Here is a 43696-nt window from a genome sequence, read left to right as displayed (position 1 = left end):
CCTCGCACATCGGCTTATTCGTTCGCTGTACTGTTCAGTTTTCAAAGAATCATCGCTCTTCAAGCGACTTGATTATCATATCACGAAGTTTTCGTTTTGTCAAACTCTTTTTCAGAAGTTTTTCAAACTATTTTTTCGTGATGCTGTGTGACAGCTTCATGATAATATCACATTTGCTTTTCTCTGTCAACGGCCTTTTGATTTTCTTTCGGCTGTCTCAAGATTCAGCGTAATAAATTATAGCAATTACACTGCCTGCTGTCAAGAAAATTTTCAAAGTCATTTCAAAAGAGACTTGTTTCTCTGTCTATCCAGCTTTCCTGTCTGGCGCTTTTGATTTCATCGCCTTCTTCCTCCCATCCCATAAGGAAGGGAGACTCCCGGTGATGACGGCCCATATTTTCCAGTACCTCCGCTCTCTTTCCATTGGCATAGCAGTAGCGGCAGAAATGGCCGCAGCTGCTGTAGGCGCCTATGTCATGGCCCAGAAGGCAGCTGCAGCCCCGGCGGGCATGCATATTTTCATAGGATGGGATTCTGATAGGAAGTCCAATGGCTGCCTCCACCTTTTCCTTTGTCAGGCAGCCTGTAGTATCTACGCCCAGGGACGCAAAGGCCGGATTTTCCAGGCAGGATACCAGTTTCATGCCATGCTTTTCCCCGATTTCCACAAATTTTTCCACCAGGTAAAGCTGATCTTCATGGCTCACCCTTCGGGCCGCAGGGAAATTCCGCATGGTTTTGCCGTAAAGGTCAATGAAGCTGAAAATGCAGGTATGAGTATATCCCTCCAGCGCCTCTGCCAGGGCGGAGAAGGCGCGGACATGGAAATTTCTGTCGTATTTCCCCAAGAGGAGCACCGGATCATAGCGCCAGCACACATGGGAAGGGCCCAGGCAGCGGGAAAGGGAGCGGAAGGCTTGAACCACTTCTCTTTTGTCCGGCACATGGGGCTCTATGTCCTTCCCGTAGGGCGTAATAGTTACATGCCAGAGCTGGCGGAAGGAAGCAAGGGCCTCCATATGCGGCAGAAGAGGAAGCGGATTCTTCGTGCAGAAGCACAGGAGATCCACCACCTCCGGATCCAGCACGTACCGGGTAACCCGGGCATGGTTGAAGGGATTCCGCACCATGACGAAGCCCTCTTTCAGCCGGTTTAAAAACCAGGGGCCGTAAAAGGCGGGGATATCAGTCCGCTGCCCCGTATTGATAATCATGGTCTATTCCTTTTCTTCATTTTCCCGGCAGATGGCCTCGGCTTCTTTCAGCCACTTCTCCCGAAGGGAGGCAGGAGAAAGCACCTTGACCCGCTTTCCCTGGCTCAGGAGCCACATGAGGATGCCATCGCCGCGGATGGTGTCGGTGATGAGGAAGCTGCCATCCCTCTGGGCCTTTGCCTTGGCCGTAGGAAGCCGGTCCAGCACTGCCTCCACGCTGGGGCCTCGATAAATGAAACGGACATGTTCCGGCCTGCCGCCATACATATACTGGATGCTGTTTTTGAAAGCCCCTTCCCGGAAGCGGCGTCCGTAATTGACGGCAAATGTTTCTCCCGTATCCTTAAGACGGCTCATGCGGTCCAGCCGGTACACCCTCGTTTCCGCGCCGGTAAGTTTTTCTTCTCCCTTCGGAATTCCCATCATATAGAAATAGTATTCTGAGAAAAGAACCCCTTCGGGACAGACTTCGTGGAGCTTTGATTCCTTTTCCCCCTGCCGCCGGTAATTGAAGGACAGCACATGGTGGTCCTTCACCGCCCCTGCCACAATCCACAGGTCCGATACGTCAGGCTCTTCGTGAGCCGGGTCCAGATAATCAAAAAGCTCGCTCCGTATGTATCGTTCCACTTCCTTTTTGTCTGTGCCCAGCACGGCGGACTGCAGCAGACGGCGAAGCAGGGATTCCAGCTCCTTTTTGTGGAAGGCCCGGCTGGCAAGGAGAATTTTCCCGATGGCATAAAGTTCATTGGGCCGAATCATTTCATCCTCCAGCTCCCGTATGCGGTACACCTTTTGGGCCCGATCGTAATAAAGTTCCCGGTGCATGCCGTCCCGCTCTTCCCTTTCCGCCAGATATTTTCTGATTTCCGCCAGATACCGGCTGGCGGTTCTCAGGTTGACGCCAAAGGTTTTCACCATCTCCTGCCTGCTCACCACGCCGCCCCGGCTCAATCTATCCCAGAGGAAAAGGACCCTTTCTGTCTTCTTGTCATCCCTGTCTGTTTCTTTTTCAGCCATAACCGTTCTCCGCCTTTCTTAGATAGAAAACCGATTTCTTATAACACCTGTATCAAATAATTATAGCAGATTTAGAAGTTTTTCAACAGACGGCATCATGGAAATCCATGCATAATAAAAAGCTGCAGCATCACAGCGTGATTCTGCAGCCTTTTACCTTCCTCTTATCGGAAGGAAAGCACTTCCTTCAGCGGCTTTCTTTCATTGGCCGCCGGAATGACGGCGGGATGGCCTACGGCGATGATGGCGGACACATCGTATTCCTCCGGAAGGGAAAGGATGTCCTTGATTTTTCCTTCATCGTAGCGGCCCATAATCAAAGTGCCCAGTTCCAGCGCATTAGCTGCCAGGCAGAAATGGGCGGCTGCCACGCCGGCATCAAAGGACTGCCAGTGGGTGCCCTTGGATGTAGAAGGGCTTCCGTCAGGCTCATAGCCCGAAAGCCCCTTGATGGCGCAGAGCACCATCAGCGCCGGTGCGGCATGGATATTTTCCGTGTTCCATGGGAATTTCTTCGTACACTCATCGGCAATCTTATCTTTCAGCTCCTTTTCCAGCACCGCCACGTACCGGATGGGCTGGGTGTTTTCCCAGCAGGAAGCCATCTGCGATATTTCCACCACATTTTCGATTTCCTGCGCCGAAATGGGTTCGTCTGTATACTCCCTGATGCTTCTCCTTGAAATGAGACATTGAATTGCGTCCATTTTTCTCCTCCTGACTAAAGGAAAGCATGCAGGGAAGCGCTGATCCATTTATGTCGTTTATTTTTATGTAAGAATAAAAGGTTGAATCAGTACTTCCCTGGAGGGCTTTCCTTTTGCTTTCAAAAAATGATACCCTGCTTATTTTACCACAGGAAAGAAATCTATCCCATCCGCCCGTGGGAAAATGACAAAACCATGTACCCGGGAATGTCCGGCTAATATCACTCCGGAAACAGGTCTTTCCCTTCCAGCTGGTATACGTCCTCTTTCCCCTGATCCTCAGGAGAATACCGGATTTTGACATAAATATCCGGTTTTTTCCCTTCATGAAGCCACACTCCTATGGATGCCAGTGTCTCATCCTGCTTTTTTCCGCTTCCTGTCCGCCACAGACTGTTATCAGGCCCGTCATGCCGGTCCTGGGAAAATTCCATCAAATCCTCCAGTACATAGGGTTCATGCGAACTTCCAAGAAGGGTCTCTATCCTTTCATATCGGGTAAGGCTTGACTGGCCTATGCGCCTGTTCAGGGATTGAAATTTCCTGAACAGATAATGGTTCGTGTGGGCCAGGGTTCCATTCTTCATCCTTTTCACCCTGAATTCTCCATGGTCTCCGATTTCCACACAGGCCAGCTCCCGGGCATCTCCCAGCATCAGGAACTTTGGTCCCCTGAAAAGTACGTCAAGGGCCAAAGCCTCTTCTACGGTGGCGCATTTCCCCAGCATTTCGCGGATACAGCTTTTCTTCTCATGTTCCATGGAAAGTCTTTCCTTTTGGGGAATGGAGCTGGCAGCTGCTGAAAAAACAGCCAGACCCGCTTCATTCACCCCGCCTCTTAAAAACATCTTCCCGCTGCTGCCGCCAAAAATGCCATAAAACCGATACCGAGGCCCCTCTTCGTACCGCATCTCCTGGTACTGGGGATGCCAGTCCCGGTTCTTCACCAGCAGGGTGCCGCCGCCTTCCACTTCACTGCCCTGGGCCCCGAACAAAGTACAGGCTGAAGCAGGAGCCAGAGCCAGCAGGAAAAATGCCAGCGCCGCTGCCGCTGTTTTCTTCAAGATCACCGGTCTTTCCTCCTCTGCTTTGCATTATATACTATAATAACAGTAATAACATAAAAAAGGAGCCCCCATGATACAGGATATCGCACCCCACCATTTCAACAACCGTTATGATTCATCCATTTCCCCTGACAGCAGCAGCCTGATTTTCTGTTTTGAAGGGGAAAATCTTCTCCTCATGAAGGATTTTTCCCTTCCCACGGGGAACGATGTACAGCCCGCAAATCCGGAGTACCTCTTTTCTTTTGACAACATTTCCTGTTTTCTTTCCCTGGAAAGGCCGGACAAACTTCCTGTATCGGGGTCTTTTGTGCCGGTAAAGCAGCTCAGAAACTCCCCTTTCCCCGGGGAGAACCTTTTCCTCGTCTGGACGGCCCTCCAGATCTTCCGGTGGATAAGGGAAAACCGGTACTGCGGCAGCTGTGGAAATCAGCTGGTCCCCTCTTCTTCCGAAAGGGCCCGCATCTGTCCATCCTGCGGCCGCATCATTTATCCACGGCTGAACCCCGCCGTCATTGCAGCGGTCACCTGGAAAGACAGGCTCCTTCTCACCCGCTATGCCAGAAGATTCATTCCCTACTATGCCCTCATTGCAGGCTTTACGGAAATCGGAGAAACGCTGGAAGAGACGGTGCAGCGGGAGGTGATGGAAGAAACAGGCCTCCATGTGAAAAATATCCGCTACTACAAATCCCAGCCCTGGGCCATAGCCAGTGACATTCTGGCCGGCTTTTTCTGTGAGGTGGACGGAAGCACGGATATTGTCATGGACAGGGAAGAACTGAAAGAAGCCTTCTGGGTAGAAAAGAAGGATATCATCCTCCAGCCCGATGATTTTTCCCTTACCAATGAAATGATGAGGATTTTTAAGGAAAGTTGAATCACAAAGGGGACTGTGAAAAAATATAAATCATTTTTTCACAGTCCCCGCTTCGCCTTCATGGAGTTGGCTTTATAGCTCCCCTATGAGCCGGCCCGGAAGGCGAAGCCGATTCCGGGCCGAACCGGTACTCAGGGCAGAGCCCGATGGCGGCCTGCAGCCTTTGAACCCCCCTTGAGTTCGGAAATACAGTATGCCAGACGTATGTATTCTATCGTCTGTCTTCTGATGTCTCCCAGCGGTCAAACGTCTCCTATCCGCCGCTATTTTCCCCAAGCGAAATATGTTTTCAATAAGAAATCCTTCAGCCATTCAAATGAGCCAGAATGGCTTCGGTCATGCCTTCGCCGTCCACCTTTTTCATGCCTTCCCGGTAAATATCTCCGGTGCGGTATCCGTCCTCCAATGTCTCATTCACCGCTTTTTCGATGGCCTCTGCCGCCTCATCTTCATTGAAGGAGTAGCGGAGCATCATGGCGGCGGAGAGGATGGTGGCAATGGGGTTGGCAATGCCCTTTCCTGCAATGTCCGGAGCGGAGCCGTGGATGGGTTCGTAAAGGCTTGTTTCCTTTCCGATGGAAGCGGAGGGCAGCATGCCGATGGAGCCGGAGAGGACGGCGGCTTCGTCGGAGAGGATATCGCCGAACATGTTGCTTGTTACCACCACGTCGAAGAAGGAGGGGTGGATGGCAAACTGCTGGGCGCAGTTGTCCACATACATGTGGTCCAGTTTCACGTCCGGATATTCTTCGTCGTGGATGCGGATGGCTGTCCGCCGCCACAGGCGGGAGGAAGCGAGCACGTTGGACTTGTCCACGCTTGTCACATGGCCGCGGCGTTTCTTTGCCGCCTCCATGGCAAAGCGGGTAATTCTTTCCACTTCGGGGACGGAGTAGCTTTCCACATCCCAGGCCCGTTCCACGCCGCCATCAATTTCCGATTCGCAGCGCTTTCCGAAATAAATGCCGCCTACCAGTTCGCGGACGATCATGATATCCGTGCCTCTGGCGATTTCCGGCTTCAGCGGGGAGTATTCAATCATGGAGTCCTGGATTTTCACGGGGCGCAGGTTCACGTAGAGGCCCAAAGATTTCCGAAGACCCAGGATGGCCTTTTCGGGACGGAGGGACGGTTCCAGATGGTCCCACTGGTCGCCGCCTACGGCGCCGAAGAGGATGCCGTCCCCCTTCCGGCAGGCCTCCACCGTTTCCTCCGGCAGGGGCACGCCGTATTTGTCATAGGCCGTGCCGCCGGCGTCCTTCCATTCATAGGTGAAATCGAGATGATAGATTTCATCGATTTTCTTTAAAATTTCGACGGCCCCGTCGGTCACTTCCCTGCCGATGCCGTCGCCCGGAATGACTACGATATGCTTTCCCATATTACCGATACTCCTTTACATAATTGATGAGCCCGCCGGCTTTGGCAATGTCCTGGATGAAACCGGGAAGCGGCGGTGCCTTGAAAACGTCACCGGTGGTGAGATTCCGAATGGTGCCGGTGGAAAGGTACACAGACAGCCGGTCACCTTTGTGGATTTTTTCCACATCACTTCCGATTTCCAGAAGCGGCAGTCCCACGTTGATGCCGTTCCTGTAAAAAATGCGGGCAAAGGAAGCGGCAATGATGACAGGCACACCGGATGCTTTAATGGCCACCGGCGCATGTTCCCTGGAGGAGCCGCAGCCGAAATTCTTTCCTCCTACCATAATGTCTCCGGGCTTCACTTCTTTGGCAAAGGTTTCGTCAATGTCTACCATGCAGTGGGAAGCCAGTTCCTTCGGGTCAAAGGTATTGAGATACCTGGCCGGAATGATGACATCCGTATCAATGTTATCGCCGTAGCGCCATACTTTTCCTTCTAAAACAGCCATTATTCAACCTCCCTGGGAGCGGCAATCCGTCCCATCACAGCACTGGCAGCCGCCACCTGCGGACCGGCCAGGTAAATTTCAGAATCCGTGGGGCCCATGCGGCCGATGAAATTGCGGTTGGTGGTGGAAACGCACCTTTCACCGCTGGCCAGGATACCCATATACCCGCCAAGGCAGGGGCCGCAGGTGGGCGTGGACACGGCGCATCCCGCATTGATAAAGGTATCGATGTAGCCTGCATGCATGGCGGAAAGGTAAATGGCGGGAGTGGCGGGAATGACGATGCAGCGCACCCGAGGATGGACCTTCCGTCCTTCAAAGATGCGGGCCGCAATGGCCAGATCCTCCAGCCTGCCGTTGGTGCAGGAGCCGATGACCACCTGGTCGATGGGAATATCGCCGAAAGTACCAACCACCTTCGTGTTTTCCGGAAGGTGGGGGAAAGAAACCACCGGTTTCATGGAAGAAAGGTCGATGTGCACTTCCCTCTCATAATGGGCGTCTTCATCGGCTTCCACCGCTTCCCAGGGTTTCGTGAACCGTCCTTCAATGTAGGTCTTCGTCTTTTCATCCACCGGGAAAATGCCGTTTTTCCCGCCTGCCTCGATGGCCATGTTGGCAATGGTGAAGCGGTCTGCCATGGACAGGGAAGAAATACCGGGGCCCGTAAATTCCAGGGATTTGTAGAGAGCACCGTCCACGCCGATCATGCCGATGAGAGTGAGGATGACGTCCTTTCCTGTAATGTCTTCGGGCTTCGTTCCCGTCAGGACCACCTTGATGGCGTCGGGCACTTTGAACCAGGCTTCGCCGGTGGCCATGGCCACGCCCAGGTCCGTGGAGCCTACACCGGTGGAAAATCCACCTAAGGCGCCGTAGGTGCAGGTGTGGGAATCGGCGCCAATGGTGACCATACCGGGCCCCACCAGTCCCTTTTCCGGAAGAAGGGCATGTTCAATGCCCACCCGGCCCTGTTCAAAATAATGGACAATGCCGTTTTCCCTGGCAAAATCCCTCACGATTTTGGCAAGACCGGCGGATTTGATATCCTTGGCCGGCTGGAAATGGTCCGGCACCAGCACAATTTTCTCCCTGTCAAAAACAGGCCGTCCTACTCTTTTGAATTCCGCAATGGACGGCGGCGCCGTAATATCATTGGCCATCACCAGATCCAGACTGCAGTAAATCAAATCTCCCGCTTTCACAGAATCAAGTCCTGCATGCTTTGCCAGGATTTTCTGTGTCATTGTCATACCCATACAAATACCTCCCATACTCCAAATAAAAAAATCTTCCGTCTCCAAGAGACGAAAGATTCGCGGTACCACTCTTATTCATGCCAAAGGCATGCACTCATGCTGATAACGGTCAGATTCCGGCGCCGCCTACCTGTTCAGCGGTGCAGCTCAGGGACGAGTTCAAAATCCGCTTCTGTCATTTTCCACCATCCAATGACTCTCTGCAAGCAAGTAGGGATTTTTAATACTTCCTGTCAACGCTTTTGTGAAGTTAGGAATACTCTACCACAACCATTTCATTTTTGCAAATAAAAATGAAAAAAATTCAGCAGGGACAGGGACTGTCATGGTCATGTTATATAATAAAGGAAGAATTGATTCCGTATTTTGAAAAAGGAGGTTCCCTATGAAAAAGTTTTTCTGCGTTCTCACATTGCTCCTTCTCCTGCTGGCAGGAAGCGCAGCGGAGGCGGCAGGTCCCATTAACCGGGACGGTTATTTCAAAAACATCCGCCTCGCCGGACGGGTGCGGGTGGTAGACTCCTTCCCTGACATCAAAGTACAGGTGGTGTCCTCCTTTCCGGACCTCAAAGTGAAGGCGGTGTCCTCCTTCCCCGATGACATCGGAGAATGGCAGTTTGTGGACTACGGCGAAGATTTCACGGTACAGTTCGTGGACAGCTTTCCGGACATCCGCATCGAATTCGTGGACTCCTTCCCCGGCGTCTGCTGAAATACTGAAAACATATTTCCACCGTCCCCTATCCGTGATATGATAGAAAAAGAAACAGCAGGCGCCCCATGGACAGGCGCCGGTAGGCAGGAAAGGAGTGGCTTCCTACGAAAAAAACATTATTTATTGTGTCTTCCAAACCGGACGCCGGCCTTTCCAATGAAATTCTTCATCTCATCAGGGAAGATGAAATGAAGTCCCATGGCCTGTCCTATGAAAATAACCTGCGCATTATCACCATGAATGAAGACCAGTGGCGGCTCCACAAGAGCGCCATCATTCCCAAGTACCACGTACTCTTCATCGGGCTGCCGGAGCAGGGAAGATGGTTGCCTGAAGACATGGCGGTGAAATTCACGAAGTACGGCATCACCTACGGCTGGACCGGCTGGCATGCCTTTCTTACGGTGGACGAACGGAAACTGAAGGACCATGACGTGTACAGCCGTTTCTTGAAGGAGCTGAAGGAACTCTGCAGCCTGGAGGATATCATCCAGAGTCCCAAGCGGCTGGACGCCCTGCAGCTCGTAGGCATGCTCTGCGTGGCCCTGCTGGTGCCCTTCGGCAGCGTGCTGGTAGGCGGAAAGCTCATCAAAGACTGGTACGCCAATGACAACCTCATGAAAAAACAGCAGTATGTGTATGGCATTTTCCATCTCTACCGGAACCATTTGAAGGAATTCATGGACCGGGAAGAGCCGGTATGAAATCAAAATCACGAAAGGATGCAGGAAATGAAAAGTTATGAATTTACGCCGGAGCGGGTATGTTCCAGAAAGATTACCTTTGACCTGGACGATGAGAAAAGAATCCATCATTTGAAATTCCAGGGCGGCTGCCCGGGAAACCTTGCCGCCATTGGAAGACTGCTGGAAGGAAGGAGCGCCAGGGAGGCAGCGGATATCCTCCGGGGCAACGAATGCGCCGGAAAAGGCACGTCCTGCGCCGACCAGCTCTCCAAAGCTCTGGAAAAAGCACTGGCCGAATAGGGAAAAATCCCCTCTTCCGGAATGACTTATGAATCATTCCGGAAGAGGGGATTTTTATTTCCATATCTCTATGCCTGGAAGGACTGATAAAATGACAGAATCAGTGCTTCCTCAAGGCCTCCATCTTCCTCCTTCTTCTCCTCACCCGGTTGATGTGCCGCTCAAACTGGCCGCTTCTGATAAATTCCGCCAGCACCAGCTGGTCAAACACCGGCACCGTACAGGAATAAAAGCCCACCTTTTCCTCATAGCGTGGAAGGAGGGGCGCTGGAATCACAAGGTAGCCCACCCGGATGGAGGGAGCAATGGTTTTGGAAAAGCTGTTCATGTAAATCACCGGTCCCTCCGGCGAAAGGGAAAAGAGGGTGTCCTCCGGCTTGGAAAGCAGGGTGAATTCGGAATCAAAGTCATCTTCAATGATAAATCCCTGCCTTTCGCGGGCCCAGCGGATGTACTCCGCCCGCTTGGAGGCGCTGGCGGTGATGCCGGAGGGATAGCTGTTGAAGGGAGTTACATGGAGTACGGAAGCATGGCTCTTCTCCAGCTCCCTGGTTTCAATGCCCTCCTTCCCCATGGTGAGAAACTCCAGAGGCACCTGCCAGGCCTCATAGACCTTCCGGATTTTCTCATAGGACGGATTCTCCAGGGCGTACATGCGGTTTCTTCCCAGTACCTGCACATTAAGGCCATAGAGATACTCCGCGCCGGAGCCGATGAGGATGGCTTCCGGTGAAACCTCCATGTGCCGGCTCCTGGCCAGGTAAGCCGCCAGGGCCTCCCGAAGGGCGAGGCAGCCTTTATTGGGCGATGGGTCCAGGATTTTTTCCCCTGAGGTGGAAAGCACATTTCTCATGGTTCTGGCAAAGGCTGAAAAGGGAAATAAATCCCGCTCCCCGGCCTCCCGCCTTTCCACGTCCACCCTTTCCGAAGTCTGCCGGAAAGGCACCTCCCTTTCCGCCACGGGATAGGAATCGCCTTCCTTGTAAATCACGTAGTAGCCGCTCCGTTCCCGAGGTTCCACATACCCCTCCTCCGTCAAAAGCTCATAAGCATGCTCTACCGTAATGACGCTGTACCCCGATTCATCAGCCAGCTGCCGTTTGGAAGGGAGTTTATCGCCTTCATGGTAAATACGGCGGGTAATCTTCTCCCGAAGGAGGGTATAAAGTTTCATGTAACCGGTCATGGATGGGCTCCTTTCTAGAAATCGCGCCTGCCGGGCGCGAAGGGTTCAGAGGGTTCAGAAGGTTCAAAGGGTTCAGAGGGTGGTGGTATCGCCAATCATTGTATGTCGCTTTTGTCCGCCGCATAGAGTATCATTCCGACTTGCAGCGTAGTACACCCCCGCGCCACTTCGTGGCCCTCTCCCCCTAAAGGGGGCGCAGGGACAGCCGACAGCGGAAAGCGGAAAGCGGTAAGCGGTAAGCGGTAAGCGGACAGCCGACAGCGGTCGCCCCTTCTGGTCATGCTTTTTTGAATAATTCTGGTGATTTTAATAAGATCAGTTTCATATTATAATTCATACCATAACAAAGCGCAAAGGAGATTTTATGATGATCCATGAAACTGCAGCAGACCCGCTGCCGGTGATGCACAGCCGCCATAATACGCGGTGGCTTACCATATGCGGCCTTTTCATGGCCATGAACGTGGCCCTTTCTTCCTTCGGCCTCCCGGTCCCCGGCGGCCATCTGTACCTGAACGATATCGTCATCGTCACGGCGGCCCTGGTTCTTGACCCGGCAGGGGCCTTCCTGGTAGGCGGCGTCGGCGCCTTTCTGGGGGATTTCTTCTTTTATCCTCTGCCCATGTTCGTATCCCTTGTGACCCACGGCCTCCAGGCCATGGCCATTTCCTATATTTCCCGCCACTGTTTCAAAAGCAGCCGTTTCCTTTCGGTGGCTGCTGCGGTACTTGTGGGCGCCATCATCATGGTGGTGGGCTATTCCCTGGGCCGGGCCTATGTGTACAGCACCCCTGCCTATGCCTGGATTAAGCTCCCCTTTGAAATCCTGCAGGCCCTTTTCGGCGTTATCTGCGGCCCCTTCCTGGTATGGCGGATCCATCTGGCTGAAAGGATTCAGAATCTGATCGACGGAAAGTATTGAAATAAAAAAGGGCTGTGAAGAAATGTTCACATTTCTTCACAGCCTTTTTTTAGTCGTGGGTTCAAAAGGTTCAGAGGAGGTGGTATCACCGCCCCATTGTGGCCTGCACCATATCGGAATGAGATTTCTCGACTCCTCTTCACCGCCTTCATGAAACATTTTTATCATGTCTCTGCTGTCCTCCGCTCGAAATGACAGTGCGCTGTCTCACATCTGATAATCTTATGGATTTCTAATGATTCTGTGCAGCTTTTGGATGTTTTACAAAATAGGAAACAGGATGCGGGCAAGATAAATGGTGCCTGTCATGGTAATGCAGGAGAGAAAAGTGCTCATCATAACCAGTTCCGTGGCGAAGTCTTCGCAGTTGTGGAATTCCACGGCGTAGAGCACCGAATTCACCGCCGCCGGAACGGAGGCCATGATGAGGATGGTCTGGCATACGGCCGGCGCGAAGGAGACACCCATGAATTTCCAAAAATAAATGAGCAGGAACGCCACCACCGGCGCCACCACCAGGCGGACGAAGCTGCCCAGCCAGGCATCCATGTCGCCGAAGGAGATTTTGCTCCGGTGAATCTGCATGCCCAGGGCAATCATGACGATGGCCACCAGGGCGGAAGCGCAGTTCTGGAAAATGGGCCAGAGGAAGGTGGATGTCATGTCAAAACCGGAATACTTGATGGTAAAGACCGCCACCAGCGTATAGATGACGGGCATATGGAACACCACGGACAGGGCGTCCCGGGGCGTGAGCTTTCCTTTGCCCGCCTGGTAGAGCCCCAATGTGTTGAGGCACATGTTCATCTGCACCAGCATCATGGTAGCCGCCGCGCTGGCCACGGCCAGGTAGGGAGTCTTTCCATCCACCACGTAGGGGGCGTTGGAAAAGACAAGGGCAATCAGGGCGATGCCGATATTTCCATTGTTGGAGAACATGGTGCCGTTCTTAAAGGCTTCGGTCTTGGAAACGGAGAATCCCCGAATCTTTCCCACCACCGTGCTGATGACCCCCAGAATCATCATGAGCGCAAAGGAGAGGAGAAACACGTGGAGCATGGACATATCGATTTTAGCCACATAAATGCTGTAGAAAATGAAGCAGGGCAGCACCACGTAAAAGGTGAGCTTGGTGAGAGATGCCACGTCCATGTGGTAGCGCCGGTCCATGAAGTAGCCGATGGCTACGAATATCAGAAGGGGCAGGATATTGTCGGAAATAATCTGTAAAAATGCCATGCTGCCTCCTTACAGGCCTATGGGAAAAAGAATGCGGGAAAGATAAATGGCGCCGGTCACGGTGAGGGCGCCGGCCACCGTGTTAAAGAGCACCGAACCTGTCACGAAATCAGGATGGTTCTTATACTCCACGCTGTAAATGATAAGAGCCATGGAGGACGGAATGGCGGCGTAAAGGAAAAATACCTGTTTTGCCACAGGACTCACAGGAAGTAAAGCGGAAAACAGAGCCATGATTCCCAGGGCAAGGAGTGGCGAAACAAGGAGCTTTAAAATGGCTGCTGCCGCCATGGCCCCATCGGGTTTCCGGAGATGGCTCCGGTGAAGTTCAAGACCTATGGTGACAGTGATGAGCACGATGAAGGCACCGTTGAAATGCTGCAGTACCGGCCACAGGAAGGTGTGTTCCAGCGGAATGCCTGCCATGCGCACCAGTACCGCCAGAAGGGCTGCATAGAGGGCCGGCATTTTCAAAAGATAGCGGAGGAAATCGGAAAAAGAGGCGCCGCCGCTTCGGATGAGAGCTGCTCCCAGCACATTCACCGCCATATTCATGACAATCATGAGCACCGCCATGGTGCCAAGGGCTTCCGCCACATAGGGATGGCTGCTTCCTTCCGCAAAGGGCGGATGGGTGTAAATGAGCATCACCAGGGCCGCACCGATGTGTCCGGAATTGGAGAAGGAAGAAACCGCCCGGAAGGCGCCTTCTCTATTTCCCAGATGAAGGAGCTTCCCCGCTCCCGCAGACAGGAGATACTGCAGCACCAGAAGGAGTATGGCCGCCAGCGCCGCCATCAGCTCCCCGCTGCCGCCGCTGTACTGGTAGAGGCTGAAAAAGATAAAGCAGGGCAGCACCACCATCACCGTAAGTCGGCTGTAGGTGGAAATATCGATTTTGAATTTACTGTCCAGAAACCATCCCGCCCCGATGAAAACAAAGAGGGGCAGGATATCATTCCACAGAATGGATAAAAGTATCATCATGGAAGCGGTATTTCTCCTTAAAAAAATAAAAGGGCAAATCATTTGTACACTTTAGTATACAACGATTTGCCCTGCAGGAAAAGAAATTTTCCTCCCTTCACGGTTTGAATTTATATCCCACACCCCAGATGGTAAGAATGTGCTTCGGATTGGAGGGGTCCTCCTCCACCGCCTCCCGGAGACGGTTGATATGCACCGGTACGGTGGACGTATTTCCAAGGGAATCCATGCCCCAGATTCTGGTATAGAGGGACTCCCTGCTGTACACCACATCGGCGTGAACCATGAGGAATTCCAGCAGCTGGAACTCCTTATTGGGCAGCACCTTTTCCTCCCCCTTTACGAAAATGCGGTGGGTATCAGGCTCCAGGGTAATGCCGCTGATGCTGATTTTCTTTTTGTCCCCACTCTTTCCTTTCAGCCTTTCATACTGGGCCAGCTGGGACTTCACCTTTGCCACCAGCACGCCGGGGGAGAAGGGCTTTTCGATGTAATCGTCGGCGCCAAAGCCAAGGCCCCTGATTTTATCGATATCGCTTCTTCTGGCGGTAACCATCATGATGGGAATATCCACCTTGTCCCGAAGCTTCCTTACAATCTGGAAGCCGTCCATACCGGGCAGCATGATGTCCAAAAGGATCAGGTCATAATCACCGGTCAAGGCTTCTGCCAATCCGGCGGTGCCGTTTTCCTCCACCGTCACCTCATAGCCTCCCACCTCCAGGTAATCCCTTTCAATGGATGCAATATCATCATCATCTTCCACTATCAGTATGCGTTTTGCCATTTGTATCCTCCAATGGTAATGTAATATCCACCTTCAGGCCATGGGGAGCCTGATTGCTGAATGTAAGGGTGCCCTTCATGAGGTGCACCGCCCTCTCCACGAAGGAAAGACCCAGGCCGCTTCCCTTATCTGTCCAGCTTCTTGCCTTATCGGTGCGGAAGAAGGCTTCCTGAAGGCGGCTGAGGGCTTCCTTCGGCACGCCGGGACCGTCATCGGACAGGGAGAGAAGGGCCTTCCCCTCCGCTTTGGACACACGGACGGTAATATGCACCCGGTCCTCCGTCTTATAGCGGATGCTGTTGGAAACCAGGTTCTCCACCACCCGTTCCAGAAGAAGAAGATTTCCTTCCACCTTCACCGGTTCCTTTGCATCTATGGTGAAATCGGCGCCGTTCTTTCCCCAGTTCAGTCGGTTTTCCTCCACGAACTGGTCCACCAGCAGGGAAAGATCCAGGGACTTTGTGGGGAGCGCCTTTTCACCGATATCCATTTTCGTCAGAAGCAGCAGCTGCTCCACCAGCCGCTCCAGCACATCCGCCTTCCTGCGGATAACCTGGAGATACCGCTCCTGCATGGCCGGCGTGGAAGCCACATGGTCCATGAGCCCCTCCACATAGGCCTTGATGGACGTAAGGGGCGTCCGGATGTCATGGGAAATGGAAGCAATGAGCTCCTTCCTTCTTTCCTCATCCTGCTCCTTTTCCTCCAGCGACTGCTTCAGCCGCCAGGCCATCACATTAAATGTATCTATGGCAGGCGTAAATTCATCATTCCTGTCATAATCCAGATGCACCGAAAGATTTCCCTGCCGCACCTCCTCCGCTCCCCGTTCCAGTTCCTTCAAGGGAGCCATGATGCGTCTGATAATAAAGCGGGACAGGAAATAACTGGTCATCAGGATAAATATAAAGAGAGCAATCAGGATAAAACGAGCCACCCCCCGCACCGCCTTTTCAATGGCGCCGTCATTTCTTTCCCGGGGATGGTGGGCCATGATATAAAGATGGTACGTTTCGTTCCGGATGGTTTCCTTTTCCGCGAACCGGTACCAGGGCTCATCGGTGACGCTGTAAATACCGTTCCCGTCCCTTCCGTCCAGCCGGTCCATCACCCCTTCATTCCGAAGGATTTTCACATCCTTCCTGCCCTTTGCCTCATTACCGTAGCTGTAAAGAGGGATTCCCTCCTTTTCCACCACCACATAGGTAGCCACGGGATCCGTGATTTCCATGACCCAGGCATACCGGGAGAGGGAATCATTATGGCGGAGACTGTGAAATACGGTGGTCCGGAGGATCTGAGTCATCACATTAAACTGGAATCCGCTCTCCGCTATCACATGGTTTCCACTGGCCGCATAGAGAAGAAGTCCCGCAAAGGCGAGAGCCAGCACGAAGAAGGTCATGAGAAAGGGAAGAATACACACCACGATATGGCTTAAAATCAAACTTTTGCGTATGGTCATAGTATCTCCTGGGTATCTCCTGGAATAGAAAAGGGACTATAGATTATAAAGAGTTCAGAGGGGAAAGGTTCTTAAGATTGACCGGCTTTTCGCCGGAGGGTTCTTAGGTTTGACGGGCCTTTGGCCCGAGGGTTGTGGTGGCGGCTGGCGCCGCAATTTATAGTCAGCGTTACGGGATTTACTTCCCGCCGGACCCGTCATTCTGAGCCGCAGGCGAAGAATCTCGGTACATGGCCTGAGTGACTCTTCTCCTGATAAATACCAATCGGCGGAAAGGCATCTGCGGTAAGCGGAAAGCGGTAAGCAGGCAGCCGTTTCACCAGCCCACCAGCCCACTAGTTCACTAGCTCACCAGCCCACTAGCTCACTAGCTCACTAGCTCACTAGCTCACCAGCCTTATCATACAAACCACAGTGGAAACCTGCAACCTGTATTTTTTCCAGTTTATTTTTTATTTAACCTTACATACAGATTCATTTACATCGGTCCTGTAAAGTACATGGTGAAGAAACAATATTTCATCCCATGACTTTGGAGGAAAAATGATGAAAACCATTCGCAGCCACCCCTATGTATCCCTTTTGATTTTTACGCTCATCCTGTACCTGGCAGGGAACCAGCTTCTGGCCGTTACGGATACGGCGGAGTCTAATTACGCATTAACCGCCAAGGAAATGGTCCTTTCCGGCGACTGGATTTCTCCCCAGATTTACGGGCGCTACTGGTACGATAAGCCCATTTTCTATTACTGGGAGCTGGCCCTTTCCTTTGCCCTATTCGGCTTCAATGAAATGGCCGCCCGCCTGCCCGCTGCCATTCTGGGCTCCGCCTCCGTGCTCTTTACCTACTGGTTTGCCCGCCGCACCTACGGAGAAAAGACAGGCTGGCTTTCCGCCATCGTCCTTGCCACTTCCTTAGAATACTGGATTCTTTCCAAAGCGGTGATTACGGACTCCACCCTTTTCCTTTTCATGAGCGCCGCCATTGCCTTCTTCTATCTGGGCTATTCGGAAAACAGGAAATACTATTTCCTGTGCTACATATTTGCCGCCCTGGCCACCCTCACCAAGGGCCCCATCGGTATCCTCCTGCCGGGCCTGGCCTGCCTGCTCTTCCTTCTTTACAAGAAGGACCTGAAGGAAATGACCCATGTGCATCTCTTTTCCGGTCTTGCTATCTTTACCGTTATTGCCGGCGCCTGGTACGGCACCATGTGCTATCTCCACGGAAATGATTTCCTCCTGAACTTCATCGGCGTGCACAATGTGCTCCGTGCCACGGTGTCCGAACATCCTTCCCACAACAAGTGGTATTTCTACATCATCATTTACTTCGTTGGCTTTGCTCCCTGGAGCTTCTTCATCCCCTACTCCCTGTACCGCCGCTGGAAGGAAAAGAAGCTGGACCTTCGGAGCGCCGATGATTCCACCCAGCTGCTTCTGATTTACGCCTTCGTGGTATTCGGTTTCTTCCAGCTGGTAGCCACCAAGTACACCACCTACACCTTCCCCGCCCTGTTCTCCATGTCCACCCTTACCGCCGTCCTTTACAAAGACCATGAATTCCGCATCCAGAAGGCCGCTCTTGCCTGCGGCGTAGTGTACACAGTGCTAGCTATCGCAGTGGCTCCTACCATCATGCTTTCCCATTCCGGCAAAGAAATAGGCGAAGCCCTGGCCCATCTGGACACCACCGGAAAGACCATCGCCTTCCTGGATGATTACCGCACCTCCGCCGTCTTCTACAGCGGAAAGACCATCTACCGCGCCGAGCCGGGAGACCAGATTGCTTCCATGGAACCGGGCACCCTGTCCTGGAATGCCAAGAACGTGATGCCCTTCATTGCAGAGGAAAAGCTGGTCAACGATCAGAGCGCCATCCTGATTACCAAGGACAACAGCCGCTCCCCCTTCCTGGTGACCTATAATGAAACAGAAGAAGCTGCCCGCATCAGCGTCCCCGGTCAATACACCCTGTGGATACGGTAATATTATCTATGCTTTTCCCTCATACAATCGTTTCTATATAGCAATTAACTCATAACCGCCTTTACTTTTTCGAAAATCTGCGATATACTGGAAAAGTCAGATTTATGGCGGTGTAGCCAAGCGCTAAGGCGTGGGCCCTGCAAGGCCCTTATCCCCGTGTTCAACTCCGGGCACCGCCTCCAGCAATAGAAAAGCTCCTGGATTCCAGGAGCTTTTTTTGATGTGTGCAGGGCCTGTGGGGCCGCCAAAGGCGGCCCGGGTTCAAAAGGTTCAGAGGGTGCAGAGGGTGGTGGTATCGCCGCTTCGCGGCGATGAGTATAAAGTCAGCGTTACGGGATAACCTTCCCGACCCCATCGTCATTCTAAGCCGAAGGCGAAGAATCTTGGTATGTGCTGGGAATGACACATTCTTTGATAAATACCAGTCGGCGTAAAGATAGTGCCCATCGGCGGCTTCCCTTTTCTGTGTCCGCGGCACGACGAGCTGGTTAATAAGACACAAAGACGCTGTGGAAAGCGGACAGCCTATAGCCGAAAGCCGGAAGCGGTTCCCTCAGTCCTTCGGCACGGGGCCGTACTTGTTCTTTTTCTTTTCTCCCGGGAAGAAGGCAAGGAGCACCACGGCAATCATGAAGATCACTGCCACCACCCTGGTGGCCATGAGTTCGCTTCCCAGGAACTGCCCGCCCAGCTGGTTGATGGCAAAGAGGATAAGGAAGAAGGCCCAGTAGTAGAGATGGGAGAGTCCGATATCGGAGAGGCGGCGCATGGCCAGGCTGATGAGGGATATGAAGCAGAGGGTCCCCAGTACCAGGAATGTAAAGATGTAAAGGTTCAGGTCTCCTTCAAAGAGCTCCGGTTTCAGGCAGGTGAAGGAAAAAAGCGCTGCCGCCGGTATGCCGGCGCCCAGCATTTTGGGGATATAAGACCGGCGGCTCATGCGGCCTACGGGGTTAAAGTAGGTTTTGAAGATTTTATGGCCCACTCCTTTGGCCTCTTCCGCTGCCGCCTCTTCGATGGCTTCGTTGTCGGAAAGCACTTTGGCTTCCTCGCTGTCCATGAGGGCGATGGTGACCACCTTTTCTCCTTTGTCCGGCTTGGTCACGAAGATGGAGGTGACGGTGTCGGAGAAGATGGTCAAGCCCTGGGCGTCCTCTCCTTCCCCCTCGGATTCGGAAATCTTCTTGATGAAGTCCTGTCTTTTATCCGCAGGGAGTTCCATGTAAATGGCGGCGGTTTTCTTATTCCGGATGCACACGCCGATGATGGATACTTCCATACCGTAAAATGGGAATTTTTCCTGCCCTTCGGAGAGGGAGTAGAATTCAATATGTTTGTCTTCGTCCACCTTTTCCCTGGTGGCGGTGTATTCCTTGGAAAGGCTTCTAAGGCTGTCGCCCAGGCGGATTTTACCGGCTCTTCTGGGTTTCCTGTGCTTTCCGCCGCCGGCGGCTTTTCCTGCGTTTTCTGTAATATCGGGGATGTCAAAATCCATATTCATTGCTTTTCGCTCCTTTTCACGGGCCCTGCCCGTCAAACTGTCTTTTTTATTGTAACATGAGTGACGGGGAGATGAAAGGCGGGTATCCTAGGGAAGCACTGATTGATTCGCAGAATCGAATTTCATATGTATTTTTATCCAATGCTGCATCATCAGTCTCCTTAAATAGCTCGCTATTCGCGTCGACTGATTCCTTGCATTGAATGAAAATACAAGAATGAAATCCGATAACGATTTAATCAGCGCTTCCCTGACATAAAAAAAGAACCGATGAATTTCACCGGTTCTTTTCTTTCAGACAGGAAATCAGTCTACCAGGGCGATGATGACTTCAGGAGCATTATCGCCGAGACGGCCGTCCAGTTTCACAATGCGGGTATAGCCGCCGTTGCGGTCTGTGTATTTCTTTGCAATTTCGTCAAACAGTTTCTTTGTAACAGCCTTGTCCATGATGAAACCTTCAGCCTGGCGGCGGGCATGGAGATCGCCTCTCTTAGCGAGGGAGATCATCTTGTCAGCTACATGGCGGAGTTCCTTGGCCTTGGATTCAGTGGTCTTAATCTGGCCATGCTGGAAAAGGGCGGTTACGAGACTGCGCAGCAGGGCCTTGCGGGCACCGCTGACTCTTCTCAATCTACTACGTGCCATTTCTTTCCTCCTATAACTATATCAATCCTTGGAATCTTTGAGATGAAGTCCGTAATCCCGGAAATTAGCCAGTTTTTCTTTGATTTCATCTACCGATTTTTTACCAAGGTTGCGTACACGGGTCAATTCATCTTCTGTTTTGTCTGTGAGTTCGCCGATGGTGTTGATTTCGGCTCTCTTCAGGCAGTTAAATGCGCGGACAGAAAGTTCCAGTTCGTCAATGGGGAGGGCGCGTACTGCGTCTTCGTTGGCTTTATCCTGGGCAGGAGCGGGACTTTCTTCTACTTCTTCCCCTTCTGTCGGTTCGCTGCCTGGCTGGCTGATACCGATTTTGCAGAAGTTTTCAAAGCAGCTGATGAGGATATTGGCAGCTGTTGCCACTGCGTCGTCCGCATTGACAGAGCCGTCGGTATCCAGTTCGAGGGTCAGCTTGTCGTAGTCCATTTCATTGCCTACGCGGGTATCGCTGACTTCGTAATTGCATTTAACAACAGGAGAATAAATGGAGTCGATGGGGATAACGCCGATTACGTCATCATCCCTTTTGTTCTTTGTAAAAGGTACATAGCCATGTCCACGGTTAATGGTCATTTCCATACCCAGGTGGGCATCGGAATCCAATGTGCAGATGGCCAGATCTTTGTTGAGAACATCTATTTCTGCCGGTAAAACCATGTCACCGGCATGGAAAATACCCTCTTTAGTGATATCGATCCGAACGCTGATGGGGAAGGTCGCTTCGTCGTGGGCGATGAAACGGATCTTCTTCAGGTTCAGGATTATATCTGTTACATCTTCTCTGACGCCGTTGATAGTTGAAAATTCATGAAGCACGCCGTCGATTTTGATAGACGTAATAGCCACACCGTCTAAAGATGAAAGCAACACGCGTCGTAAACTGTTTCCCAGGGTGATGCCATAGCCTCTTTCGAGTGGTTCGCATTCGAACTTGCCGTGACGTTTGTCATCGCTGAGTTCCACAGTCTTTATTGTGAAGCTAGTATTTTCGATCATCCGAAAGTCCTCCTTCTGCGCCTTGCGGCGCCAAAATGAAACAGAAAGGATATACCTTAATTATACTCTTCTGCGTTTCGGAGGACGGCAGCCGTTATGAGGAATCGGGGTGACGTCCTTAATGCTGCTGACTTCGATGCCTGCTGCCTGCAGTGCACGGATAGCTGCTTCACGGCCTGCGCCAGGTCCTTTGACGAATACGTCTGCGGAACGCATGCCCTGGTCAATAGCAACTTTAGCAGCCTGTTCTGCTGCCATCTGTGCTGCGAATGGTGTGCTCTTGCGGGAGCCTTTGAATCCGAGTCCGCCGGCGGATGCCCATGCAATGGTGTTGCCGTTGGAGTCAGTAATCGTTACAATCGTGTTGTTGAAAGTAGAACGAATATGAGCTGCACCGGATTCTACATGTTTTCTTTCTTTTCTTTTTGCCTTACTTTTTACCGTAGCCATTATATCCCTCCTTCAACATTACTTCTTGGTTGCAGTCTTCTTACCTGCAATGGTCTTCTTCGGACCTTTACGTGTACGGGCGTTGGTCTTCGTTCTCTGACCGCGTACCGGCAGGCCTTCACGATGACGTCTGCCTCTGTAGGAACCGATTTCTACCAGACGCTTAATGTTGAGGGATTCTTCTCTACGGAGATCACCTTCGACTTTGTAGTCAGCAAGAGCGTTGCGGATTTTTGCAACGTCATCTTCTGTCAGATCTCTCACTCGGATATCAGGATTGATTCCTGCTTTGCTTAAGATTCCTTTGGAAAGAGTGGGGCCAATTCCATAAATATAAGTTAAGCCGATCTCAACGCGCTTATCTCTTGGTAAGTCTACACCAGCTATACGTGCCATCTACTCTTTAACCTCCTTTTAATTAACCTTGTCTCTGCTTATGTTTCGGATTTTCACAAATGACCATTACACGGCCTTTGCGTTTGATGATCTTGCACTTGTCGCACATCTTTTTAACGGACGGTCTGACCTTCATCTTGGTTCCTCCTTACTTACTTGTAACGATAGGTAATCCTGCCGTGCTCTAAATCGTAGGGCGTCAATTCTACTGTTACCTTATCCCCGGGCAGTATACGGATGAAATTCATCCTCATTTTGCCGGAAATAGTAGCCAGCACAATATGGCCGCCGTTTTCCAGTTTGACACGGAACATGGCGTTTGGAAGTTTTTCTACTACTTTGCCTTCCACTTCAATAACGTCTGCCTTGCTCATGAGAGCCTCCTTTGGCTTACATATACTGTCCGCTGGTAACGATATCAGTCGCGCAGCGTCAGAATTTTAGGACCATCTTTTGTAATGGCAATGGTGTGTTCGACGTGGGCAGACGGTTTTCCGTCAGCTGTCACTACACCCCAGCCATCGCGAAGAGAAATGATATCAGCACTTCCCATGGTAATCATCGGTTCGATGCAGATAACCATGCCTTCTTCCAGACGCGGCCCATGACCTGGCGTTCCGTAATTCGGAATTTCCGGATCTTCGTGCATGTCTGTTCCGATACCATGGCCCACATATTCCCGAAGAACGCCGTAGCCGTATGGTTTCACATAGCTTTCCACGGCATGGCCGATGTCGCCTACGGTGTTGCCCACCACTGCTTGCTTGATGCCGGCAAAGAGTGCGCCTTCCGTAGCCTTTATCAGCTGCATATTCTTCTTGTTTGTATGGCCTACCGGAACGGTGATACAGGAGTCACCCATGTAACCATTTAATTCTACCACAAGATCGATAGAAATGATATCACCTTTTTTTAAAATTTTTCTTGCTGAAGGAATTCCGTGGACTACAGTGTCATTGACCGATGCGCAGATGGATCCGGGATAACCTTCGTATCCTTTTTCTGCAGGTGTGCCGCCCCGATCTCTGATGAATTTTTCAGCCAGGTGGTCAAGATCAAGAGTGCTCATGCCCGGCTTCACTGCTTTTTCCAGCATAGAGAGCGTTTCCGCAGTCAGACGGCTGGCTGCGGCAATCTTCTCTATTTCTTCCGGTGTATGGATGATAATCATTTAGAAGCCTTCTTTAAAGCATCCTGGATATCAGCATATACCTTGTCCATGGACTGGTCTCCGTCGATTTCATAGTACCGGCCGCTGACCTTGTAGTAGTCGATGAGCGGCTTGGTGGATGTTTCATACACATCCAGGCGCTGGGAGATGGTCTTTTCATTATCATCAGCCCGCTGGTACAGTTCACCGCCGCAGTTGTCGCAGATACCTGCCTGCTTCGGGGGACGGAATTCTTTGTGGAAGGAAGCTCCACACTTTTTGCAAACCAGTCTTCCGCTTACTCTCTTGATGATGTCATCGCGGTTGGCTTTGATGCCGATGACAGCAGTAAGCTGGATTCCCAGTTCATGAAGGATGGCATCCAGGGCAGAGGCCTGGGCGGTGGTGCGGGGGAATCCGTCAAGGATCCATCCCTTTTTGCAGTCGTCCTGGGCCAGTCTTTCCTTTACGATGCCCACAGTTACACTATCCGGAACAAGGGCTCCCTTGTCCATATAGCTTTTAGCTTCCTTGCCGAGAGCAGTTCCCGATTTCACAGCGGCACGGAACATGTCGCCTGTTGCAATCTGGGGGATGCCGTAATCACGAATGAGCTTTTCTGCCTGGGTGCCTTTGCCGGCGCCGGGAGGTCCCATTAATAAGATATACATATCCTGCTCCTTATCTTACAAAAGCCTTATTTAATAAAGCCCTGATAGTTTCTTGTAACCATATAAGACTGTGCCTGTCTCATGGTGTCCAGTGCAACACCGACGATAATGAGGAGGGAAGTACCACCGAAGTACACGCCCTGGATGCCGGTAATGTTTCCGATGAAGTTCGGAAGGATTGCAATGAATGCCAGGAAAACGGCGCCGGTCAGAGTGATTCTGGACAAAACTTTATCTACATACATCATGGTGGGCTGTCCCGGGCGGATGCCTGGAATGAAGCCGCCGTATTTCTTCATATTATCTGCCAGGTCCTTAATGTTCACGGAGATGGCGGTATAGAAATAGGTGAAGATAAAAATGAGGAAACCGTAGCAGATGGTGTTTGGCCAGGTGCCCCATCCGAAGAAGCTGCCCACAGCCTGTACCCAGCTCACATGGATGAACTGCGCCAGGGTAATGGGGAGCATAAGAATGGAGGAAGCAAAGATGATGGGGATAACGCCGGCCTGGTTTACCTTGAGAGGCAGGTAGGTGGAGTGACCGCCATACATTCTGCGTCCAATCACACGCTTTGCGTACTGGATAGGAATCCTTCTCTGTCCTTCGTTCACTTCGATAACCATGAGAATCATGGCCAGCGCAATGACCAGGAACAGGAGAAGCTGGAAGGGGGAAATGGTGCCGACCTTGAGGTAATCCACCACGGTGGAAATAGCCTGCGGGAAGCGGGCTACGATGCCGCAGAAGATGATAAGGGAAATACCGTTGCCGATACCATGTTCCGTAATCTTATCGCCGATCCACATGAGGAGGCAGGTGCCTGCGGTGAGGACAACGATAACAAAAAAGAAATACAGCCAGCTGTTATCAACAAGGGCATTGTTGATACGCAGAGCATAGGTCATACCGAATGCCTGCACAGCTGCCAGGAAAATGGTGAAATATCTTGTGACTTTCTGGATTTTCTTGTATCCTTCGGCGCCGTCTTTTCTCCATTCTTCCAGGGTGGGGATGACAGCGGTCAGGAGCTGCATAATAATGGATGAGTTGATGTACGGGGTGATACTCATGGCAAATATGGAGAATTTGCTGAGTGCCCCGCCGGCGAAGAGGTCGAGGAAACCGAAAAGGTTGCCTGAAGTGAAGAGGCTCTCAATCACCGATGAATCAACCCCCGGCACGGGGATATGGACCCCGAGACGGAAGATGACAAACATCAGGAAAGTGAAAAGAATGCGATCTTTGAGTTCTTTATTTGCAAAAAAGTTTGCTAAAGTAGATCCCATATCAGATCACCTCTACTTTTCCACCTGCTGCTTCGATTTTCTGCTGAGCGGTCTTGGTGAATCCCTGTGCTCTTACGGTCAGAGCCTTGGACAGTTCACCGTTTCCCAGTACACGTACACCATCGAGAACGTTCTTCAGAATACCTGCTTCAACGAGGGCAGCGGGATCAACGACAGCGTTGGCATCGAAACGATTCAGCTGTTCCACATTGATTTCAGCATATTCCTTAGCTAATACATTTTTAAAACCGCGCTTTGGAAGACGACGGTACAGAGGCATCTGGCCGCCTTCAAATCCAGGACGGACACCGCCGCCGGTTCTGGCGTTCTGGCCTTTCGCACCGCGGGTAGCCTGTTTGCCCATCCCGCTGCCGAGGCCTCTGCCTACGCGACGACGTACTCTTGTGGAGCCTTCAGCCGGTTTCAGTTCATGCAGTTTCATCAGTGCACCTCCTTCTTATTATTCTGCTTCTTTGCATTCAACCAGATGCTGGACATGATGAATCATACCTTTAATCTGGGGGGTAAGTTCTTTTTCTACAGAGGAATTGGTCTTATGAAGGCCAAGAGCCTTGATAGTAGCGATATGTTCCGGTCTGGAGCCAATCACGCTTTTCTTCAGTGTAATAATAACTTTCATGAGGGGCCCCCTTAGTTGTAAATTTCGTCCAGGCTCTTTCCGCGGAGTGCTGCAACAGTTTCTGCATTTTCAAGCTTGGAGAGACCGTCCATGGTAGCTCTAACCATGTTGATGGGGTTGGAGGAACCGAGGGACTTGGTCAGAATGTTACGGATGCCTGCCAGAGCCAGTACGGCACGAACCGGGCCGCCGGCTTTAATACCGGTACCTTCGGCAGCAGGTTTCATAATAACCTTGCCGGCGCCGTAGATGCCCAGCATAGGATGGGGAATGGTTCCGTTCTTCAGAGCCACGGTAATCATGTTTTTCTTAGCGTCTTCAACGCCTTTGCGGATAGCTTCAGGAACTTCGGCTGCCTTGCCCAGGCCTGCGCCTACCTTGCCTTTGCCATCACCGACTACTACGACTGCAGCAAAGGAAAAACGACGGCCGCCTTTTACGACTTTAGCAACGCGGTTGATGAAAACGACGTTTTCCTGTAAGTCGGATTCCTGTTTTTCAAATCTTGGCATGTGCTTTCTCCTTTACCTTAAAATTTCAAGCCGGCTTCGCGGGCACCTTCAGCCAGAGCCTGCACTCTGCCGTGATAGATATAGCCGCCGCGATCAAATACTACGGTTTCAATGCCCTTTTCCAGAGCTCTCTTAGCAACGAGGGCACCTACAGCCTTAGCAGCTTCTGCATTGCCGCCGTAGGGGAACTGTGCCTTGATTTCTTTATCTAAGGTATTAGCCGATACCAGGGTTACGCCAGCTTCATCATCAATGACCTGTGCGTAAATGTTAGCCAGGGATCTGAACACATTGAGACGCGGGCAGGCAGCAGTACCGGAGATTTTCTTACGAAGACGCAGATGACGGCGGATGACCGCATTTCTGCTTGCATTTTTACGCATATTTTTCTACCTCCTGTCTTACTTTGTTGCGCCGGTCTTACCAGCCTTACGGCGTACGTATTCACCGGAATAACGGATACCCTTGCCTTTGTAAGGTTCCGGTTCTCTCCAGGCGCGGATTTCAGCTGCTACCTGGCCAACCATTTCCTTATCAGCGCCGGATACCAGGATCACAACGGAAGACGGGGTTGTAATTGTAATGCCTTCCGGCGGAGTGATGATAACCGGATGGGAGAAACCGAGGGCCAGCTTCAGGTTCTTACCCTGCATCTGTGCATTGTAGCCAACGCCCTGGATTTCCAGTTTCTTTTCGAAGCCCTGTGTTACGCCAACAACCATGTTGTTGATCAGGGTACGGGTCAGTCCGTGCAGGGAACGGTTTTTGATTTCATCATTGGGACGGGAAACAAGGATTTCATTGTTTTCCATCTTAATGTCCATTTCTTCATTCAGTGTACGGGACAGTGTTCCTTTCGGGCCCTTAACTGTCACTGTATGGCCGTCAATCTTGACTTCCACACCAGCCGGGACCGCAATAGGTTTCTTGCCAATTCTTGACATTCTATACCTCCAACGGATTACCAGACAAACGCAAGAACTTCACCGCCAAGGCCTTCTCTACGAGCTGCCTTGTCAGTCATGATGCCCTTGGATGTGGAAATAACTGCAATACCGAGACCGCCGAGAACCTTCGGCAGTTCTTCTTTGCCTGCATATACTCTCAGGCCCGGTTTGGAAATTCTCTTCAGACCTTTGATGACCTTTTCACGGTTAGCGCCGTATTTCAGGGAAACACGGAGAACCTGGTGGCCTTCCACTTCGATCTGTTCTACGTTTTTGATAAAGCCTTCATCTTTTAAAATCGTAAGCACAGCTGCCTTAATTTTAGAAGCAGGCATATCTACCTTATCATGATATGCATCGTTCGCATTACGAATACGGGTAAGCATATCCGCAATTGGATCGGTTGTTACCATTATTTAATCCTCCTCCCGAATTACCAGCTGGCTTTTCTAATACCCGGAATTTCGCCGTTGTAAGCCAGGTCACGGAACTGGTTACGGCAAATTCCGAATTTACGCATATAGCCGTGGGGACGGCCTGTCAGTTTGCAACGGTTATGCAGACGTGTGGGGGAAGCGTTGCGGGGCAGTTTGGAAAGGGCTTCCCAATCGCCTGCTTCCTTCAGAGCCTGACGTTTGGCTGCATATTTCTGAACGGCGAGTTCTCTTTTCTTCTCGCGTTCCAACATAGACTTCTTTGCCATATTGTCCTCCGATTATTTCTTGAACGGCATGCCGAACTGGCGCAGGAGCTCGCGGGCTTCTTCATCAGTCTTAGCCGTAGTTACAACAATGATATCCATGCCACGGATTCTGTCGATCTTTTCATAATCAACTTCCGGGAAAATCAGCTGTTCCTTTACGCCGAATGCATAGTTTCCACGGCCGTCGAAGCTCTGGTCGCTGATACCACGGAAATCGCGGACGCGGGGAAGAGCGATGTTGATGAGACGATCGAGGAATTCGTACATTCTGTCACCACGAAGGGTAACTTTGCAGCCCAGGGGCATTCCTTCACGGATGTGCCATGCAGCCAGGGATTTATGAGCCTTGCAGATCATCGGCTGCTGGCCGGTAATAGCTGCAAGATCGGATGCTGCTGCATCAACTGCCTTAGAGTTTTCAGTAGCTTCGCCTACACCGATGTTGATGACAATCTTTTCCAGCTTCGGGATTTCCATGTCATTCTTGTAGCCGAACTTTTCGCGCATGCTGTTCTTAATCTGCGCTTTGTACAAATCGTTTAATCTGGACACTTGTTATCCTCCTTCCCGCTTAAGCCTTGTCAATAATAGCGCCGCTCTTAACGGCTGCCCTTACATAAGAGCCGTCCTTCTGCTGGACTTTCTTTACGCGGGTCGGTTTCTTGGATTCCGGATCCAGGATCATGACCTTGGAGGCATAAATCGGAGCTTCCTTCTCGATAATGCCGCCCTTGGGATTAGCCTGGGTCGGTTTTGTGTGTTTCTTAACCATGTTGACGCCTTCAACGACTACACGGCCTTCCTTCGGCATAGCAGCTTTGATTTTGCCCTGCTTGCCTTTATCCTTGCCGGAAATAACGACAACTGTGTCTCCGGTCTTTACATGCAGTTTCTGACTCATCATTTGCCTCCCTATTAGAGCACTTCCGGAGCCAGGGAAATAATCTTCATGAAATCTCTTTCACGGAGTTCTCTTGCTACCGGTCCAAAAATACGTGTTCCTACCGGGCTCTTGTCGTCTTTAATAATAACAACTGCGTTTTCATCAAAGCGGATGTGGGATCCGTCGCTGCGGCTTACGCCGTTTACGCTGCGGACTACAACAGCCTTGACTACCTGGCCCTTCTTAACAACGCCGCCGGGGGTTGCATCTTTGACCGTGCAAACCACAATATCACCGATATTGCCGCTCTTACGGAAGGAACCACCCAGAACTTTAATAACCAGGACGTTCTTAGCACCGGTATTATCCGCAACGTTGAGTCTGCTTTCCTGCTGAATCATCGTGCCTATCCTCCTATAATTATCTTTCTATATCAGTTCTGACGGGCAACGATTTTCTCAACTCTCCAACGCTTGTCGCGAGACAGCGGGCGAGTTTCGACGATGCGTACCGTGTCACCGACACGGCATTCGTTGTTTTCGTCATGCGCTTTGAACTTGGTTGTGGTATTAATAGATTTTTTGTACAGCTTGTGGGGAACTTTACGTTCTACAGCAACAACGACGGTTTTGTCCATCTTATCGCTGACAACAATTCCCTGGCGCACCTTGCGCAACTTTCTTTCTTCTGCCACGTTGAGATCCTCCTTTGGATTAACCGTCATGCCTTCTTGGCAGCCTTCAATTCTTCTTCACGCTGAACAGTTTTGATTCTTGCGATGGTCTTCTTTACTTCGCGAATACGCATCGGATTTTCAAGCTGTCCTGTAGCGAGCTGAAAACGGAGGTTAAACAGTTCTTCCTTTAAGCCGGCAACCTTTTCATCTAATTCGGCAGTGCTCAGGTTACGAATTTCATTGACCTTCATTTTATTCACCTGCCACTTCTTGTCCTTTAACTACAAACTTTGTCTTGATCGGCAGCTTGTGACCTGCAAGGCGCATAGCTTCCTTTGCAGCTTCCACGGGGATGCCGCCCATTTCGAACATAACACGGCCGGGTCTCACAACTGCTACCCAGTATTCTACAGCACCTTTACCGGAGCCCTGACGGGTGCCGATCGGTTTAGCGGAAACCGGTTTGTCCGGGAAAATCTTAATCCAGACCTTGCCGCCGCGCTTGGTATAACGGGTCATAGCAATACGGGCTGCTTCGATCTGACGGCTGGTGATCCAGGAAGGTTCCAGGGCAACCAGGCCATATTCACCGTAGGTTACGGTGTTTCCACGATGTTCCTTGCCTTTCATACGGCCGCGGAACTGTTTACGATATTTTGTACGCTTTGGAATTAACATCAGGAATCACTCCTTTCAGAGTTTTTCGGTCTGCGTTCTCTGCGATCACCGCGGCGGCCGCCTCTTCTGTTGCCTTCGTGACGGTTGCCTCTGTCCTTGTTTGTGCGGGTGTTTTCGTTTTCATCCACAACCTGGCCGGGAGCGAGTTCGCCTTTATAAATCCAGACTTTGACGCCGATAGCACCATAGGTGGTGTGGGCTGCGGTTACACCGTAGTCGATGTTGGCGCGGAGAGTCTGAAGAGGAATGGAACCTTCACGGTAGCTTTCGCTGCGGGCGATTTCTGCACCGCCGAGACGACCGGAAACGGTTACCTTAATACCTTTAGCGCCTGCGCGCATGGTTCTGCCTACAGCCTGTTTAACAGCACGGCGGAAGCCGATACGTCTTTCCAGCTGGGAAGCAATGTTTTCAGCAACCAGGATAGCGCTCATGTCGGTGGATTTGATTTCAAGGATATCAATGTCCACTTCCTTATCAGTTACAGCAGCCAGGGCTTTCTTGATGTCCTCAATGCCTGTGCCGCCGCGGCCGATAACCATGCCCGGTTTAGCAGTATAAATGGCAAGCTTTACTCTGTTGCCTACACGTTTAATGCCAATCTTGGAAATGCCTGCGACAAACAGGTGCTTCTTTAAAAACTGGCGGATTTTGGCATCTTCCACAAGCAGTGCAGCATAATCTTTTTCTGCAAACCATTTGGAATCCCAGTCATCGATCACGCCTACACGCATTCCATGCGGATTAACTTTCTGACCCAAAACGTTTCCCTCCTTCGATTACTCTTTTTCAGAAACTTTTACCGTCAGTGTGCTGGTACGTTTCATAATCCCGAAAGCCTGTCCACGGGAACGTGGATGTACACGCTTCATGATCGGGCCTGCATCTACATAAATTGTGGAGATGTAGAGATTGTCAATGTTCATGTTGTTGTTGTTTTCTGCATTTGCCATGGCGCTCCGGAGGGTCTTTTCAACCACGATGGAAGCTGCCTTGTGGGTATTGCGCAGAATGGAGATAGCTTCTCCCGCTTTCTTGCCGCGGACAAGGTTAGCTACGATGCGGACCTTGCGGGGAGAAATGCGGACATTTCTTGAAATTGCCTGAACTTCCATTTTATTCCTCCCTGTTATTTACCTGCAGCGGCCTTATCACTCTTGTTGTGGCCCTTGAAAGTACGGGTCGGAGCGAATTCGCCAAGCTTATGGCCAACCATATCTTCAGTGATGTAAACCGGTACATGCTTTCTTCCGTCGTGAATCGCAATGGTGTGACCTACGAAACTCGGAAGGATGGTAGAAGCACGGGACCAGGTTTTTACAATTTTCTTATCGTTAGCTGCGTTCAGTGCGTCAATCTTCTTTACCAGAGAGAAAGCGACGAACGGGCCTTTTTTTACGGATCTGGACACTTTTACTCCTCCTTATCTTACTTGCGTCTCTTAACAATCAGCTTGGTAGACGCTTTTCTGTTGTCGCGGGTCTTCACGCCGTAAGCAGGCTTGCCCCACGGGGTAACAGGACGCTTACGTCCGACAGGAGCTTTACCTTCGCCGCCGCCATGCGGATGGTCATTCGGGTTCATTACAACGCCGCGGGTGGTCGGACGAACGCCGAGCCAGCGGTTTCTTCCTGCTTTGCCCAGGGTAATGTTTTCATGGTCATCATTGCCCACGATACCGATGGTAGCGCGGCAGCGGATATGTACCTTGCGCAGTTCGCCGGAAGGCAGACGGAGCAGTGCATAATCCCCTTCTTTAGCCATGAGCTGAGCGCTTGCGCCGGCAGAACGAACCATCTGGCCGCCCTTGCCGATCTTCAGTTCCACGTTATGAACGATGGTACCAAGAGGAATATTGGTGAAAGGCAGGCAGTTGCCTACTTTAATATCGGATTCCGGACCGCTGGTAACAACGTCGCCAACCTTGAGTCCCTTAGGAGCCAGGATGTAACGTTTTTCGCCGTCTGCATACTGGAGCAGAGCGATGCGGCAGGTACGGTTAGGATCGTATTCGATGGTAGCTACCTTAGCCGGAATGCTATCCTTGTTTCTCTTGAAATCGATGATTCTGTACTGACGTTTATGACCGCCGCCCTGATGGCGAACTGTCATTTTGCCGGAGCCATTGCGACCGCCATGATTATGAACAGGAGCCAGAAGGGATTTTTCCGGTTTAGCTGTTGTGATTTCATCAAAAGTGGAAACGGTCATCTGACGGCGTCCGGGAGTGTACGGTTTAAAAGATTTATAAGCCATTGATTTACTCCTCCTTACGCTTCGAAGAGCTCAATTGTTTCGCCCGGTTTAAGGGTAACAACTGCTTTCTTCCAATCACTGCGACGACCCTGGGTGCGGCCCAGACGTTTCATCTTGCCTTCATAACGCATGGTGTTCACAGCCTGAACTTTGACTTTGAAAATCTGTTCCACAGCCTGGCGGATTTCAACCTTCGTTGCAGCAAGGGGCACGCGGAAGGTGTACTTTCTTTCTTCCATGAGAGCCGTGGTCTTTTCGGTGATAATCGGTTTAATGAGGATGTCACGTGCTTCCATTATGCGAGTACCTCCTCAATCTTCTTGACAGCTTCCTGAGTGAGGAACAGCTTGTCATAATTTACAATATCATAGATGTTGATTCCGCTGGGTACATAAGCCTTTACGCCGGGAATGTTTCTTGCGGAAAGAACAGTGTTTTCTGCTGCGTCGCCGCCGTCAACGATGAGGGCCTTGCCTGCGTTGAATGCGGAAAGCATCTTAACAACTTCCTTAGTCTTCGGTGCGTCGAAATGGATGGTATCGATAACTACCAGTTCGTTAGCACGGAGCTTTTCGGAAAGAGCAGATTTAACAGCCAGCTGGCGAGCCTTTTTCGGCATAGCCTTTGCATGGCTTCTGGGGGTCGGTCCGAATACGGTGCCGCCGCCAACCCACAGTGGGGAGCGGATGGATCCGACTCTGGCACGGCCTGTGCCCTTCTGCTTCCAGGGCTTCTTGCCGCCGCCGCGGACAAGGCCTCTGGTCTTTGTGGCGTGGGTGCCGAGGCGTTCATTAGCCATCTGGCGAACCACTGCCTGGTGAATAACAGCTTCGTTGTAGTCTACGCCAAAGACGCTGTCATTCAGCTCTATTTCACCGGTTTCCTGGCCGGCTACATTATACAGCTTTACTTTCGGCATTGAGATGTTCCTCCCTTAATCAGAACAATTTTCTGTTGTTCCAGACAATATTATTTTACAGGCTTTACAGTTTCCTGTACCATGACGAGGCTTCCCTTAGCGCCGGGGATCCCGCCTTTGACAAGCATAAGATTACGGGCAGTATCAACTCTTACTACCTGAAGATGCTGAACAGTGACTCTTTCGCCGCCCAGCTGTCCCGGCATCTTCTTGCCTTTGAATACCTTTCCGCCGCCGCCGGACATACGAGCACCGAGGGATGCTGTCTGGCGATGGTTCTTGGAACCGTGGCTTTCAGGGCCGCGCTGGTGATTCCAACGTTTAATGGTGCCGGCGAAACCTTTACCGCGGCTGGTGCCGATTACGTCTACAATTTCGCCTTCTGCGAAGATATCAGCAGCCAGAGTTTGGCCTACTGTGTAAGACGGCTTTTCAGCGAGTCTGTATTCACGCAGATATTTAACCGGATCAATACCAGCCTTTTCAAACTGACCTTTTACAGGTTTTGTCAAATGTTTTTCTTTGACAGCGCCATAACCGAGCTGAACAGCATTGTAACCATCGCTTTCAACGGTTTTAACAGCTGCTACAACGTTTGGCAGAACTTCAATAACACTTACCGGAACCAGGTCGCCGTTTTCAGCGAACACCTGGGACATTCCTAATTTTGTTCCCAAAATAGCCTTAGACATCTTTGCACCTCCTTACAGTTTAATATCAATGCTGACACCGGCTGGGAGTTCCAGTCTCATCAGCGCATCCGCGGTCTTCTTGGACGGATCGAGGATGTCAATAAGTCTCTTGTGGATACGCATTTCAAACTGTTCACGGCTGTCCTTGTTGACATGCGGAGAACGGAGAATGGTATACACGTTCCGTTCCGTGGGGAGCGGAATCGGACCGGAGACACGGGAACCTGTTCTCTTAGCAGTTTCCGCGATCTTCGCTGCGCTCTGATCAACAGCTTTGTGATCATAGCCTTTCAGCCGAATTCTGATTTTTTCCTGTTTCGACATTACATAAACCTCCTACGTTCATTTCCTGAATGAACTGCTCCGTGGAAATTCCCCTGCAGTGCAGGCCACCTTCCACTTCATAGTTTTGACTGACTCATCTGCCCCTTCGCCCTCGTACGAAAGGCCGCAAACGTTCAGCCTTTAAATCATACTATTTTCCATGGTCGAATGCAAGTGTTTCATCAAAATTTAATAATTTTATTGAGAAATCTCCTATGCTCGATAAATACTAATCGCATCGCTATTAGGCATGCCTTATTTTTACATAAACACGCCTCCTGGTGTGTACCTTCTTACATGAAATTTTGATAAAATTTTCATATCACACCGTTCCAATAGCAAAAAACGCCTGCCACAGGACGCAGCAGGCGCTCTTTTATTATACATATATATGCCGACTATCAGCTTACCGCTGCCCGCTGCCCGCTGTCCGCTATCGGCTGTCCGACATCCATGCTTTGCCTTCAGTCAATAGTGCGCAGCAGACGGCGGTCTGCTAACTGCTATCCGCTAACCGCTTTCCACCGGGCATCGTCATTCTGGGCGAAGCGAAGAATCTCGGTGCGTGCCGTTAGTGTCTCAAAGGCCCGTAAATACCGGTCGGCGGCAAGCCGATAGCCGATAGCCGATAGCCGATAGCGGTAAGCCGACAGACGACAACCGACAGCCGGCAGCCAATTGCTCCGCTATCCGCTTACCGCCTTCCGCCGGACATCGTCATTCTGAGCGAAGCGAAGAATCTCGGTGCGTGCCGTTAGTCTCTCAAAGGCCGGTAAATACCGGTCGGCGGACAGAGGAAAGAAGATAGAAGATAGAAGATAGATGATAGATGATAGATAGCAGACGATAGCGGATAGCCGATAGCTGACAGCCGATAGCCGATAGCTCCGCCAACCGCTTTCCGCTGTCCGCTGTCCGCTGTCCGCCGGGCATCGTCATTCTGAGCGAAGCGAAGAATCTCGGTGCATGCCGTCAGTGTCTCAAAGGCCCGTAACTACCGGTCGGCGGACAAAGGAAAGAAGATAGAAGATAGAAGATAGAAGATAGAAGATAGATGATAGATGATAGATGATAGATAGCAGACAATAGCGGATAGCGGATAGCCGATAGCCGACAGCCGATAGCCGATTGCTCCGCTAACCGCTATCCGCTTACCGCTGTCCGCCGGGCATCGTCATTCTGAGCGAAGCGAAGAATCTCGGTGCATGCCGATAATGTCTCAAAGGCCGGTAAATACCGGTCGGCGGACAACGGACAGCCGATAGCGGATAGCCGATAGCCGACAACCGATTGCTCCGCTAACCACTTTCCGCTTTCCGCTGTCCGCCGGGCATCGTCATTCTGAGCGAAGCGAAGAATCTCGGTGCGTGCCGTTAGTGTCTCAGAGGCCCGTAAATACCGGTCGGCGGAAAAGACGATAGAAGATAGATGATAGATGATAGATAGCAGACAATAGCGGATAGCCGATAGCTGACAGCCCACAGCCGACAGCCCACCAGCCCACCAGCCCACCAGTCCACTAGCTCACCAGCCCACCAGTCCACCAGCCCACTAACCCACTAGTCCACCAGCCCACCAGCCCACTAGCCGACAGCCCACCAGCCCACCAGCCCACTATCATATGATATAATATTCCTGTATGAAACGGAGGTTTTGTAAAATGAAAGTAACTTATGATGACGCTTTATTTGATACCATTCCCGGCCTGTGCGTAGGCATCCTGGCCATCCGCGCCGTGGACAACCGGGGCGTGAACCTGGAAGCCGAAGCCTTCCGCCGCCGCTGCTGCACCGAAGCCAACCTTCTCCTCAAGATGAACCCTGCCATGGCAGACGGAGAAATCAAACGCTACGACGACGCCCTGGCCCATCTTCATATGAAAGGCACCACCGCCATTTCCTCCCTCTTCAAAGAATACAAGAAAGAACTGGGCATGGAAGAGGAAGAAGAAGCCAAAGCAGGAGACGACTACGAAATCCTCTCCCAGCCCAAAGCCGCCAGCCTTGACGAACTGGCAGGCTCCGACGTGCTCCCCCGCATGAACCCCGTCATGGACATGGTACGGGGCGGCATGCTCAAATTCCACGTAGACATCCACGCCTTCGACATGGGCGACCGGAAGGCGCCCCTTACCATCCATCAGAAAGACGGCGAATGGGTGGTATCCCTGGGAGATAAAACCGCCGTCCGCCACTGGTACTGCGAAGACGGCACTGCCGGAAAAGTGGACGAAAACTCCGAAAACATCCTCATTCTCATCACCGGCTTTGCGCCAAACCGCAAAAAAGTGGCAGCCGCCAGAAACGAACTGGCCCGCCGCATGAAATCCGCCTTCGACCGCTCCGTGGAAGTGGGCTGGCTGGAAGATGGCACCCATGAATTCACCGCTTCCATCTAAAGGAGAACCTATGAAATACGCGGCCATCGACTTTGAAACCGCCTACTGGGGCCCCGCCAACGCCTGCTCCCTGGGCATCGTTGTAAGCGACGGGAGTAAGGTCATCGATGAATGGTACCACCTCATCCGCCCCCTTACATTGAAATTTGACGCCGGATGTATGAAAGTGAACGGCATCCACCCCGAAGACGTGGCAGGTGAAGAACCGTTCCCCTACTTCTGGGACGAAATCGCCAAGCGGCTGGAAGGCACCATCGTCTTTGCCCACAACGCCCGCTTCGACATGGGCGTCCTCGCCTCCACCCTGGACACCTACCACCTGCCGGACATCCACTTCCGCTACGGAGACACCGTCATCCTCTCCCGGAAACTGTGGAAAGACATGGAAAACCACAAACTCAACACCGTGGCAGAAAACCTGGGCTTTTCCTTCAACCACCACCAGGCCCTGGACGACGCCAGAGCCTGCGAATACATCGTCCGGAAGGCCCTGGAACAGACCGCCCTCCCCTCGGTGGAAGCCCTCATGAAAGAAACCGGCCAGCCCTTGAAACGGTTCGCCGTGAAAAGAGGAGAAAGGAAACTGGCTACATAAGGGGGCGCAGAGCGCCCCCGGGTTCAGAGGGTGCAGAAGGTTCAAAGGGTTCAGAGGGGAAGGAAACGCCCGCATTGCGGGCGTTATTTTTATATGCCGCCTAACGGCGGCCATAGCGGTGGGCCCCCTTACAATGAAAAAGGCGCCTCTTTTGATTAAACCTTAAAACCCGCCTGTCATAATCACAAATTGACTATAATATCCAGCGTCCATAGTCCCACCGCGAAGCAGAGTGGCAAGAGTTAGCGCCGCTCAGTCTTGTTTCCCCTTGAGGTGGCAAGGGAACTTGATTCGTAGGGAGCCAAAGGCGACTGAGAATCAAGTGACACGCTTCCCACCGGGGCGAACGCCGCGAAGCGACAAAGGGTGTACAAGGCGGGGCATCGATATGAAACTCCATTGCCAATCTGCCCGCCAAACGGCGGCCTGCTTTACCTTAGTGCATCTTCCCGGTTCTTACCCTCCAGCACCCCTTCGCCACTTCGTGGCCCTCTTCCCCTCAAGGGGACGCAAGATTTCACGGCGTGTTCCCTCTTCGCAAAAAGAGACGCAAGGGGCAGCACCGCTCTCCCTCGTTTTCCCTTGAGGGAAAGTGCCGCGGAGCGGCAAAAGGGTGTACGAGGCAGAGTACCGGTATGATACTCCATGACCATTCTGACCGCCAAACGGCGGCCTGCTCTACTTTAGGGAAGCACTGATTCATTCGCAGAATCGAATTTCATATGTATTTTTATCCAATCGACCTCATCAGTCTCCTTAAATAGCTCGCTATTCGCGTCGACTGATTCCTTGCGTTGAATAAAAAATACAAGAATGAAATCCGATAACGATTTAATCAGCGCTTCCCTAGAAATTTCCGGCATCAAAAAAGCACCGGCCCTTCGACCGGTGCTTTTTATCTTACATATGCACTGCCACCGATGGCTCTTCTGTTTCCACCGTTTCTTCGCTCTTTCTGATTTCTCTTTCCCTTTTCACGATTTTATACAGTCCCACCGTAAGGAGGGGAACCAGGAGTAGGACGATAATAGCGTAGGACAGAGCGTTGTAGCCTTTGGCAATGAGGTCGATGATGCCGAACTTGGCCAGCACGGCAGAGGCGGCCAGGATGGCGATGGTCAGTACGGCTCTCCTTGAGCGGGCCATGGCCGGACGGCCGCTGTCTGCAAGGCCTTTATCGATGCGCCCCAGCATGGCATGAATCATACCGGTAGCCGTTTCAATGAGGGTCCAGCCCATGACAAGGCCGAAGAAGAGGAAGAGCCAGGACGGGGCCTTGTCGGCAGTCATCATCACCAGCCAGGGCACCGGTGCTGCCAGCACGGAGGTATCAGGATAGAAGGCCATGATGGCGAAATAGGTCATGAACCAGGGAATAGTCATGAGGAGGCCGGCAATGAGACCGCCGATGACGGACTGCCTGGTATTGGTCTGTTCCTTGATGGTGAAGAAAGATGCAGGGAATACTACCAGATTGTAGCCCACATAGAGAATGCCCGTCCAGAGTGCGGAAAGCACGGTCACATCAGGGGTGAAGGAGATGTCCCCTGTATTCATGACCTGGGAAATATGACCGCTGCCCTGGAAAATGACAAGGGCGGAAAAGCTGATATAGCCGATATACAGAAGCACCGTTCCTACGGACTCAAAGCAGGCGATGATTTTCTCGCCATAAAAATTGAGGATGCCCACTACTACCGTAATCACCGATACGCCTACCCAGTAATTGAGCCCTGTCATCTGCTCCACAATGGCGCCGGTGGCCGACGACATGACGGCGATGATGATGAGCATGAGCATAATATACACCACATCAAAGAGGCGGTAAAAAGGACCGATTAAAGATTTCAGCAGCGATTTGAAATCATAAAGTTTAAACAGACGGACCATTTCAAAAGAAAGAATGGCCATCAGTGAAAACCCGATAAAAGACGCAAATCCCGACAGCCATCCCATGGCGCCGTACTTGGCTCCGTACTCCACGATTTCACGGCCCGTGGCATAGCCGCCGCCAATAAGGACAGACTGGAGAATGATGCCCGGCAGCACATACCGGGACATGGCCTTTCCGAAAGAACTTCCTTTTTCCATACTTTTTCCTCCCTATGCAGGAAGAGTCCCCCTGCTTCTCCGAAAGCGGCAGAGGCTTCTGCCCTCTGATGCATGGAGCCCGCCGCTTTCACAACTTAGCGAAAAATAATCATCTTCCCTTTCCTCATTTCCTTCTTTTTTCCATTTCCTTCTTTTTTCCATTTCCTCCCTTACTTCCAAACAGCCCGCAGGAGACAAAAAGCCCCCGTCCTTTACAGGACAGGGGCAAATTCGTTTCCGCCTCCCGGACACACCGGGCACCCATAACGCAGGGCAGCGCTCCCAAAGGAGTACGGCAGCAGCCGCATCTCTGAATCTATATGCACATAGTATACTGATTTTTCCAATTTGTCAATTTCATTTTTAAAATTTTTTCGAGGCAGTACAAAAACTCCTGATTCGTTCCATGCTGCTATCCGGTAGGGTTCAGAGGATGGTGGCTCTGCCATGAGGAAGGCAGCCTTTTTTCCTCTTTCATATAATCCCTACACTCAGACTGCACATAGTTCTCATCAGCTATTTAAGGAGGCTTATGAGGTCGATTGAATAAAAACACTTATGAAATTCGATTCTGCAAATTAATCAGTGCTTCCCTAGCCTTTTCCGCTACACCTACAGATGATTTTCTTCTGCCAGTTTCTTTATATCCTCTTCCGAACGTCCTGTGGCTTTCTTGATGAAATCCATTCCAACATGCATCTGCAGGAGATTCAGCACAATCTCATTACTGGTCTCCTCTCTTCCTTTCAAGATTCCGCTCTTTTCTCCTTTGGCAAATCCGCTTTTTTCCCCTTTTCCAAAACCAATCTCTTCGCCTCTTGCATATAATCCTACGCTCAAGTTGCACATGGTTCTCACCAGCCTTTCTTCATCATCATTTAAATCAATATCGTAATGGTTAATCAGTTCCGCCTTTTTCATTTTAGCGTTGTCTTTGGATACAAGGAGTTCTCCCAGCAGATTCAGCAGGCGATTTTCCATATCGGCTCTAGCGTGGGCTACATAGACCATGACCACCTGCTGCAGGTCATAGTTTTCTTTGTCTGTCTGGATATTACCGTATTTAGGCACTTCCTGCATACGGTAGCAGGTAATGCCGCCTCTGTCGTTCGGTGCGTCCATGCAGAGCCAGATGCTGTAGACTTTCTTGATTTTTCCATACTGCGCCTTGTCAAAGTCCACGCCGTACTGTGAAGAAATGAGGCGGCTCACGTAGTACATGGCCCGTTTCAGGAGAGGATAAGGTGTGCGACGGCTCCGCTGGGCCTCGATGTTGATAATGAGCTGTATCAGTTCATTGCGAGGCGTGATGGCCCGGAATCGAATATCGAAGGTAACTTTTCCCTCTGTGACGCTGGTATCCTCGTTTCTTTCCCCGGAAATCCGGTCGGTGCCAACCATGGCAACTGCATTAGTTTCATCGGGCAGCACCGGCACTGATGCCGTTTCCGGTACACCTATGATATAGCGGTCCCGAATGTCTACAATGGGGCAGTCCTTGAATTCTTCCACACAGTACTTCAGAATCCAGGCTAGTATCTTCTTACTGGAAAGCAGTTTCTTCGCCGCCGCGTCATATTCCGGATTCTTACCGGCCAGATAGATGTCATCTACGGTGTCGTAGTCCATTACACCACCTCCTTTACCTTCATTTTATCATAAGATCTTGAAAAGGAAAGAACTGATTTCTAAAGGTTTAGAGGGTTCAGAAGGGGAAGGTTGACGGGGCTCTGCCCCGAGGGTTACGGCCGCCTTTATGGACACGCCCGCTGGGCGTTAGGATTGATAAGGTTCAGAGGGTGGTGGTAGCGCCATCTGACACGCCTGCGGCGTGAAGGTTCAGAGGGTGCAGAGGGTTCAAAAGGTTCAAAGGATGGTGGTGGCGCCCTGCGGGCGCAAGTTTTTATAAAACCTTAAAACCGCCCTGTCGAGCTGAAAAACATGCCAGCCGGGCTTCGCCCGGTTGTATGGTTTTCTCGCCGTAACTTCCATAAAACCCAATTGACCGAAATGCCCAGTGCCCATAGTGCCCCCGGCAAAGCCGGGGCAAAGGTGGTGGCGCCAGCCACCAAAGGAGGAGCCGCCGGAATGGTGCAGGAATCGTATGGTCTCAACGCTTTTCGTGCCTTTATTATTTTTCCACCTATATCCTATAAAAATTGCTTTTTCTCAAAAATTCCGATTATCAGTCGGAATTTTTTTGCTTTTCCGGAAAGTTCCCTGTATGTAGGAAATTTCAGGCATAAAAAAAGACCGGAGAGCCGGTCCTTTTCCTTTTCATTCATCACAAAAACTCCTGATTCTTCCCATGCTGATGCGCGGTAGGGCCTCAAGGTTACCTTCTTCAGTGAATCGGCCAGGGGTAGCCGCTGAGACGGAATGCCTGTGTCGTCAAAGAAGAAAAAGTACGCTATATTGCCACCAGGATGTCTAGCAGGTCATCTTCAGGAGTTTTTATAGAGTTTTTCGGCGCGCCGGAGAGGTGAAATTCATGAATAGCTCCGTTCCTTACTTTCCCGCTTCCATGGATAGAGCGCTTCGCGGGATGATGAAGGACTTTTGCCAGGTCTTTTCGCCTCTCTGCTTATATAATCCGTGGGTGGGACAAGTTATCTCATTTTAGTGAAAAGTGTTCACAAGGGTTCAGAGGGTTCAAAGGATGGTGCAAAGAGTATATGGCTCACTATCTCCTGCCTCCATTCCTCGTTTCCCCTTGAGGGACGCAAGGGTTTGAGCCGTTCCCCTTTTATTCATACTGGCGCCGCAGGCGCCCACCTTCATTTACCATTTACAATTTACCATTTACAATTTTCCTTATGTGTTCCCCGCCTCCCAAGACTCCACAGAAAGCGGCGCAAAAAAAGAAGCCCTCTTTCGAGAGCTTCTTTCTTGTTTATGAAACTAAATTCTCTTTTCTTTTCAGAAATTAGAATTTGTAGTTCAGGGAAACGGTCCAAGCATCGTCTGCATCCTGAGCATCTTCGCCTTCGGTCTTTACGTTGAATGCATATTCAGCATGGAGCTGTACGTTCTTCTGAAGGGTTACATTAGCAATAGCATTCCAGAATTTAACTCTGTTGGCTTCGCCATATGTATAAGTATCCTTCTTATATGCACCAGTCAGGTTGCTCAGAACATCGGTCTGCAGGCCAGTGCCGCCGAAGAATACGCCTGCATCAACTTTGTTGTATGCAACGGAGAGATCCCAGGTGCCCGGTTTCTTCCAGTTAGCTGCGCCATAGGAGAGGCCAGCGTTCCAAGCGGTATCATAATCATCAGCTGTGGTATCTTTCCAGTATTCGCCAAATACATTGAACTGCTGAACCGGAATGGTCAGGTTTACGCCATAGAGTTCAGGATTTGCAACTCCGTCATCTTTGTAATCATGGCCCTGGAACTTAATGTAATCAGCACCCAGTTTTGCAAAGTTGAAGTCATAAGCAGCTTTTGCAAAATAGAAATCTGTGGATTTCAGGCTAGTGAGGTCGGCCTGAGTAACAGCATTGCCATCATAGTCACTAGCGTTAAACTGACCAAAGCCAGTTGCAAGAGACAGCTTGCCATTATTGTAAGCAATCTGAGCTCCATCGTAGCCAGTAGAATCGCCATAGAGCCAGCCACCCTGGTCGCCAAATGCGATAGGCTGGCGGCCAAGACGTACAGATACATCTTTGCCAAAGTTATGATTTACAAAAATCTGTCCCATAGATGTGGAAGCAGTCTGGTCACCTTTGAAATCCATATTGGAATCAAGACGGCCCTGTACATAGGTAGAGTCATTAACCTGACCCTTCACATTGATACGCATACGGCCGTTCCAGCTATCAGCTCTGTCCTTATTGCTGAAATCCTGGTAACGCATACGAGCATCGCCGGACCAGTAGAGGTTGCCGACTTTCTTTTCCAGGTTGGAAACGCGAACGCCCAGGTTAGCCAGTTCGTCAGCGTATTCGCCAGCCAGTT

At 51.2% G+C, this 43696-nt stretch carries 54 protein-coding genes, 1 tRNA gene and 1 other annotated feature; of the genes, 9 read left to right on the top strand and 46 right to left on the bottom strand.

The features are described 5' to 3' along the window. Positions 1 to 284: 284 nt before the first annotated feature. From QZQ29_RS01475 to QZQ29_RS01460, 4 genes are all read right to left on the bottom strand, one after another. On the bottom strand, positions 285 to 1217 hold the full coding sequence (locus QZQ29_RS01475; protein ID WP_296958756.1) for a DUF1848 domain-containing protein: 933 nt from the start codon (positions 1215 to 1217) through the stop codon (positions 285 to 287). Positions 1218 to 1220: 3 nt separating this feature from the next. Then, positions 1221 to 2237 (bottom strand): WYL domain-containing protein, encoded by a 1017-nt coding sequence (locus QZQ29_RS01470; protein ID WP_296958754.1) that lies wholly within the window; start codon positions 2235 to 2237, stop codon positions 1221 to 1223. Positions 2238 to 2401: 164 nt separating this feature from the next. Continuing rightward, a complete protein-coding gene (locus QZQ29_RS01465) occupies positions 2402 to 2944 on the bottom strand; it encodes a nitroreductase family protein (RefSeq protein ID WP_296958753.1) in 543 nt (180 codons plus the stop codon). 221 nt (positions 2945 to 3165) lie between these two features. Then, positions 3166 to 4008, bottom strand: a complete 843-nt coding sequence (locus QZQ29_RS01460; protein WP_296958751.1) for a C45 family peptidase — start codon at positions 4006 to 4008, stop codon at positions 3166 to 3168. Between the two features lie 73 nt (positions 4009 to 4081). Here QZQ29_RS01460 and nudC point away from each other — a divergent pair, with 73 nt between their 5' ends. After that, positions 4082 to 4891 carry an NAD(+) diphosphatase gene (gene nudC / locus QZQ29_RS01455; protein ID WP_296958749.1) on the top strand — a complete coding sequence of 270 codons (810 nt, stop codon included), beginning with the start codon at positions 4082 to 4084 and terminating at the stop codon, positions 4889 to 4891. A gap of 304 nt (positions 4892 to 5195) precedes the next feature. Here nudC and leuB read toward each other — a convergent pair whose 3' ends face one another. The 3 genes from leuB to leuC are packed head-to-tail and all read right to left on the bottom strand — an operon-like array spanning position 5196 to position 8024. Next, positions 5196 to 6272, bottom strand: coding sequence for a 3-isopropylmalate dehydrogenase (leuB, locus tag QZQ29_RS01450; protein WP_296958747.1), 1077 nt, complete (start codon positions 6270 to 6272; stop codon positions 5196 to 5198). Between the two features lies 1 nt (position 6273). Continuing rightward, positions 6274 to 6765: a 3-isopropylmalate dehydratase small subunit gene (locus QZQ29_RS01445; RefSeq protein WP_296958745.1), complete on the bottom strand. Its 492-nt coding sequence runs from the start codon at positions 6763 to 6765 to the stop codon at positions 6274 to 6276. Further along, a complete protein-coding gene (leuC, locus tag QZQ29_RS01440; RefSeq protein WP_296958743.1) occupies positions 6765 to 8024 on the bottom strand; it encodes a 3-isopropylmalate dehydratase large subunit in 1260 nt (419 codons plus the stop codon). The genes QZQ29_RS01445 and leuC overlap by 1 nt, the downstream gene beginning before the upstream one ends. Before the next feature lie 41 nt (positions 8025 to 8065). Further along, positions 8066 to 8270: a binding site (T-box leader), on the bottom strand. A 139-nt stretch (positions 8271 to 8409) separates the two neighbouring features. Between leuC and QZQ29_RS01435 the strand changes: the two genes are divergently transcribed. The 3 genes from QZQ29_RS01435 to QZQ29_RS01425 all read left to right on the top strand — a co-directional run bounded on the left by QZQ29_RS01435 (position 8410) and on the right by QZQ29_RS01425 (position 9725). Then, positions 8410 to 8736 carry a hypothetical protein gene (locus tag QZQ29_RS01435; protein ID WP_296958742.1) on the top strand — a complete coding sequence of 109 codons (327 nt, stop codon included), beginning with the start codon at positions 8410 to 8412 and terminating at the stop codon, positions 8734 to 8736. A 128-nt stretch (positions 8737 to 8864) separates the two neighbouring features. Next, the gene (locus QZQ29_RS01430; RefSeq protein WP_296958740.1) at positions 8865 to 9443 is read left to right on the top strand and encodes a hypothetical protein; all 579 of its coding nucleotides are present in this window, start codon (positions 8865 to 8867) and stop codon (positions 9441 to 9443) included. Between the two features lie 27 nt (positions 9444 to 9470). Then, on the top strand, positions 9471 to 9725 hold the full coding sequence (locus tag QZQ29_RS01425) for a TIGR03905 family TSCPD domain-containing protein (protein ID WP_296958739.1): 255 nt from the start codon (positions 9471 to 9473) through the stop codon (positions 9723 to 9725). Positions 9726 to 9825: 100 nt separating this feature from the next. On the opposite strand, the gene QZQ29_RS01420 is transcribed toward QZQ29_RS01425, so the two are convergent. Continuing rightward, the gene (locus tag QZQ29_RS01420) at positions 9826 to 10911 is read right to left on the bottom strand and encodes a PLP-dependent aminotransferase family protein (RefSeq protein ID WP_296958737.1); all 1086 of its coding nucleotides are present in this window, start codon (positions 10909 to 10911) and stop codon (positions 9826 to 9828) included. Positions 10912 to 11275: 364 nt separating this feature from the next. Between QZQ29_RS01420 and QZQ29_RS01415 the strand changes: the two genes are divergently transcribed. Further along, positions 11276 to 11833 (top strand): ECF transporter S component, encoded by a 558-nt coding sequence (locus tag QZQ29_RS01415; RefSeq protein ID WP_366663860.1) that lies wholly within the window; start codon positions 11276 to 11278, stop codon positions 11831 to 11833. A gap of 261 nt (positions 11834 to 12094) precedes the next feature. On the opposite strand, the gene QZQ29_RS01410 is transcribed toward QZQ29_RS01415, so the two are convergent. The 4 genes from QZQ29_RS01410 to QZQ29_RS01395 all read right to left on the bottom strand — a co-directional run bounded on the left by QZQ29_RS01410 (position 12095) and on the right by QZQ29_RS01395 (position 16311). Beyond that, the gene (locus QZQ29_RS01410) at positions 12095 to 13072 is read right to left on the bottom strand and encodes an AEC family transporter (RefSeq protein ID WP_296958735.1); all 978 of its coding nucleotides are present in this window, start codon (positions 13070 to 13072) and stop codon (positions 12095 to 12097) included. Positions 13073 to 13081: 9 nt separating this feature from the next. Then, positions 13082 to 14059, bottom strand: coding sequence for an AEC family transporter (locus tag QZQ29_RS01405; RefSeq protein ID WP_296958734.1), 978 nt, complete (start codon positions 14057 to 14059; stop codon positions 13082 to 13084). A gap of 97 nt (positions 14060 to 14156) precedes the next feature. Beyond that, positions 14157 to 14846: a response regulator transcription factor gene (locus tag QZQ29_RS01400; protein WP_296958732.1), complete on the bottom strand. Its 690-nt coding sequence runs from the start codon at positions 14844 to 14846 to the stop codon at positions 14157 to 14159. Continuing rightward, positions 14815 to 16311 carry a HAMP domain-containing sensor histidine kinase gene (locus tag QZQ29_RS01395; RefSeq protein WP_296958730.1) on the bottom strand — a complete coding sequence of 499 codons (1497 nt, stop codon included), beginning with the start codon at positions 16309 to 16311 and terminating at the stop codon, positions 14815 to 14817. The genes QZQ29_RS01400 and QZQ29_RS01395 overlap by 32 nt, the downstream gene beginning before the upstream one ends. 543 nt (positions 16312 to 16854) lie before the next feature. On the opposite strand from QZQ29_RS01395, the gene QZQ29_RS01390 reads away from it, so the two are divergent. Continuing rightward, positions 16855 to 18300 (top strand): glycosyltransferase family 39 protein, encoded by a 1446-nt coding sequence (locus QZQ29_RS01390; RefSeq protein ID WP_296958728.1) that lies wholly within the window; start codon positions 16855 to 16857, stop codon positions 18298 to 18300. A gap of 106 nt (positions 18301 to 18406) precedes the next feature. Further along, positions 18407 to 18482 (top strand) — tRNA-Cys (locus QZQ29_RS01385). Between the two features lie 371 nt (positions 18483 to 18853). Here QZQ29_RS01385 and QZQ29_RS01380 read toward each other — a convergent pair. The 31 genes from QZQ29_RS01380 to rpsJ form a co-directional block, all read right to left on the bottom strand. Continuing rightward, on the bottom strand, positions 18854 to 19801 hold the full coding sequence (locus tag QZQ29_RS01380) for a DUF805 domain-containing protein (protein ID WP_296958726.1): 948 nt from the start codon (positions 19799 to 19801) through the stop codon (positions 18854 to 18856). A 306-nt stretch (positions 19802 to 20107) separates the two neighbouring features. Then, a complete protein-coding gene (rplQ, locus tag QZQ29_RS01375; RefSeq protein WP_008859829.1) occupies positions 20108 to 20449 on the bottom strand; it encodes a 50S ribosomal protein L17 in 342 nt (113 codons plus the stop codon). Between the two features lie 21 nt (positions 20450 to 20470). Next, complete coding sequence (locus tag QZQ29_RS01370; protein ID WP_296958721.1) at positions 20471 to 21463, bottom strand: DNA-directed RNA polymerase subunit alpha; 993 nt, start codon at positions 21461 to 21463, stop codon at positions 20471 to 20473. A gap of 60 nt (positions 21464 to 21523) precedes the next feature. After that, positions 21524 to 21913 (bottom strand): 30S ribosomal protein S11, encoded by a 390-nt coding sequence (gene rpsK, locus QZQ29_RS01365; protein WP_008859827.1) that lies wholly within the window; start codon positions 21911 to 21913, stop codon positions 21524 to 21526. Positions 21914 to 21931: 18 nt separating this feature from the next. Next, a complete protein-coding gene (gene rpsM / locus QZQ29_RS01360; RefSeq protein WP_296958718.1) occupies positions 21932 to 22309 on the bottom strand; it encodes a 30S ribosomal protein S13 in 378 nt (125 codons plus the stop codon). A gap of 22 nt (positions 22310 to 22331) precedes the next feature. Further along, positions 22332 to 22445 (bottom strand): 50S ribosomal protein L36, encoded by a 114-nt coding sequence (gene rpmJ, locus QZQ29_RS01355; protein ID WP_008859825.1) that lies wholly within the window; start codon positions 22443 to 22445, stop codon positions 22332 to 22334. Positions 22446 to 22461: 16 nt separating this feature from the next. Then, a complete protein-coding gene (gene infA / locus QZQ29_RS01350) occupies positions 22462 to 22683 on the bottom strand; it encodes a translation initiation factor IF-1 (protein WP_008859824.1) in 222 nt (73 codons plus the stop codon). A gap of 44 nt (positions 22684 to 22727) precedes the next feature. Further along, positions 22728 to 23480, bottom strand: a complete 753-nt coding sequence (gene map / locus QZQ29_RS01345) for a type I methionyl aminopeptidase (RefSeq protein WP_296958716.1) — start codon at positions 23478 to 23480, stop codon at positions 22728 to 22730. After that, positions 23477 to 24130, bottom strand: a complete 654-nt coding sequence (locus QZQ29_RS01340) for an adenylate kinase (protein ID WP_296958714.1) — start codon at positions 24128 to 24130, stop codon at positions 23477 to 23479. Before QZQ29_RS01340 ends, map begins: the two co-directional genes overlap by 4 nt. A 26-nt stretch (positions 24131 to 24156) precedes the next feature. Beyond that, on the bottom strand, positions 24157 to 25419 hold the full coding sequence (gene secY / locus QZQ29_RS01335; protein WP_296958712.1) for a preprotein translocase subunit SecY: 1263 nt from the start codon (positions 25417 to 25419) through the stop codon (positions 24157 to 24159). A 1-nt stretch (position 25420) separates the two neighbouring features. Then, entirely contained in the window at positions 25421 to 25861 is a 441-nt protein-coding gene (gene rplO, locus QZQ29_RS01330) for a 50S ribosomal protein L15 (protein ID WP_296958711.1), read from the bottom strand. Positions 25862 to 25879: 18 nt separating this feature from the next. Next, positions 25880 to 26059 carry a 50S ribosomal protein L30 gene (gene rpmD, locus QZQ29_RS01325; RefSeq protein WP_008859819.1) on the bottom strand — a complete coding sequence of 60 codons (180 nt, stop codon included), beginning with the start codon at positions 26057 to 26059 and terminating at the stop codon, positions 25880 to 25882. Positions 26060 to 26070: 11 nt separating this feature from the next. After that, complete coding sequence (gene rpsE / locus QZQ29_RS01320; RefSeq protein WP_291057842.1) at positions 26071 to 26571, bottom strand: 30S ribosomal protein S5; 501 nt, start codon at positions 26569 to 26571, stop codon at positions 26071 to 26073. Between the two features lie 17 nt (positions 26572 to 26588). After that, on the bottom strand, positions 26589 to 26954 hold the full coding sequence (gene rplR, locus QZQ29_RS01315) for a 50S ribosomal protein L18 (protein ID WP_008859817.1): 366 nt from the start codon (positions 26952 to 26954) through the stop codon (positions 26589 to 26591). Between the two features lie 18 nt (positions 26955 to 26972). After that, entirely contained in the window at positions 26973 to 27515 is a 543-nt protein-coding gene (gene rplF / locus QZQ29_RS01310) for a 50S ribosomal protein L6 (protein WP_296958707.1), read from the bottom strand. Positions 27516 to 27532: 17 nt separating this feature from the next. Continuing rightward, positions 27533 to 27931, bottom strand: a complete 399-nt coding sequence (gene rpsH / locus QZQ29_RS01305) for a 30S ribosomal protein S8 (protein WP_008859815.1) — start codon at positions 27929 to 27931, stop codon at positions 27533 to 27535. A gap of 20 nt (positions 27932 to 27951) precedes the next feature. Next, complete coding sequence (gene rpsN, locus QZQ29_RS01300; protein WP_291057844.1) at positions 27952 to 28221, bottom strand: 30S ribosomal protein S14; 270 nt, start codon at positions 28219 to 28221, stop codon at positions 27952 to 27954. 12 nt (positions 28222 to 28233) lie between these two features. Continuing rightward, positions 28234 to 28773: a 50S ribosomal protein L5 gene (gene rplE / locus QZQ29_RS01295; protein WP_008859813.1), complete on the bottom strand. Its 540-nt coding sequence runs from the start codon at positions 28771 to 28773 to the stop codon at positions 28234 to 28236. Positions 28774 to 28792: 19 nt separating this feature from the next. Next, complete coding sequence (rplX, locus tag QZQ29_RS01290) at positions 28793 to 29110, bottom strand: 50S ribosomal protein L24 (protein ID WP_299413426.1); 318 nt, start codon at positions 29108 to 29110, stop codon at positions 28793 to 28795. 26 nt (positions 29111 to 29136) lie between these two features. Then, positions 29137 to 29505, bottom strand: coding sequence for a 50S ribosomal protein L14 (gene rplN / locus QZQ29_RS01285; RefSeq protein WP_008859811.1), 369 nt, complete (start codon positions 29503 to 29505; stop codon positions 29137 to 29139). Between the two features lie 32 nt (positions 29506 to 29537). Continuing rightward, positions 29538 to 29798 (bottom strand): 30S ribosomal protein S17, encoded by a 261-nt coding sequence (gene rpsQ / locus QZQ29_RS01280; RefSeq protein ID WP_040380320.1) that lies wholly within the window; start codon positions 29796 to 29798, stop codon positions 29538 to 29540. 26 nt (positions 29799 to 29824) lie between these two features. Further along, the gene (rpmC, locus tag QZQ29_RS01275; RefSeq protein WP_291057848.1) at positions 29825 to 30031 is read right to left on the bottom strand and encodes a 50S ribosomal protein L29; all 207 of its coding nucleotides are present in this window, start codon (positions 30029 to 30031) and stop codon (positions 29825 to 29827) included. Between the two features lies 1 nt (position 30032). Continuing rightward, on the bottom strand, positions 30033 to 30458 hold the full coding sequence (rplP, locus tag QZQ29_RS01270; protein WP_008859808.1) for a 50S ribosomal protein L16: 426 nt from the start codon (positions 30456 to 30458) through the stop codon (positions 30033 to 30035). Further along, complete coding sequence (gene rpsC / locus QZQ29_RS01265) at positions 30458 to 31219, bottom strand: 30S ribosomal protein S3 (RefSeq protein WP_296958699.1); 762 nt, start codon at positions 31217 to 31219, stop codon at positions 30458 to 30460. The genes rplP and rpsC overlap by 1 nt, the downstream gene beginning before the upstream one ends. 18 nt (positions 31220 to 31237) lie before the next feature. Further along, the gene (gene rplV / locus QZQ29_RS01260) at positions 31238 to 31573 is read right to left on the bottom strand and encodes a 50S ribosomal protein L22 (protein ID WP_008859806.1); all 336 of its coding nucleotides are present in this window, start codon (positions 31571 to 31573) and stop codon (positions 31238 to 31240) included. Between the two features lie 14 nt (positions 31574 to 31587). Then, the gene (gene rpsS / locus QZQ29_RS01255; protein WP_008859805.1) at positions 31588 to 31869 is read right to left on the bottom strand and encodes a 30S ribosomal protein S19; all 282 of its coding nucleotides are present in this window, start codon (positions 31867 to 31869) and stop codon (positions 31588 to 31590) included. A 17-nt stretch (positions 31870 to 31886) separates the two neighbouring features. Continuing rightward, the gene (rplB, locus tag QZQ29_RS01250) at positions 31887 to 32714 is read right to left on the bottom strand and encodes a 50S ribosomal protein L2 (protein ID WP_296958696.1); all 828 of its coding nucleotides are present in this window, start codon (positions 32712 to 32714) and stop codon (positions 31887 to 31889) included. A gap of 14 nt (positions 32715 to 32728) precedes the next feature. Then, positions 32729 to 33010 (bottom strand): 50S ribosomal protein L23, encoded by a 282-nt coding sequence (gene rplW / locus QZQ29_RS01245; protein WP_008859803.1) that lies wholly within the window; start codon positions 33008 to 33010, stop codon positions 32729 to 32731. Continuing rightward, complete coding sequence (gene rplD / locus QZQ29_RS01240) at positions 33010 to 33633, bottom strand: 50S ribosomal protein L4 (protein WP_296958693.1); 624 nt, start codon at positions 33631 to 33633, stop codon at positions 33010 to 33012. Before rplD ends, rplW begins: the two co-directional genes overlap by 1 nt. Before the next feature lie 50 nt (positions 33634 to 33683). Next, positions 33684 to 34325 carry a 50S ribosomal protein L3 gene (gene rplC / locus QZQ29_RS01235; protein WP_296958692.1) on the bottom strand — a complete coding sequence of 214 codons (642 nt, stop codon included), beginning with the start codon at positions 34323 to 34325 and terminating at the stop codon, positions 33684 to 33686. 12 nt (positions 34326 to 34337) lie between these two features. Next, a complete protein-coding gene (gene rpsJ / locus QZQ29_RS01230) occupies positions 34338 to 34649 on the bottom strand; it encodes a 30S ribosomal protein S10 (RefSeq protein ID WP_008859800.1) in 312 nt (103 codons plus the stop codon). Between the two features lie 1660 nt (positions 34650 to 36309). Here rpsJ and QZQ29_RS01225 point away from each other — a divergent pair. Further along, positions 36310 to 37047 (top strand): hypothetical protein, encoded by a 738-nt coding sequence (locus QZQ29_RS01225; protein WP_296958691.1) that lies wholly within the window; start codon positions 36310 to 36312, stop codon positions 37045 to 37047. Positions 37048 to 37057: 10 nt separating this feature from the next. Next, positions 37058 to 37642: a 3'-5' exonuclease gene (locus QZQ29_RS01220; protein WP_296958689.1), complete on the top strand. Its 585-nt coding sequence runs from the start codon at positions 37058 to 37060 to the stop codon at positions 37640 to 37642. A 900-nt stretch (positions 37643 to 38542) separates the two neighbouring features. Here QZQ29_RS01220 and QZQ29_RS01215 read toward each other — a convergent pair. The 3 genes from QZQ29_RS01215 to QZQ29_RS01205 form a co-directional block, all read right to left on the bottom strand. Then, positions 38543 to 39733 (bottom strand): hypothetical protein, encoded by a 1191-nt coding sequence (locus QZQ29_RS01215; RefSeq protein ID WP_296958687.1) that lies wholly within the window; start codon positions 39731 to 39733, stop codon positions 38543 to 38545. A gap of 612 nt (positions 39734 to 40345) precedes the next feature. After that, positions 40346 to 41362 (bottom strand): hypothetical protein, encoded by a 1017-nt coding sequence (locus QZQ29_RS01210; protein WP_296958685.1) that lies wholly within the window; start codon positions 41360 to 41362, stop codon positions 40346 to 40348. A 1297-nt stretch (positions 41363 to 42659) separates the two neighbouring features. Next, positions 42660 to 43696 (bottom strand): S-layer protein (locus tag QZQ29_RS01205; RefSeq protein WP_296958683.1); only part of this gene is annotated, 1037 nt, incomplete at its 5' end.

The organism is uncultured Dialister sp. (assembly GCF_900538805.1).
Classification (GTDB): Bacteria; Bacillota; Negativicutes; order Veillonellales; family Dialisteraceae; genus Dialister.
The sequence above is the reverse complement of the archived record's forward strand: the minus strand, read 5'-3'. Positions and strand labels throughout refer to the sequence as shown.

Bases quoted from the DNA above. Each gene is read 5' to 3' on its own strand.
- QZQ29_RS01475 (WP_296958756.1), bottom strand. From the start codon at position 1,217: ATGATTATCAATACGGGGCAGCGGACTGATATCCCCGCCTTTTACGGC.
- QZQ29_RS01470 (WP_296958754.1), bottom strand. From the start codon at position 2,237: ATGGCTGAAAAAGAAACAGACAGGGATGACAAGAAGACAGAAAGGGTC.
- QZQ29_RS01465 (WP_296958753.1), bottom strand. From the start codon at position 2,944: ATGGACGCAATTCAATGTCTCATTTCAAGGAGAAGCATCAGGGAGTAT.
- nudC (WP_296958749.1), top strand. From the start codon at position 4,082: ATGATACAGGATATCGCACCCCACCATTTCAACAACCGTTATGATTCA.
- leuB (WP_296958747.1), bottom strand. From the start codon at position 6,272: ATGGGAAAGCATATCGTAGTCATTCCGGGCGACGGCATCGGCAGGGAA.
- QZQ29_RS01445 (WP_296958745.1), bottom strand. From the start codon at position 6,765: ATGGCTGTTTTAGAAGGAAAAGTATGGCGCTACGGCGATAACATTGAT.
- leuC (WP_296958743.1), bottom strand. From the start codon at position 8,024: ATGGGTATGACAATGACACAGAAAATCCTGGCAAAGCATGCAGGACTT.
- QZQ29_RS01435 (WP_296958742.1), top strand. From the start codon at position 8,410: ATGAAAAAGTTTTTCTGCGTTCTCACATTGCTCCTTCTCCTGCTGGCA.
- QZQ29_RS01425 (WP_296958739.1), top strand. From the start codon at position 9,471: ATGAAAAGTTATGAATTTACGCCGGAGCGGGTATGTTCCAGAAAGATT.
- QZQ29_RS01420 (WP_296958737.1), bottom strand. From the start codon at position 10,911: ATGACCGGTTACATGAAACTTTATACCCTCCTTCGGGAGAAGATTACC.
- QZQ29_RS01415 (WP_366663860.1), top strand. From the start codon at position 11,276: ATGATGATCCATGAAACTGCAGCAGACCCGCTGCCGGTGATGCACAGC.
- QZQ29_RS01410 (WP_296958735.1), bottom strand. From the start codon at position 13,072: ATGGCATTTTTACAGATTATTTCCGACAATATCCTGCCCCTTCTGATA.
- QZQ29_RS01405 (WP_296958734.1), bottom strand. From the start codon at position 14,059: ATGATGATACTTTTATCCATTCTGTGGAATGATATCCTGCCCCTCTTT.
- QZQ29_RS01400 (WP_296958732.1), bottom strand. From the start codon at position 14,846: ATGGCAAAACGCATACTGATAGTGGAAGATGATGATGATATTGCATCC.
- QZQ29_RS01395 (WP_296958730.1), bottom strand. From the start codon at position 16,311: ATGACCATACGCAAAAGTTTGATTTTAAGCCATATCGTGGTGTGTATT.
- QZQ29_RS01390 (WP_296958728.1), top strand. From the start codon at position 16,855: ATGATGAAAACCATTCGCAGCCACCCCTATGTATCCCTTTTGATTTTT.
- QZQ29_RS01380 (WP_296958726.1), bottom strand. From the start codon at position 19,801: ATGAATATGGATTTTGACATCCCCGATATTACAGAAAACGCAGGAAAA.
- rplQ (WP_008859829.1), bottom strand. From the start codon at position 20,449: ATGGCACGTAGTAGATTGAGAAGAGTCAGCGGTGCCCGCAAGGCCCTG.
- QZQ29_RS01370 (WP_296958721.1), bottom strand. From the start codon at position 21,463: ATGATCGAAAATACTAGCTTCACAATAAAGACTGTGGAACTCAGCGAT.
- rpsK (WP_008859827.1), bottom strand. From the start codon at position 21,913: ATGGCTACGGTAAAAAGTAAGGCAAAAAGAAAAGAAAGAAAACATGTA.
- rpsM (WP_296958718.1), bottom strand. From the start codon at position 22,309: ATGGCACGTATAGCTGGTGTAGACTTACCAAGAGATAAGCGCGTTGAG.
- rpmJ (WP_008859825.1), bottom strand. From the start codon at position 22,445: ATGAAGGTCAGACCGTCCGTTAAAAAGATGTGCGACAAGTGCAAGATC.
- infA (WP_008859824.1), bottom strand. From the start codon at position 22,683: ATGAGCAAGGCAGACGTTATTGAAGTGGAAGGCAAAGTAGTAGAAAAA.
- map (WP_296958716.1), bottom strand. From the start codon at position 23,480: ATGATTATCATCCATACACCGGAAGAAATAGAGAAGATTGCCGCAGCC.
- QZQ29_RS01340 (WP_296958714.1), bottom strand. From the start codon at position 24,130: ATGTATATCTTATTAATGGGACCTCCCGGCGCCGGCAAAGGCACCCAG.
- secY (WP_296958712.1), bottom strand. From the start codon at position 25,419: ATGGGATCTACTTTAGCAAACTTTTTTGCAAATAAAGAACTCAAAGAT.
- rplO (WP_296958711.1), bottom strand. From the start codon at position 25,861: ATGAAACTGCATGAACTGAAACCGGCTGAAGGCTCCACAAGAGTACGT.
- rpmD (WP_008859819.1), bottom strand. From the start codon at position 26,059: ATGAAAGTTATTATTACACTGAAGAAAAGCGTGATTGGCTCCAGACCG.
- rpsE (WP_291057842.1), bottom strand. From the start codon at position 26,571: ATGCCAAGATTTGAAAAACAGGAATCCGACTTACAGGAAAACGTCGTT.
- rplR (WP_008859817.1), bottom strand. From the start codon at position 26,954: ATGCGTAAAAATGCAAGCAGAAATGCGGTCATCCGCCGTCATCTGCGT.
- rplF (WP_296958707.1), bottom strand. From the start codon at position 27,515: ATGTCAAGAATTGGCAAGAAACCTATTGCGGTCCCGGCTGGTGTGGAA.
- rpsH (WP_008859815.1), bottom strand. From the start codon at position 27,931: ATGGTAACAACCGATCCAATTGCGGATATGCTTACCCGTATTCGTAAT.
- rpsN (WP_291057844.1), bottom strand. From the start codon at position 28,221: ATGGCAAAGAAGTCTATGTTGGAACGCGAGAAGAAAAGAGAACTCGCC.
- rplN (WP_008859811.1), bottom strand. From the start codon at position 29,505: ATGATTCAGCAGGAAAGCAGACTCAACGTTGCGGATAATACCGGTGCT.
- rpmC (WP_291057848.1), bottom strand. From the start codon at position 30,031: ATGAAGGTCAATGAAATTCGTAACCTGAGCACTGCCGAATTAGATGAA.
- rplP (WP_008859808.1), bottom strand. From the start codon at position 30,458: ATGTTAATTCCAAAGCGTACAAAATATCGTAAACAGTTCCGCGGCCGT.
- rplV (WP_008859806.1), bottom strand. From the start codon at position 31,573: ATGGAAGTTCAGGCAATTTCAAGAAATGTCCGCATTTCTCCCCGCAAG.
- rplB (WP_296958696.1), bottom strand. From the start codon at position 32,714: ATGGCTTATAAATCTTTTAAACCGTACACTCCCGGACGCCGTCAGATG.
- rplW (WP_008859803.1), bottom strand. From the start codon at position 33,010: ATGGAAGCACGTGACATCCTCATTAAACCGATTATCACCGAAAAGACC.
- rplD (WP_296958693.1), bottom strand. From the start codon at position 33,633: ATGCCGAAAGTAAAGCTGTATAATGTAGCCGGCCAGGAAACCGGTGAA.
- rplC (WP_296958692.1), bottom strand. From the start codon at position 34,325: ATGTCTAAGGCTATTTTGGGAACAAAATTAGGAATGTCCCAGGTGTTC.
- rpsJ (WP_008859800.1), bottom strand. From the start codon at position 34,649: ATGTCGAAACAGGAAAAAATCAGAATTCGGCTGAAAGGCTATGATCAC.
- QZQ29_RS01225 (WP_296958691.1), top strand. From the start codon at position 36,310: ATGAAAGTAACTTATGATGACGCTTTATTTGATACCATTCCCGGCCTG.
- QZQ29_RS01220 (WP_296958689.1), top strand. From the start codon at position 37,058: ATGAAATACGCGGCCATCGACTTTGAAACCGCCTACTGGGGCCCCGCC.
- QZQ29_RS01215 (WP_296958687.1), bottom strand. From the start codon at position 39,733: ATGGAAAAAGGAAGTTCTTTCGGAAAGGCCATGTCCCGGTATGTGCTG.
- QZQ29_RS01210 (WP_296958685.1), bottom strand. From the start codon at position 41,362: ATGGACTACGACACCGTAGATGACATCTATCTGGCCGGTAAGAATCCG.